Annotated in this window: 50 protein-coding genes (2 of these 50 running past the window's edge); 29 read left to right on the forward strand and 21 right to left on the reverse strand. The window is 42.0% G+C overall.

All coding sequences use genetic code 11. The features are described from left to right. From JWR61_RS05805 to JWR61_RS05815, 3 genes are all read left to right on the forward strand, one after another. Positions 1 to 404, forward strand: partial view of a glycoside hydrolase family 9 protein gene (locus tag JWR61_RS05805; protein WP_301926895.1) — the end only. The gene continues 2,005 nt to the left of window position 1, outside the view; only the last 404 of its 2,409 coding nucleotides appear in the window; its start codon lies off the left edge, out of view; the stop codon is at positions 402 to 404. Between the two features lie 51 nt (positions 405 to 455). Further along, the gene (locus JWR61_RS05810; RefSeq protein ID WP_301926896.1) at positions 456 to 1,172 is read left to right on the forward strand and encodes a hypothetical protein; all 717 of its coding nucleotides are present in this window, start codon (positions 456 to 458) and stop codon (positions 1,170 to 1,172) included. Between the two features lie 69 nt (positions 1,173 to 1,241). Then, a complete protein-coding gene (locus JWR61_RS05815) occupies positions 1,242 to 1,676 on the forward strand; it encodes a DUF4265 domain-containing protein (protein ID WP_301926897.1) in 435 nt (144 codons plus the stop codon). A gap of 826 nt (positions 1,677 to 2,502) precedes the next feature. On the opposite strand, the gene JWR61_RS05820 is transcribed toward JWR61_RS05815, so the two are convergent. Further along, complete coding sequence (locus tag JWR61_RS05820) at positions 2,503 to 5,142, reverse strand: zinc-dependent metalloprotease (RefSeq protein WP_301926898.1); 2,640 nt, start codon at positions 5,140 to 5,142, stop codon at positions 2,503 to 2,505. Positions 5,143 to 5,427: 285 nt separating this feature from the next. Here JWR61_RS05820 and JWR61_RS05825 point away from each other — a divergent pair, with 285 nt between their 5' ends. Continuing rightward, complete coding sequence (locus tag JWR61_RS05825; RefSeq protein WP_301926899.1) at positions 5,428 to 6,045, forward strand: hypothetical protein; 618 nt, start codon at positions 5,428 to 5,430, stop codon at positions 6,043 to 6,045. 37 nt (positions 6,046 to 6,082) lie between these two features. Here the strand turns inward: JWR61_RS05825 and JWR61_RS05830 are convergent, their stop codons facing one another. The 9 genes from JWR61_RS05830 to JWR61_RS05870 all read right to left on the reverse strand — a co-directional run bounded on the left by JWR61_RS05830 (position 6,083) and on the right by JWR61_RS05870 (position 15,797). Continuing rightward, positions 6,083 to 7,546, reverse strand: coding sequence for a hypothetical protein (locus JWR61_RS05830; RefSeq protein WP_301926900.1), 1,464 nt, complete (start codon positions 7,544 to 7,546; stop codon positions 6,083 to 6,085). A gap of 296 nt (positions 7,547 to 7,842) precedes the next feature. After that, positions 7,843 to 8,997: a hypothetical protein gene (locus tag JWR61_RS05835; RefSeq protein ID WP_301926901.1), complete on the reverse strand. Its 1,155-nt coding sequence runs from the start codon at positions 8,995 to 8,997 to the stop codon at positions 7,843 to 7,845. Further along, positions 8,994 to 9,719 (reverse strand): ABC transporter ATP-binding protein, encoded by a 726-nt coding sequence (locus JWR61_RS05840; protein ID WP_301926902.1) that lies wholly within the window; start codon positions 9,717 to 9,719, stop codon positions 8,994 to 8,996. Before JWR61_RS05840 ends, JWR61_RS05835 begins: the two co-directional genes overlap by 4 nt. Positions 9,720 to 9,730: 11 nt before the next feature. Next, entirely contained in the window at positions 9,731 to 10,945 is a 1,215-nt protein-coding gene (locus JWR61_RS05845) for an FtsX-like permease family protein (protein ID WP_301926903.1), read from the reverse strand. Between the two features lie 195 nt (positions 10,946 to 11,140). Continuing rightward, a complete protein-coding gene (locus JWR61_RS05850; protein WP_301926904.1) occupies positions 11,141 to 12,328 on the reverse strand; it encodes an ABC transporter permease in 1,188 nt (395 codons plus the stop codon). 32 nt (positions 12,329 to 12,360) lie between these two features. Beyond that, entirely contained in the window at positions 12,361 to 13,101 is a 741-nt protein-coding gene (locus JWR61_RS05855; protein ID WP_301926905.1) for an outer membrane lipoprotein-sorting protein, read from the reverse strand. Between the two features lie 132 nt (positions 13,102 to 13,233). Further along, positions 13,234 to 14,241, reverse strand: coding sequence for an MlaD family protein (locus JWR61_RS05860; RefSeq protein ID WP_301926906.1), 1,008 nt, complete (start codon positions 14,239 to 14,241; stop codon positions 13,234 to 13,236). Between the two features lie 4 nt (positions 14,242 to 14,245). Further along, on the reverse strand, positions 14,246 to 15,025 hold the full coding sequence (locus JWR61_RS05865) for an ABC transporter ATP-binding protein (protein WP_301926907.1): 780 nt from the start codon (positions 15,023 to 15,025) through the stop codon (positions 14,246 to 14,248). 1 nt (position 15,026) lies between these two features. Then, positions 15,027 to 15,797 (reverse strand): ABC transporter permease, encoded by a 771-nt coding sequence (locus tag JWR61_RS05870; protein ID WP_290336745.1) that lies wholly within the window; start codon positions 15,795 to 15,797, stop codon positions 15,027 to 15,029. Positions 15,798 to 16,049: 252 nt separating this feature from the next. On the opposite strand from JWR61_RS05870, the gene JWR61_RS05875 reads away from it, so the two are divergent. Then, positions 16,050 to 16,538 carry a GNAT family N-acetyltransferase gene (locus tag JWR61_RS05875; protein ID WP_301926908.1) on the forward strand — a complete coding sequence of 163 codons (489 nt, stop codon included), beginning with the start codon at positions 16,050 to 16,052 and terminating at the stop codon, positions 16,536 to 16,538. Positions 16,539 to 16,567: 29 nt separating this feature from the next. Beyond that, a complete protein-coding gene (locus tag JWR61_RS05880; RefSeq protein WP_301926909.1) occupies positions 16,568 to 17,545 on the forward strand; it encodes a Gfo/Idh/MocA family protein in 978 nt (325 codons plus the stop codon). 26 nt (positions 17,546 to 17,571) lie between these two features. On the opposite strand, the gene JWR61_RS05885 is transcribed toward JWR61_RS05880, so the two are convergent. From JWR61_RS05885 to JWR61_RS05900, 4 genes are read right to left on the reverse strand one after another with little or no spacing between them, the layout of a single operon-like run. Further along, the gene (locus JWR61_RS05885; protein ID WP_301926910.1) at positions 17,572 to 20,421 is read right to left on the reverse strand and encodes a CHAT domain-containing protein; all 2,850 of its coding nucleotides are present in this window, start codon (positions 20,419 to 20,421) and stop codon (positions 17,572 to 17,574) included. Between the two features lie 41 nt (positions 20,422 to 20,462). After that, positions 20,463 to 20,903 (reverse strand): hypothetical protein, encoded by a 441-nt coding sequence (locus tag JWR61_RS05890; protein WP_301926911.1) that lies wholly within the window; start codon positions 20,901 to 20,903, stop codon positions 20,463 to 20,465. 41 nt (positions 20,904 to 20,944) lie between these two features. Next, positions 20,945 to 21,682, reverse strand: a complete 738-nt coding sequence (locus JWR61_RS05895; RefSeq protein ID WP_301926912.1) for a hypothetical protein — start codon at positions 21,680 to 21,682, stop codon at positions 20,945 to 20,947. A gap of 11 nt (positions 21,683 to 21,693) precedes the next feature. Continuing rightward, positions 21,694 to 22,284 carry an RNA polymerase sigma factor gene (locus JWR61_RS05900; protein WP_301926913.1) on the reverse strand — a complete coding sequence of 197 codons (591 nt, stop codon included), beginning with the start codon at positions 22,282 to 22,284 and terminating at the stop codon, positions 21,694 to 21,696. A 349-nt stretch (positions 22,285 to 22,633) separates the two neighbouring features. Between JWR61_RS05900 and JWR61_RS05905 the strand changes: the two genes are divergently transcribed. The 5 genes from JWR61_RS05905 to panD all read left to right on the forward strand — a co-directional run bounded on the left by JWR61_RS05905 (position 22,634) and on the right by panD (position 27,844). Then, positions 22,634 to 23,194, forward strand: coding sequence for a hypothetical protein (locus JWR61_RS05905; RefSeq protein WP_301926914.1), 561 nt, complete (start codon positions 22,634 to 22,636; stop codon positions 23,192 to 23,194). Between the two features lie 332 nt (positions 23,195 to 23,526). Then, positions 23,527 to 24,414, forward strand: coding sequence for a sugar phosphate isomerase/epimerase (locus tag JWR61_RS05910; protein ID WP_301926915.1), 888 nt, complete (start codon positions 23,527 to 23,529; stop codon positions 24,412 to 24,414). A 93-nt stretch (positions 24,415 to 24,507) separates the two neighbouring features. Then, positions 24,508 to 26,643 carry a PQQ-binding-like beta-propeller repeat protein gene (locus JWR61_RS05915; RefSeq protein WP_301926916.1) on the forward strand — a complete coding sequence of 712 codons (2,136 nt, stop codon included), beginning with the start codon at positions 24,508 to 24,510 and terminating at the stop codon, positions 26,641 to 26,643. Positions 26,644 to 26,676: 33 nt separating this feature from the next. Next, complete coding sequence (locus JWR61_RS05920; protein WP_301926917.1) at positions 26,677 to 27,390, forward strand: DUF1080 domain-containing protein; 714 nt, start codon at positions 26,677 to 26,679, stop codon at positions 27,388 to 27,390. Between the two features lie 109 nt (positions 27,391 to 27,499). Then, positions 27,500 to 27,844 (forward strand): aspartate 1-decarboxylase, encoded by a 345-nt coding sequence (panD, locus tag JWR61_RS05925; RefSeq protein WP_301926918.1) that lies wholly within the window; start codon positions 27,500 to 27,502, stop codon positions 27,842 to 27,844. 17 nt (positions 27,845 to 27,861) lie between these two features. Here panD and JWR61_RS05930 read toward each other — a convergent pair whose 3' ends face one another. Continuing rightward, positions 27,862 to 28,242 (reverse strand): nuclear transport factor 2 family protein, encoded by a 381-nt coding sequence (locus JWR61_RS05930; protein WP_290336730.1) that lies wholly within the window; start codon positions 28,240 to 28,242, stop codon positions 27,862 to 27,864. Positions 28,243 to 28,749: 507 nt separating this feature from the next. On the opposite strand from JWR61_RS05930, the gene tkt reads away from it, so the two are divergent. From tkt to JWR61_RS05975, 9 genes are all read left to right on the forward strand, one after another. Continuing rightward, positions 28,750 to 30,786, forward strand: a complete 2,037-nt coding sequence (gene tkt, locus JWR61_RS05935) for a transketolase (RefSeq protein ID WP_290336728.1) — start codon at positions 28,750 to 28,752, stop codon at positions 30,784 to 30,786. A gap of 250 nt (positions 30,787 to 31,036) precedes the next feature. Then, the gene (locus JWR61_RS05940; RefSeq protein ID WP_301926919.1) at positions 31,037 to 31,480 is read left to right on the forward strand and encodes an RpiB/LacA/LacB family sugar-phosphate isomerase; all 444 of its coding nucleotides are present in this window, start codon (positions 31,037 to 31,039) and stop codon (positions 31,478 to 31,480) included. Positions 31,481 to 31,489: 9 nt separating this feature from the next. Further along, the gene (locus JWR61_RS05945; RefSeq protein ID WP_290336725.1) at positions 31,490 to 32,119 is read left to right on the forward strand and encodes an HAD family hydrolase; all 630 of its coding nucleotides are present in this window, start codon (positions 31,490 to 31,492) and stop codon (positions 32,117 to 32,119) included. Beyond that, positions 32,116 to 33,576 (forward strand): NADP-dependent phosphogluconate dehydrogenase, encoded by a 1,461-nt coding sequence (gndA, locus tag JWR61_RS05950; RefSeq protein ID WP_301926920.1) that lies wholly within the window; start codon positions 32,116 to 32,118, stop codon positions 33,574 to 33,576. The genes JWR61_RS05945 and gndA overlap by 4 nt, the downstream gene beginning before the upstream one ends. Positions 33,577 to 33,714: 138 nt before the next feature. Further along, positions 33,715 to 35,229, forward strand: coding sequence for a glucose-6-phosphate dehydrogenase (gene zwf, locus JWR61_RS05955; protein WP_301926921.1), 1,515 nt, complete (start codon positions 33,715 to 33,717; stop codon positions 35,227 to 35,229). Beyond that, positions 35,229 to 35,969 carry a 6-phosphogluconolactonase gene (pgl, locus tag JWR61_RS05960; RefSeq protein WP_301926922.1) on the forward strand — a complete coding sequence of 247 codons (741 nt, stop codon included), beginning with the start codon at positions 35,229 to 35,231 and terminating at the stop codon, positions 35,967 to 35,969. Before zwf ends, pgl begins: the two co-directional genes overlap by 1 nt. Before the next feature lie 298 nt (positions 35,970 to 36,267). Further along, entirely contained in the window at positions 36,268 to 37,071 is an 804-nt protein-coding gene (locus tag JWR61_RS05965) for a murein L,D-transpeptidase catalytic domain family protein (RefSeq protein WP_301926923.1), read from the forward strand. A gap of 111 nt (positions 37,072 to 37,182) precedes the next feature. Then, the gene (gene dapA / locus JWR61_RS05970) at positions 37,183 to 38,067 is read left to right on the forward strand and encodes a 4-hydroxy-tetrahydrodipicolinate synthase (protein ID WP_301926924.1); all 885 of its coding nucleotides are present in this window, start codon (positions 37,183 to 37,185) and stop codon (positions 38,065 to 38,067) included. 27 nt (positions 38,068 to 38,094) lie between these two features. Next, a complete protein-coding gene (locus JWR61_RS05975; RefSeq protein WP_301926925.1) occupies positions 38,095 to 39,270 on the forward strand; it encodes an alpha/beta hydrolase in 1,176 nt (391 codons plus the stop codon). Between the two features lie 129 nt (positions 39,271 to 39,399). On the opposite strand, the gene JWR61_RS05980 is transcribed toward JWR61_RS05975, so the two are convergent. Together JWR61_RS05980 and JWR61_RS05985 are read right to left on the reverse strand one after the other, a co-directional pair. After that, a complete protein-coding gene (locus tag JWR61_RS05980; RefSeq protein ID WP_301926926.1) occupies positions 39,400 to 40,302 on the reverse strand; it encodes a ribonuclease Z in 903 nt (300 codons plus the stop codon). A gap of 79 nt (positions 40,303 to 40,381) precedes the next feature. Further along, entirely contained in the window at positions 40,382 to 40,756 is a 375-nt protein-coding gene (locus JWR61_RS05985) for an STAS domain-containing protein (RefSeq protein WP_301926927.1), read from the reverse strand. 256 nt (positions 40,757 to 41,012) lie between these two features. Here JWR61_RS05985 and JWR61_RS05990 point away from each other — a divergent pair, with 256 nt between their 5' ends. From JWR61_RS05990 to JWR61_RS06000, 3 genes are all read left to right on the forward strand, one after another. Further along, entirely contained in the window at positions 41,013 to 43,565 is a 2,553-nt protein-coding gene (locus tag JWR61_RS05990) for an ATP-dependent Clp protease ATP-binding subunit (protein ID WP_301926928.1), read from the forward strand. A gap of 139 nt (positions 43,566 to 43,704) precedes the next feature. Beyond that, positions 43,705 to 44,385, forward strand: coding sequence for a (d)CMP kinase (cmk, locus tag JWR61_RS05995; RefSeq protein WP_290336712.1), 681 nt, complete (start codon positions 43,705 to 43,707; stop codon positions 44,383 to 44,385). A gap of 216 nt (positions 44,386 to 44,601) precedes the next feature. Beyond that, positions 44,602 to 47,685, forward strand: a complete 3,084-nt coding sequence (locus JWR61_RS06000; RefSeq protein WP_301926929.1) for a PVC-type heme-binding CxxCH protein — start codon at positions 44,602 to 44,604, stop codon at positions 47,683 to 47,685. 16 nt (positions 47,686 to 47,701) lie between these two features. Here JWR61_RS06000 and JWR61_RS06005 read toward each other — a convergent pair whose 3' ends face one another. Both JWR61_RS06005 and JWR61_RS06010 read right to left on the reverse strand, forming a co-directional pair. Then, positions 47,702 to 48,160, reverse strand: a complete 459-nt coding sequence (locus JWR61_RS06005; RefSeq protein WP_301926930.1) for a DUF1810 domain-containing protein — start codon at positions 48,158 to 48,160, stop codon at positions 47,702 to 47,704. 43 nt (positions 48,161 to 48,203) lie between these two features. Then, on the reverse strand, positions 48,204 to 48,638 hold the full coding sequence (locus tag JWR61_RS06010) for a DUF6526 family protein (protein ID WP_301926931.1): 435 nt from the start codon (positions 48,636 to 48,638) through the stop codon (positions 48,204 to 48,206). 480 nt (positions 48,639 to 49,118) lie between these two features. On the opposite strand from JWR61_RS06010, the gene JWR61_RS06015 reads away from it, so the two are divergent. After that, on the forward strand, positions 49,119 to 49,313 hold the full coding sequence (locus JWR61_RS06015; protein ID WP_301926932.1) for a hypothetical protein: 195 nt from the start codon (positions 49,119 to 49,121) through the stop codon (positions 49,311 to 49,313). 190 nt (positions 49,314 to 49,503) lie between these two features. Here the strand turns inward: JWR61_RS06015 and JWR61_RS06020 are convergent, their stop codons facing one another. Both JWR61_RS06020 and JWR61_RS06025 read right to left on the reverse strand, forming a co-directional pair. Beyond that, a complete protein-coding gene (locus tag JWR61_RS06020) occupies positions 49,504 to 50,031 on the reverse strand; it encodes a sensor histidine kinase KdpD (protein ID WP_301926933.1) in 528 nt (175 codons plus the stop codon). A gap of 17 nt (positions 50,032 to 50,048) precedes the next feature. After that, complete coding sequence (locus tag JWR61_RS06025; RefSeq protein WP_301926934.1) at positions 50,049 to 50,750, reverse strand: GAF domain-containing protein; 702 nt, start codon at positions 50,748 to 50,750, stop codon at positions 50,049 to 50,051. A 284-nt stretch (positions 50,751 to 51,034) separates the two neighbouring features. On the opposite strand from JWR61_RS06025, the gene JWR61_RS06030 reads away from it, so the two are divergent. The 5 genes from JWR61_RS06030 to JWR61_RS06050 all read left to right on the forward strand — a co-directional run. Further along, positions 51,035 to 53,662 (forward strand): GH116 family glycosyl hydrolase, encoded by a 2,628-nt coding sequence (locus JWR61_RS06030; RefSeq protein WP_301926935.1) that lies wholly within the window; start codon positions 51,035 to 51,037, stop codon positions 53,660 to 53,662. Next, entirely contained in the window at positions 53,662 to 54,024 is a 363-nt protein-coding gene (locus JWR61_RS06035) for a peptidylprolyl isomerase (protein ID WP_301926936.1), read from the forward strand. The genes JWR61_RS06030 and JWR61_RS06035 overlap by 1 nt, the downstream gene beginning before the upstream one ends. Next, positions 54,021 to 55,079 carry a GTP-binding protein gene (locus JWR61_RS06040; RefSeq protein WP_301926937.1) on the forward strand — a complete coding sequence of 353 codons (1,059 nt, stop codon included), beginning with the start codon at positions 54,021 to 54,023 and terminating at the stop codon, positions 55,077 to 55,079. The genes JWR61_RS06035 and JWR61_RS06040 overlap by 4 nt, the downstream gene beginning before the upstream one ends. Before the next feature lie 48 nt (positions 55,080 to 55,127). Then, complete coding sequence (locus JWR61_RS06045) at positions 55,128 to 57,296, forward strand: PQQ-binding-like beta-propeller repeat protein (protein ID WP_301926938.1); 2,169 nt, start codon at positions 55,128 to 55,130, stop codon at positions 57,294 to 57,296. Positions 57,297 to 57,395: 99 nt separating this feature from the next. Continuing rightward, a protein-coding gene (locus JWR61_RS06050) for an ADP-ribosylglycohydrolase family protein (protein ID WP_301926939.1) crosses the window boundary here: on the forward strand, positions 57,396 to 57,671 show its start. The gene runs 1,260 nt beyond the window's last position; the window shows 276 of its 1,536 coding nt (coding positions 1-276); it begins with the start codon at positions 57,396 to 57,398; the stop codon falls past the right edge of the window.

Raw genomic sequence — 57,671 nt, forward strand, 5'->3', positions numbered from 1 at the left:
ATGGGATTCCATTCGGTGGTAATTTTTACCTGCGCCGTTTCCCGGTAGCGTACCAGTTTCGTGGCTTTCATGCGGTGCTGATGGGAAAAGCCAAAGCAGCTTTTCTTTTGTCCGGTGTATTAGGCGATCCCGAATTAAAAAAGATAGCCACCCGCCAACTGGAATATATTGTTGGTTATAATCCATTTGCCATGAGTACTATTTATGGTGATGGCTATGATTACCCGCCCTTATACGGAGCCTATGCCGGTGATGTAGCGGGAGCTGTTCCCGTAGGAATTGAAACCTTTGAAAATGAAGACCAGCCTTACATGTCCATGCAGGTGAATGCCACCTACAAAGAGATATGGACGCATACTACAGCCGGTGTGATGTGGCTGGTGGCGGCGCTTTTGAAGGATTAAAAACAATGCCCTACTTTGGTACCCATAATCAACTATCCAAAATATACCGCTATGCCACAATTTACTATCCGAGAAAATGGATTTGATGCCATCAAGAAAAAAGTGCTTCTAAGAACATTCGTTTTAATGACTGCTTCTATGGCAGTTGGACTAATAATCAGCAAGCTGAATACCTCTCATGAAAAAAACGAGGTGAATATTTTCCCTTATTTTATTCCGGTGATTGCGGTAATTATAGGGTACCAAATGTATACTGGCATCAAAAAAATGAAGATCAACTTTGAAAGCTTTCAACTTACCATCACGGATAACGTTATCACAAGAGAACAGAACAACCTGAATTCACTATCAATAAGCGCTATTGAAATAAAGGAGATCGTAAAAAATAATGATGGAACTATTGTTGTTAAAGGGCTTACTGCAACAGACAAAATCTTCATACCCGCGCAAATTGAAGACCCAACAGAACTGGAAATATTGCTGAATTTATTGCATCCTGTTACGGTCAAAACAAAAGACAGCTTTCTTCGGAAATACGGTTTTTTATTATCGTTTGTAATGCTCGCGTTAATGTTGGGTGTTTACGCCGGTACGAACAAAATACTTATTGTTGTTTGTGGCGTAGTGCTCACAGGTTTCCTTGGCTGGAGTATTTACAACGTACAGCAAAATAAAAATCTCGATGCCAAAACCAAGCGCAGTACCTGGTGGATGGTTGTTGTTCTACTGTCAGTTATTGGGGTAATGATTTTTAAATTATCAGCATAAAAATTGTTAGGAAGGTTAGTTAGTAATGGAGTAAGTTAAATTTATTCATTCATCATCATCAAATGAATTATGGAAAACAATCAAAAAGTCCTTTTTGTCCAAAATATAGGCAATGATGAATATGAAATAGAAAGCCTTTGGTGTATAAAAGATGGAGATAACTACATTGTTGACAACATTCCATTTATAGCAAAACGGGTATCATTAGGGGATACAATAAAAGCAGAATTTGATACAGCCGAGAATGCTTATTATTTTGATGATTTTGTTGCAGTGTCTGGAAATACAACACTAAGAATATATTTTAAGAACGAACAAATTATAGAAGATGTCAGACATCAATTAAATAATTTCGGGTGTTCGGCAGAGATTTTTTTGGCACGAAAAATATTATCGGTAAATGTGCCAGGTACCGTAGACTATGCCCCTGTTAAACAATATTTGGACGAAGGGGAGCAAAAAGAAAAATGGCAATATGAAGAATCGTGTTTAGCTCATGAATAATAAGCCATTCGTTTCAAAATATCAGGCGTGTAGAATAAGCAACGACTTTGTGCCCTTACTGGTGCGCCCATCAAATCAAATAATCTCGGTGTTCCATGAACGTCGTTGTTGTGTCTCCTAACTAATAACCTAAGCTGCGCAGGATGAAATGTTCAACCATGCACAGGCATTCCAATATTGCCTACTGAAGATGCTAATGTAAAAGATTGCGAACACTTGTGTGCAGGGTCTTTTACCAGCATGAGTAATTATTTAGTTCGGAGGGGCTTTGTTTAACAGCTGCTCCTTACTTTACTTTTTTTGTCTTGACACAAAAAAAGTAACAAAAAAAAGTCAAGCCAGCAACGAATACAGCCCGTTGCTGGCATGCAGCTTTGTGAAGCTTTTGTGCATGGTGGTTTCAGCTTTGGTAATTCTATTGTTAGACTTGTTACGCCTTAAGTACCAATTGCTGTCGGGTGAAACGTAGAGGCTTACATATTATTCACTCGAGTTGAAAACAGTAACCGGATAAGACGCCTCTTTTGCTACGGTTCCGGCTTGCCGGAATTCAAAAAAATGCGTAGCATTCCCGATAGCTATCGGGATTTTTGAAAGAAGCAAAAGCAGCGGCGTTCCAGTTACGCAGTCCGCCGGCTGTGGAGGCGACAGCAACGAATTGGATAAATAACAAATAAGGAAAGGTGCCCAACAGTCAAAGTAGCGAATAAAAGAATCTGCAAATAAATGGAGACAGATCAAATCCGAAAGCCAAAGCTGAATTGAAATAACATAGTACAAGAGTGCGACGCCAATGCAGCACCACAAAGCTTTTTGGCCAGGACAATTATTTTTCCTGATCCATTCTGCCCCAGCAATTGGTTTGTTTTGCCTGCATTTTTTGTTCAAGTGTGGGAATCTCATCCCGCATGGCCCCCTGTAAAGATTGTTGATTAAATGCGTTGTTGCTGCCTGGGCGGGTGGAGTTTTGCGAACCGGTTGCTGAACTGCTTTTGATTCTTCCTGCTATATCTGCCAAGTGCCACTTCGTTTCTTCGTCTTTGCAGGTTGCTAAGGCACTGTCAATCTTTTTTACCAATTGTGCTTTATGCGCTTTTAAAACAGATAGTAAATCGATCATGCCCAAATCAGCAGCATAACTATTGCCCTGGGCTGATTCTATGCCATCCTGCAGGCTTAATAACTGCGCCACATAAGCTTTTTGCAAATTCCTGCGGTATAGATCAACTGGTTTATTGGCGGTTAATTCTGACCAAATACCAGTTTCAAGATCGGTAAAAAACTGGTTGGGCGTGTAGGCTTTGGATGGTTGTAACGCTTGCAAATAAATCATGCGGTTGATGATACGGGGCGACATGATTTCATTCAACACATCTTTCTGAATGTTCAGCACATCCATATAACCTGCACCACCGGTAGCGGCATACAATTGTTTATTGAATAACCAACCGGGTGTTTTAAACAATTCTTCCTGCAGAAAATTAACAGCCGCTTTTTGTTTGCTGCGGTCTGCGTAGTCTACCACATTGCCTTTTTGCTCCACGGTTTTTGGGGTTAAATAACGGCCACCAATACTTTGGCTCACATGCGATAAATAGCGTTTATACTGGTACATCAGCTGATCTTCCATTTTGCTGGCGGCATCATAATTTTCGTCTGGCAACTTTGCCCAATTTAATAATTCGGGTAGTATTTGTTTTAAATTTTTAATGCCGTATTTACCTGCTTTCACTGCGTCATCACCCAAATCTTCTGCCTGGCAACTGGAGCCGCTATAAGCGTATAATAAGGCCGAGTCTTCCAGCTTTTTTATTACCCATTGATTTAAATATTCTTTTTCTGCGGCTGCATTTTTCATAGGTGGTAACCAGCGGTAGCCCCAGTCAATGGCCCATTCATCGTAAGCGCCGATGCGGGGAATCAGTTCCTGTTCCGTCATACAGTCTTCAGGTTGCGCTACATAATTAAAACGGGCGTAATCCATAATAGAAGGACAAATGCCATTGGAATCCACCCAGTTTTTGCTACGCAGACTATCAACCGGCACGGTAGCGGAAGAAGCAAAATTATGTGCCAGTCCAAGCGTATGGCCTACTTCGTGACTGCACACAAACGTGATTAGTTTACCCATCAGGCTATCGCTCAAAATCATTTTACGGGCGGCCGTATCACTTGGTGAAGCCTGTATAAAATACCAGTCGTGCAGAATTTCGGTTATGTTATGATACCAGTTGATATGCGTTTCCAGAATCTCGCCCGTGCGGGGATCATTTACGTTTGGTCCGCTGGCGTTTTGTACCCAGGAAGCTTTGTAAACAATAGCGCTGTGTCTTGAATCTTCGAGACTCCACTCAGGATCATTCAGCGGTGCTTCCAGTGCATAAATGGCATTTTTAAAACCCGCTTTTTCAAAGGCTTTTTGCCAGGCATTTACACCCTGTATTAAATAGGGCACCCATTTTTTTGGTGTGGCTGGGTCAATGTAATAAACGATGGGCTTTTTGGGTTCAACGAGTTCTCCTCTATAATATTTTTCCAGGTCTTCTTCTTTCGGTTCCAGCCTCCAGCGGGTTACCAGCCAGGTGCCATTGAAACCCTGCGGATGAGGGATATCAAAATCAACATAACCCCTTCCAAAATAACCAACTCTTTCATCCACCGGCCTTGCCTTCATGGGTATTTTTGGCAGCAGTACCATGGAGGTGTTGAGCTCGTAGGTTAAATAGGGCATCGACTGGGCCATACCTGAGTTGCCGTTTGAAAAAGTTTTTACGGTTTTTATTTCTATGTTCTGCGGAAAGGAAGAAACACCCTGCACATACGATTTATCGTTTTGCAGGCCGCCTAAACTATACAGCCTTTTTTGCTGACCGCTGAAGAAAAAAAGTTCGTTGTCGTTGTTGATATAATCTGTCATATCAACCAGTACACTGGAAGAGTCAGGCCCGTAACCTTTGATATCAAAGGCCGCCATAATAGGAGACAGGTTGGAATTGGATACGGCCCTGAACATACCATTATCACTGGAGTCCGCAGCACGGCTGCCGGAATAATCAATCTTTTTGATAAATATTTTATTGTTGGTGCCTTTATAAAACTGGATAACGTTTTCACCAATCTGGTCGGCTCCGTAACCTGCGTATTCATGATCGGGCCTTACCTGTGCGGCTGCCCTGGCAATGCGGTTCACAACCAGGATGTCTTTTTCAAAAAGCGAGTCGGGTATTTCAAAATAGAAGCGGTCGTCTTTTTTATAGATGTTACAAAGGCCTTTATTGGCAGTGCCCTGTTTGAGCAGGTTTTCAAAAAAAGATTTCTTTTTGGGTTGATAGTAGGGGTCCGTTTTTATTTCGAAAGAAGCCGTGGTTTGCGGCCTGCCGGTATTTTTTTGTAGCAATGAACAGGACGTAAAAAGAACGCAACAAATGACGCCTGCAATTATCTTATTACTGTACGACTTTCCCATGCCTGGTTATAGGTTTTAATCGTTCATCTGCAATTTCCACTTCTCCAATGATGCACGATATATTGTGTAGAATAAAGAACAGTTACTAATATAGATGCTAACGCAGAAAAGCGATGTTTTTATTGTGTTAATGTGGATAAAAAGACATTAATAACATATCATTGCAAGTCTGTTAACAAAGCCCGGTTATCTTTAATATGTTACGTTATATAAAAGCTGAAAAATAAGCCGTTGATTAGCACCTTTCATCATTACGTAATAATTCAAAACTGCAAAAAATAAAATATGAAAACATTGTTATTCCTCGCCCTGCTGTTTATTTCAAATACGTTGGTTGCACAAATAAAACTTCCTGAACACACCATTGAAATTGCTGCCGGACGCAGTGCCCATAGTACCGGTGATAATAAGGGAGTGAGCTTTGCTGTCGCATACGAAAAATACTTCCGTAAGAAACTTTCCTGGACAATTGCATTGGGAGGCACGATTCATGACGGAGCAGAGCCGCTTTATTATACTGATCCCACGGGGCACATAAACGACGGATCATTCAGGTATACGACTGCCGGTTTTCAAATAGAATGCCTGGCAGGCTATAGTTTTATTCGCACCAGCCAGCACGAATTTCAACTGAAGGCTGGCGGGTTGGTAAGGCTTCAATCGTCCTCCTATTTTGATCAGTTGGGGATACTTTATCCTGCCGGCACAGGGCTCCCTATGCCGGTACTATATATTGTAAATACCACACCACAAAGAACATATGCTGCCGGCGCATGCCTTCAGCTGCAATACAATTATACATTTAGAAGCCAGCTGCAACTGGGAACAATGGCGGGTTTTCAAATGGATACCAACGGAGATAATATTTCTCACTTATCGCTTGTGTTGGGCAGGCGTTTTTAATACCAGTCGATTACACTTTTTAAGTGGTGAAGCTCTTTTATTTTTTGTACAATGGCAGTTCGTTAATGCTTGTAAAAATATTCTCATCTTCCATCAATATGCCTTTGCTTTCCGCTTCCTGTTTAATTTTTTTATGTTCACTCTCCAGTTCAGCAATAGGGATTGATTTTACTCTTTTCTCCTGCGGCGGATTTAGCTTCTCCGCCTTTTCAAATTCAATTACACTGTCCAGTATATCTTTTGGTAAATCGGTTTCGCATTTGTAGGCCAGCTCTATAAATTGTTTTGCAAAAAAACTGTCCACCTGTATTCGTCTTTTCGAGAGATGGGCAAAACGACCCAGCACGCGGCAAATATTTTCCCTGTCTTCAGGACTTAATTGCTCTGCAAATTCGTATTCTTCAATCTTCTTTAATGCCAATACCACCGGCTCTAACGCATCGACCGAAATAACGTATACATTATGATCTCCATGCCGGTAAACGAATGTATTTAGAAAGTCGAGCGTATTGGCGGGCACGACAAAAAAGATATCCGATTTTACGAATTCCTGTTTCGCATATTTCTTTGCTTTTTCTGCCTGGTCTTTTAAGTAATTGGGAAAGTTGGAAAGATCATCACTGCCCGGGCTTTTGGCATCAAACACAATGTATTCATCACATATCAGTAAGGTATTATCAGGCTCGCCTTTGAACGGCACTTTTTCTATGTACTGCACCGTATGTTTCTGGCAGATAGATTTGATGCTGTTCTTTGCACTATCCTGGTGCCGGTTCCAGGTTTCTTTTAATTGCCTGATGTGTTCAATTGCTTTACTATTTCTTTCTTCAATTTCCCTGCTGCGTTCTGTTTGTATCTGGTCCTGAATTTTTGTCAGCGATGCCAGTGAACTGGAATGGTGTTGTTGCCGGAAGGCTTCATCACTGCTGAGTTGTATGTTCTGTTTTTTTACTTCACTTAATTCAAGCTGTACATTTTGTATATCTTTTTTTATTTCAGCCAGTTCAATCTCTATCTCATTCTTTCGTTGGGCGAGGGCTGAAATTGTTTGTGTGTTGGTTCCCGCATTTTCGGTCAGCCTTTTATTTTCGGCATGTAACTGACTGTTCTTTTCTGTTAACAGTGCATTGTCTGTATACAGCTGATTGATCTGTGCTTCCTGGCCTTTTATATTTTCTTTGGCGGCAGAAAGGTCGGCGGTAAAACCGGATATGGTACTATTTAAAGTTTGGGCTGTTGAATGCAGTCTTTCCACCTCTGCATTGTTTTTTATAAGCAACTCAATTTTAATTGCCAGGTCTTTGTTAAGCCCGTTGTTAACTGCTTCGAGGTTGTAAAGACCGGCTTTTAAATTATCATTATTTGAAACCAGTTTTTGCAGGTCGGCAGCTGCATCCATCAATTGATTATTGATTTTTCTCCAGCCAAAAAGCCGGTCCCAAAAGCCAATTGTTTTAATGCTTTCGAGCAGTCGTTTAAGATTATCAAGATTACCGTCCATCGTGCATATTTTTTTGCATTGCTGCGGATGTAAATGTAGGCTATCAACAGTTCCGAATTCAAAAATAGTACTGACAAATTCTGTAATTGTACCCGTGGGTGTAATGCTCCTCAATGAAATATCCGCAACTGATTATCCGGAGCCTCCGCGGAATAAATACTATCCGGCGGCAACGGGGAAATTGGATGTGGCGAGTAACATAGCGCAGCAGTAACACAAATACCTGCACGAAACTTAACAATATCCGCTGCTATTTGGGGGGTATTACGGGCATGCGTTTATTTTTTATCTTCCAGTCAAAAACTCCATTTAAACCGTAAAAAGCACTGGTGATTTTCGGCTTCAAAATGTTGTGCTTGCTGCACAAAAAAAGATTGCCACACCAGGTTTACATCCAGGTTGGCAGCCAGGTTATATTGCACCGCCGGAAATAAAATGAGCAGGTTGGTGCCGGGCGCAAACAGCAAACTGATATCGGCAGAAAGCAACGGTGTAAATGTTTTGTTGGTGGTAGCCAGGACATTCCATTTGGTTGGCATCAGGTTTTCCGGGGATAGCTTAAGATTAATAATTTGCCAGTTGGAGACGGGCTGATACAAACCCTGGCTGTTGTAAAGCACACCAATATTTGCATACCAGCCTTTCTTAAACATGTAATCGGCCTCCAGCGAAATGTTGAAGTGACCGGCAGAATCCCCGCCGGCAAAAAAATATTGAGCCTCACCTTTAAAACCGGCATCTTTAACAGGGCCAGCCCAGCCTGCCCCAATAGTAGGATGATTTTTATACCAGCCGGTAATCAGCTGCATATCATAATTCCATTTATTAAGCGCATATTTTATGGCGGCTACAGTGCCCTCTTTTTTACCGGTATCGGTGTATGCCAATGCTGTTTTAAGGCCGCTGCTGAAAGTATGTTCTATTGTTGCGCCATCAATGCCGGGGCGTTCTTCGTAATCAAAATCCAGGAAGTTATAAGTATTAAAAATATCATTCGGATTCCAGTTGGTGGTAATGCCCCAGTTAATCCGCTGCCGTCCTAACCGTATATTCCATTTTTCATTGCTCCAGTCTGCATACAGCCGTTCTACGTTTGTATGCAAAACCAGGGAAGGTTTTTCAATCCACAACTGCTGAAGATTTAGTTTTTCATTGTCGTTCCGCAGTTGTGCTGCAAATCCCGGCGTAACCTTTACCTGTTCTCCCCAAAAAAGGCGGCTACGTATTTCTGTTACAGCCGTTAATTTGCCGGATGGTTTCCACTTTACATTCAGGCGGTTGTGCAGCAGGTTACCGGAAATAAGTTGATCGAAATTTTGGTCAAAACTAAGGGTTTGCAAATTTTTGATATAACCATTGATGGTTAATTTTTTGGGCAGGGTAGCCGTGTCCTGGCCGGATGCCTGCAATACAGCAAAGCAGCAGAAAAATATGGTTAAGTGTTTGATCATGTTTTTACAGCAGCTGCTTCTTCATGTTGGGTAGATACCTCGGCGGTGTCCTGTACGATCCTTCCATCAACCAGGGTAATCACCCGCCTGGCCCTGTCGATCACCCGCTGGTCATGCGTAGAAAAAAGAAAAGTAATATTTTCTTCCATGTTTAATTTGGCCATAATATCCAGCAGGTTAAAAGCAGATTTTGTATCCAGGTTTGCGGTAGGTTCATCTGCTAAAACAAACTGCGGCCGGGAGGCCAGCGCCCTTGCCACAGCCACCCGCTGTTGCTGTCCGCCAGACAGCCTGGAAGGCCGTTCGTTGAGTTTATCCTGCAAACCTATCTGGGCAAACAATGTTTTTACTCTTTCTTCCCGCTGCTGTTTACTGGCTTTTTGCAATTGCATAATAAACTCCACATTCTCTTTTGCGGTTAATACCGGTATCAGGTTGAAAGACTGAAAGACGAAGCCTATATTTTGCAACCGGAAACTGATCAGCTCGTTTGCCGATAGTTTTGTAATATCAATACCATTGATGAAAATGTTTCCTTCATCAGGCCGGTCCAGCCCGCCAATCATATTCAACAGGGTTGTTTTACCTGAACCCGAAGGCCCTACAAGTGCGGTGAATTCTCCTTTTTGCAAATGCAGGTGAACGTTATTTACCGCGTACACCGGTATGGTGGTGGGATTATATACTTTACTGATATTATGTGCATCTATTACCGTGTTCATATCGGTTGCTTTTAATTTCTTAATGCGTCAACAGGTTTTAATTGCAATGCCTTGATGGCCGGAAACAAACAGGACAGGATGGCGGTGCAGAAAACAATCAGCAGGATACCGGTTAATTTATCCCAGGGAAATTCAGGGTAAATCATGGTGTTAAAACCGAAGCTGCTCATCATGTCGCGGCCCATGCCCGACAGGTCGAGCCCATGTTTGGTGTAGTAACCCGTAAGCAGCCAGCCCACCAGCAACCCTGCAGGTGTGCCGGCGAGTGTTAAAAAGAAAGTCTCCAGCAATACAAGGTTGAATATTTTTATTTTGCTGGTGCCCAGCGCCATCATCATGCCGATTTCCCTTGTGCGTTCCAGTATGGCCATCAGCATGGTGTTGATGATGCCAAACGCCAGCGCAAACATGATAATGACCATGATGATGTAAGAATACTGATCGGTGGTCTTCACCAGCAGATCCGTTTCGGGAGAAATTTCCTGCCACGATTCTACCTGGCAAACAGGAAATTTATTTTGTAATTGTTGATACATGTTTTTTACTTCGTTGTCGTTGTTCAGCAGCACCGCTATTTCATGAAAAGCATTGCCAATGGAGAGTAATGCATTCAGGTCGGTCATGGTGACGTATACATTTCTTTCATCCAGCGGGGCGTTATCGCTTTGATAAATTGCTGCAACTTTAAAAGCGGCGGATACAATATTGCCCGAAGTATCAGTAAAGGTCAGCACCAGTTTCGACCTGGTTTTGACTTTCATTTTGGTGGCCAGTTTTTTACCAATCATCACTTCATTTTGCTTCGCAGTATCAAATGGCTTGCCCTCAATTATTTTATTTTTCAGTTGCGAAGTGGCGTATTCAAGGTGTGGCACAATACCATTGATTTGTACGCCGGCGCTGCCGGTGGTGGTAGCGAGCATACCATTGGTAATGCTTCTTGGCGCAGCTGATTTAACGCCGGCCATTGCCGTAATGGATTTTAAAACAGCAACACCACCGGTTATAACAAAAGCCGGCTCAAAGTCTTTTTTAAAATGCCTGTCATGCAATTGCAGGTGCCCCACTTCCGCGTCAATCACCGCACGTACACGGCTTTTCATCATGCCTTTGTACAAGGCCAGCACTGCGATGCCTGCAAATAATCCGATGGCTATTGAAAGAATGATTACAAGGCTCCGCATTTTATTGCGCCAGATATTGCGCCAGGCCATTATAAAAATCATGTTGTTATTTTTTATTTTTTTAACCTGCATTTATAATGCTGATGATCATCGTTGTGTCAAACGATAGCTATCGGCTCACTTGTACTTTTTGCGCTTTGTGCCCGCGGGGGGAAAAGCTCAATAAAAAACCTGCTGTACAAGAGTGCGACGCCACAAGTGTTTAATAGCAATACAACAGCCGGTTACATCATTTTTTTATTTTTTCATTGCAGCAACTGGGTTGAGCCGGATTACTTTATACACCGGGTAAAGCGAAATAAGCAATCCCATAGCAACCACCGCCAATCCCTGGTTGATGAAAATGGCGGCATCGGTTGAAGTGGGGAAAATGGCCTCAAACCCAAAGCGTTCATATGCTTTGGCCGTTTCGCCACCAATCCCGAACGGATGCCTGTTTAAATAGTATATAACCGGAATGCTGACCAGCAGGCCGATGATACAGCCGGCAAATACGGTTAGTATAGATTCAACAGTCAGCAGCACCATGAGTTTTATTTTCTTCATACCAATGGCTACCAGCATGCCCATTTCAAATTTTCTTTCTACCATCATCATCAGCAGCGTGCCGAAAATGCCAAAGCAAATAAGCATGTATAAAATGCCCTGTACATACTTCATGTTATTGCTGTCTGCAGTAATATGCTGTTTAATATCCGGTATCATATCGCCCCAGCTCATCACTTCATAGCTGCTGTCCATCGATGATCGCATGGCTATTACTGAAGCCTCTGCCGCAGCTGTATTGTTAAACGAAAGCACATAGGAGGTTACCATACCATAGGCACTGTAAAAGTCCTGTGCGGCAGCCAGCGGCATAAACAGCGCTTTATCATTCAGCTCCGGCGAACCAAATTTTACAATGCCCTTTACAACATATTTACCAGCGGCAGTGGCCCCGTGATACCCCTGGCCAATCAGTACGGCTGTATCTGCAACTTTTAATTTCAGCCGTTCTGCAAGTCCCTGGGCCAGCAGTATAGCGGTATCAGTGCTTTTCAAATAAATACCTTGTACCAGCTTGTCTTTTAACCCGGTGATGGCATTTTCCTTTTCAACATCAATGCCTGCTACAAGGCTTCCTTTGGTAACATCGCCGGACGAAACCAGTGCGAATGATTCCAGGCGGGGCGTGATGCCGGCAACATTTTTCTGCTGCAAAATTTTTTGTTCTGCTGCAGGAGCAGTTTCAAAACTGTTGTCGAGTATTTGTTCGTTCCAATAGCCCCGTTTGTGTACCTGCGCATAGCCGGTATAAAAACTCACCACATTTTTTACCAGGTTATTAAAAATGCCTTCTTTTAAACTGCTGGCAATGACAGATAAAATAACAGCAAAAAAAATAGCGGCCATCGTGATGAGGGTGCGGTAGCGGTTTCGCCACATGTTTTTCCAAGCCAATTGAAGCAGCCACATAATTAATTGATGGTTTTCATTTTATCTGTACTGAAAAAATTATCGTCAATGGGATTATTGTACTGAATATTTTTATAGATCATTTCTGTTTTTTGACCCTTCTTGTCAGCCGGTATCATTTCAAACCTGGTGGGGATCAGCCGGTCGTGCATCATTTTTATATCGTAGCTGTTCATGGTGTTAATCAGTTTTCCTTCGTCGTCGTAAAAGCGGCTGTGCAACTCCAGGAAATCTTTTTTATCAATGCAGATAATTACTTTACTCCACACAACTGCCGCCTGCGGTTTGGGTATCATCTGGATGATATAGCAGGAACGGTTGTCAATACTGCTATCACCAATAACGGTATGTGTATAGTCTTCCACTACAGACGATTCCTTTACCAGGTCATCATTGGTAAAGTCAGTACCCATCCAGCTTTGGCTCATCATTGAGGGTGGCAGCTTAATGGTTCTTTCCAGTGAGGGCATCCAGTTCCATACTTCTTTTTTTCTTTTTAAGAAGGCAATGCCTTTATCTTTTGCCGGTGATAGCAGCAAGATCATAGCCAGGTTATTTCCCTTCATCCAGGTTTTGCAGTGCATCTCCCGGCTCCAGGTGGGACGGATGGTTCTGATGATCATTTCGGCCTGCATGGTATTACCCCGCATTTTTTCATCTGCCTTTCTTACAATTTCTCTGGCATCCTGCGATAGTAACAACTGCGGAAATAAAAAGGCCATTGTGATTAGTACAAATTTCATTGCATGCTTTTATGGAGACTAATGTAAGGCATCATGCATACAGTTATGCTGACTGAAATCATCGGCGTCATTGACTTTAGTTATAAAAATCGGCTGATAAAAATGAAGTGATAAAAAATCAGGTCGCTGCAATCATTGACTTGCGGTGTTCTTTAACTTGTTTTCTTTTTCCTGCTGTTTGGCTTTCTTTTTAAAAAAGCCGCGGAAAAGAAAATTGTGTTTCAGCGCTTCCATATTCTGGTTAAAACCATCCGTGCCTCTTTGTATATTGTCCAGGCTGGCATTTAATTTTATCACAATGCCGGAATCTTTAAAAAGTGCATGCAGTGTACCATTGCCATTGTCCTTATCCTCTTTTATTCCAGCTACCATGGTATTTATTTCGTACAGCAATGAGTCGGCCTGGCCGCCAACAGATTTTATTTTTAAGATCGCCTCGTTCAGGTTGGCGGCAAAAACGGTATCTTTTAAAAGCGTTCCTACCGATCCTTTTCCTTGCTGTATATCCGATGCTACAGCTTGAAAGCTGGCGACTGTGTTGTTAGCTTTGTCGGTGGCCGAACGAATATTGGCAACAGCAAGCCTGATATTCTGCGGAATGGATTTATCATTGAGCAAACTCCATAAAGCATCGCTTTGGTTGATGCGTTGCACAGTTGTTTTTAATTCGGCAGCAATTACAGAAATATCCGTGTTTGTTTTTGAAAGCAGCTGCAGCATATCATCGGTCGCGACTGATTTTTTAGATAATAGAATATCCCCTTCCTGCGCAATATCCGACCGTTGCCGGGCAGGGCTGATGTTGACAACTTTGTTGCCCACAAACCCATCCGTGCCGATGGATACTACCGCATTTTTCCGGATGATTTTCAGCATCCGCTTTTCAATGAGCATGACTATTTCTATGGTGGTATCATCAACAATATTGATAACTTTTACCGTGCCTGTTTGTATGCCCGCATAACGCACATTATTGCCGGCAACCAGTCCCTGGATATTTTCGAACCTGGCTTTTAAAACATAGGTAGACCCAAACAAATTCTGATTCTTGCCAATCATGTACAACAGCAGTACCAGGGCCAGCAAACCTGTCAGCACAAATGCGCCCAGTTTGATTGTATTTATTTTTTTTCGTGGCATATCGTTATTCAAAAAATTGTTTCACTTTAGGATCCTTGTTTTGTTGCAGCCGATCCCAGGTATCATTCGCATAACATTTACCTTCTACTAAAATTACCACCCGGTCACTGGTCATCCGAACACAATTCATATCGTGCGAAATGATGAGGGAAGTAGTGTTGTATTTCTCCTGGATATCATTCATCAAATCAATAATTTCTTTGCCTGTTATCGGATCCAGGCCTGTGGTTGGTTCGTCGTACAAAATAATTTCCGGCTTTAATATAAGGGTTCTTGCCAGTGCAATTCTTTTCCGCATACCGCCGGATAATTCAACCGGCATCATATCTACAGTATGTGCGAGACCAACATCATCCAGTGCCTCCAAAACCATTTTATTTACTTCCACCTGCGATACCTTTATCCAGTGGCGGCGCAATGGAAATTCCAAATTTTCCCTCACAGTCATTGAATCGTAGAGGGCGTTGCTTTGAAAAAGAAAGCCAACTTTTGCACGTAGTTTGTCCAGTTCTTCTTCTTTTATTTCCGACACATTTTTTCCAAATACTGCAATGGTGCCTTTATCCGGCTTCAGCAGGCCGATGATACATTTTATCAGTACTGATTTGCCTGAACCGGATTTGCCCAGCACCACCACACTTTCGCCCTTTTTAATTGCCAGGTTAAAATCAATCAGCACATGGTTGTTGCCAAAAGATTTATACAGGTGCAGAATGCTTACAGCATTTGCAGTATCTGCTGAAATTAATTGATCTGATTGCACTATCGTTGCTTCTTCAGGCATTTTAATTAAGACCCAGCAGGTCTGTTATTTGTACGGCCAGTAAATCAATCACAAAAACCATTACCGATGCTACCACTACTGCAGAGTTGGCTGATCTTCCTACCCCTTCTGTTCCCTTGCTGCTGTTATAGCCTTTATAACAGCCGATGATGCCAACGGCAAAACCAAAAAAGTAAGTTTTTATAAATGCGGGTAGTACATCACTAAAGGCAAGGCTGTCTATCACTTGTGTCCAGAACAAGTGCGAACTGGTAGTACCACGGATGTTTACGCCGAGAAAGGAGCCGTATAATGAAATGGTATCGCCCAGGATAATCAATACGGGCAGCATTAGGGTTGCCGCGAAAACCCTCGTTACCACCAGGTATTTAAAAGGGTTGGTACCACTCACTTCCATGGCATCAATTTGTTCTGTTACTTTCATAGAACCCAGCTCTGCCCCAATACTGCTGCCGATTTTTCCTGCAAATATTAAGGCGCTGATAACCGGGCCTATCTCCCGGACGATGGCAATGCCTACGATGGAAGGTAGTTCTGATTCCACACCATAGTCTACCATTGACGGACGGAGTTGCATGGTAAGCACCAGCCCCATAATAAAAGAGGTTAAGCCAATCAGGGGAAGCGAACTATAGCCGATTAAATAACACTGCCTGGTAAACTCGTACAACTCGTAGCGGGGTCTGAATGCCTGGCTGAAGAAGCGGCCGGTGAACCTGGAAAGCTCACCTGCTTCGGATAAAAAAGAGCGGATCTCTGCTGGCAATACCATGACTTAATTTGAACTGTCAAAATATTCACTTTTAAAATATTTTCTGCATAGTTTAATCAGGTAAAAGATTGATCTTAATCAGCTTTTCTTCAATTTCCTGCCTGCAGGGTTTTAACCGTAAAACCAATTGTATCATTGTATAAATTAGCAGCAATGATTTTTTTCAGTTGTTCTATATTTACCAATATTTTAAAAGGGAACTTTATTTGAAACACAATATCAACATTTTTAATTTTTACACCAGGGGTGTTTATGCAACAGGATATACAGATTAGAAAAATTGAAAGAAATGACAATGCAGCCATCGCTGTAATCATCAGAAGCACGCTGAAGGAATTTGGTGCCAATCATCCGGGAACTGTTTATTACGATGAGGAAACCGATCATTTATTTGAATTGTTTCAGCAGCCTTTATCCGTGTATTATATTGCAACCATCGACGGAGTAATCGCCGGCGGTGGCGGTGTGTATCCAACAAAGGGTTTGCCGGCGGACACCTGCGAACTGGTAAAAATGTACCTGCTGCCTGTTGCCCGTGGAAAAGGTATTGGTAAAATGATCATTGATAAGAGTATTCATGCAGCCCGGGACTTTGGGTATAGAAAGATGTACCTTGAAACAATGCCCGAGTTGCAACAGGCCATTAAAGTGTACGAAAAATTCGGCTTCCATTATTTGGACGGACCGTTGGGAAACAGCGTTCACTTTGGGTGCAGCAAATGGATGCTGAGAAATTTATAAATTTTAATAGCAACTTTGATACAAAATTTATGATAAAAAGAAATTACCGATGGGGTATTTTAGGTGCAGGCAGAATTGCTGAAAAATTTTGCACCGCTTTGAGTGAAACAGCAGGTTCGGAAGTGTATGCTGTGGCGTCCCGGGATGCCGGAAAGGCCAATGCATATGCGGCGAAATTCAATGCTTCAGTTGTGTTTACTGATTACAATGCACTGGTAAAAGATGCAAATGTGGACATCATTTATATCGCAACACCGCACGCGTTTCATTACAATCAAACTATGCTGTGTTTGCAACATAATAAACCGGTGCTTTGCGAAAAACCGATGTCGCTTTCACCAAAACAAACTGCCGAAATGATTGCTGCTGCGACCAAAAGCAATTTGTTTTTAATGGAAGGTGTGTGGACCCGTTGTATGCCTTTTATAGAAAAAACTTTGTCATTGATCAAAGAAGGCGTCATCGGCGAACCGCAATACCTCCAGGCAGACTTTGGTTTTTTCGCGGCGTTTGATCCCGCAAGCAGGTTATTCGACAAGGCCCTGGGTGGTGGTTCAGTAATGGACATTGGTATTTATCCCATCTTTCTTGCAGCACTTATTTTCGGTGAGCCTTCTGTTATTAAATCGGTTTCCAAACTGGCGGAAACCGGTGTGGATACCTATGCCAGTATTCTGTTGCAATATCCCGCTGGTGAGTCAGCGCATTTGCTTTCCACAATTGACTTTAATACGCCCATAGAAGCAACGATCATCGGAACAAAGGGCCGCATTCAAATTCACAATCCCTGGTTTAAGGCCACTGCTATTACGGTGCATTTAAATGACGGAACGCAGCAGGATTTTGATATGCCGCATCAAAGCAATGGCTTTGAACATGAAATAAAAGAAGTGATGTATTGCCTGGATAACGGGCTGCTTCAAAGCCATAAAGTACCACACCAGTTAACATTGCTCATCAGTAAAATAATGGATGAAGTATTGCAGCAGGCTGGTGTTAATTATTAGTGATCATGCTGGCTGCTTTGATTGGGCTATCCCCGGTTCTTCTTATTTAACAAGTATTTTTTTGTTGTAATTGCGCCCGCCAGCAGTGCAATACCTGCGATTAAAATTGTTTTCCATGGTGTGGGTTTTTTAATGATAATCGTATCCACTTTGCCTGTTAGTATTGGTCCGGCCCAGTAATATGGCAGTGTTTTTTCTTTTGATGTACTGGTGCTGATAAATTCCAGTTTTGCTTTTTGTAACGCTATATCTGTTGGCAGTTCCTGTGCTAAATATTTATAAAACAATTCGGTTATTTTATATGTCGATTCGTTTTCAACTGACCATAAAGTGCTGACTGCAGCAGGTATGCCAAGCGCCGCAAAACCCCTGTTAAAACTAAATATACCTTCCCCTTCATACAATATTCCATCGGCCGTTTCGCAGGCGGATAGCACAACTAACTGCGTAATGGGTTTTCGGTCTGTAATCAGTTCCGATAATAACATAGAGGAGTCAGCAAAATAAATAACTGGGTCGTTGCCTGAACTATTGCCGGAAGCATGGGTATACAGTTGGATAATGGTATAGCCGGTAAAATTTGCCAGAAAATTCTTTTTGGTTGCATCACTGGTAATGTAATTTGTTGCGTTGCTAAAATAAGTATTGATATTTTTTAAAGAGATATCGCTGCGTGATAATGATGTAAGACCTGCATAGTTGTGATAGGAAACAGGAGCTATGCCCAAAAGTTTATTTGTGCTGCCGTTGGTTTTCGAAAACGTATTGTTTAAATATTTTACAGAATAGGCATAGCTTATCGCAAATTGATTAAGCAGGTAACTTTCCGGCAGACCGGTCTCACTGGTTACTAGCGCTTCAAATGGAAAACTTTTACCGTCAGGCGAAATGATGAGACTACCTTTTGGTAGCGCTGTATTTTCAGGAAACAGCAGCCCGTACAATTGATGTGCAATTTTTATAAACGTAGCAAAATTATTATTCAGCAGTTCGGGGTTTGTGATGAACCTGTTGAAAGAATCGACCAGCTTATTATATTGAGGCTGGTTTATTTTTATCAGTGATTTACTGGAAGAAGAGATGGTCAATAAATACACTGAACTATCACCTGAAAAAATTTCCAACAGGCTTGTTGTATTGCCAAGATTACTTTTTCTTAACTCAGCTATGTTCATAAAAGAAGTGTCCAGGTAATGCTGATAGAATATCGGGTTATTCATTTTTAGTTTTCGTGATAAAAAGGTTAGTTCTTCAGAGCTGTTGTATAAATCTGATTGAACCGGTGAGTAATTTTCTGATGAAGCCGATAAGCCGTTTAATTTTTTTCTCAGCGCTATAATATTCCTTTTTATGAAAGTCAATTTTGCAATATCACTGTCGTTTGTCCATTGTTGTTCTTTTACCTGGTCGTTTAATAACGTCGCACGGCTTTTTTCAAAAAAATAAAAGGCATCTTCTATATTATTATTGGCATAACAGGCATCAATGGCATGTTCATATAAATTGCGGGCCGTTGCCCTCCATACAAGGCTGCTGCTGATTTGTAACTGTTGTTCAGTTTTTATCTTTGTTAAAAAAAGGTCGTTCTTTTTATAAACGGCGATTGCCTTTTTAAGACATGCTTCGTCCTTAGTAGTATAGTATTCCTGCACAAAAGCATCGCCTTTACTGGTTGTAAGATCTGACAAGTACTGCAACTGGTTAAAGCCCGGGAACCGAAAAGTATTCTTGAGCATGGATGTTTCGTCCATGCCGGGCTGAACGATATTATATGCCTGCTGAAAAGCATACTGTGCTTTATCAAACATCTTCTTTTGAACATAGATGTTGCCTGTTTCGGCAAATATTAACATGGAATCGGTTGCACCTGCGTATTCCAAAGCTTTGGAACAATAACTTAGACCGGTATTGATCTGACCAAAAGCTTTTGCATAAAGCTTGCCAATTTGTATAAGATTTTGGGCGCAGCCGTTATTAAACTTAATCAGTGAGTCTATTTGAAAAGATAGCTTAAACAGATCGAGCGCTTTTGAGTAATTCTTTTGATCCCTGTTAATGGACGCAAGCAAACTGTAAAAGGCATACAATTGATTTTTGTTTCCTGATCTGACGAACGGTTTCATTTTTGTTTCCAAAAAAGTTGCCGCTTCAACAATATTTTTGGAATAATACAGGGAATTTGCTTTGTTAATAATAAACGAAACCAGGTAGGCAATACTGTCTTTACCATGAAAATATTTTTTGGTAAGAGCTTCTCCCATTTCTGCATTTGTTATGCACGGTCCATATTCTCCGGTATTGAATAAGTAGTCTGTTTTATCAGACAATCCTGCAACCGCTTTTTCAAAACCTGTATTAGCTTTCAGGCAATAATAAATGCAACTATCGGTAGCAGCGTATTTTTTATCAGGTTCGCCGGCTGACTGATAATAAAAAGTAAGGTTGTAATAATTGTCTATTACAGCTAAATCTGAACCGGCTTTATTTTTTATGTACTGCTTTGCTAAACCGAGCGACTGATTAGCAAAATTGATTGCATTTGAAAACTGCTGTTGTTTAAAAAAAAGTATGCTTATTTTTTGTAACAGAAACATATAAACCGAATCTTTTTCCAGTTTGCATGCCTGCATCTGCTGAATCAATTGCTGAAGCCTGGTTAGCTTATCCGTTGTATTTGTATCCTTCGATATATAAATCGTGTTGATCTTACTATAAAATACAACCCTTGACGGGCACTGGCCGGATGTAAATTGTATAAAAAACAAAAAGCTAAAAAGTGCGCAGCAATGCCGGCACTTTTTAGCAACAAAAGACATACTGATCAACCAACTTTTTTTGCTGCTATAGTAAGTTTGTTTTACAGTATTACCTTTCATCTGTTTTGCAATTAATGCACGATTTTTTCAAAGCGGGCCTGTTACTTACTAAATGGAATCGGCCTTATATCAGTAACCCCGGGAAACTGGTTTAATAACGGTTCTTTTGGTGGCGGCGGTACGGGTTTTACAGTAGAAAACCCTGTCTGGCTGGCGTCGCCAGGGCCGATAGACACAATGAAATCATACGAATTTTTTGTGCCGGAATGAGCCGGCACAATAGTATAAGCAATACGAACCAACAGCTTGCCCGGAGGGTCTTCAAAATATTTTTCAGCAACATATTTTTCTATTAAAACGAAGGTTTTTTCCCTGGTAATTTTGTCGATGCCATCTTTAAAAGTGACTTCCCAATTGACCCATTTTATTTCCGGGCCCTTAACCACATATTGGGTGTTTTTGCAGCCATTAAAAAAGATCATGCACAGGGTCATTAAGGTGTAAATGAGCCGCGGCCTGGGTGATTTAAATTTATTTTTCATGATGATGCAGGTTTTATTTTATGTTAAAGAATGATCCGGGTTTATAATTTTTTTAACCACGTAACCGCTGTCTCCTTACCCTCCAAATCTTTTGCCACTACCTCTTTTAACAACAAAATGGCTGCTGCTTTATCCCCGGCGCTATTGCGTTTTAATAAAGTAAGCGCATGATAAAATTTGCCAGGATTACTGAATGATGCAGTATTTTGTTCCAGAGATTGAAAATGGCTTAGCGCTTTGTCGTAATTTTTTAAGCGAAGGGAAACAATGCCAGCGTATTTTTTTGCGGCATCATCGGCCGCATTATTTTTTAACATCGTTTCAAAGTACTGTAGTGCTTCCGGAAGTTTATCCGATTTATATAGATTAAGCCCTGTTTGCAAACTATCCTGTTGCGTTCCCATAGTTACCGGGAGGGTTAGCAAATGTTGTTGAATGTACGTATCCGCCAGTTGATCCGGGGAAGTCTTTCTGTTATTTACAAACCAGGTTAAAAGGAATATAAAAAGCAACACGCTGGCCGCCGAAAAATATTGCCATACCCGTTTAGCCGGCTTTAATTGTACCACGGGTACGGCTTGCTGTTGACGGTATAAATTCCTGAAGTGTTCTTTTTTTTCCTGCTGCGCATGTTGCTGAAAACCTGCCTTTGCGGCTACGTAAAATGCCACTTCTTCTGCAAAAGCAGCATCATTTTTAATTAGTTTCTCAAACTCTTGTTTCTGCTCGTCGCCGGGGAAGCCGTTAAAATAATCATCTATGTATTTCAGGTTGCTCATCTGAATATTTTTTATTTACCGAGGTATAACTGGCGCAATTTTTCCAGGCAGCGCAGGCGGCTTGTTTTAACCACATCTGCACTTTTATAATCCAGTGCAACTGCAATTTCCTTGTCAGAATAATTGTCTGCAAAAAATGCCAGTATCTGCCTGCAGTTTTCGCCAAGTTCTTTCATTTTATTTTTCAATATATCCATGTCCGTTTTCTCAATCAATTGCTGCACCACCGTTTTGGCTGAATCCGCAATCATAAAAAGCATGTCCGTCACGGAAGACGTTTGATGTACACTGTTTTTATTGGTCGTTTTTTTCCGGATAAGGTCAACACATTTATTGGCAAAAATTCTGTAGAGGTATGTTTTAAGGGAAGACTTTTTTTCAAAAACACCGCTGACAATATTGTTGATGACTTGCAATACAGTATCTGAATAGGCGTCAAATGCATCCTCTTCCGGCAAAGCATATTTATACATTCCTTCTTTTATAAAATAAGTATAGCGGGTAAAAATGGTGTCTTCGGCTTTACGTTTTAGCAAAGCGTTCTGATGAAAGCTTTCTATTAAATCTTCGTCGGTTGAAACGGGATGTTGCTCAAAAGACATAGCTGATAAGTGTTTTAGAAAGATAATACAATAATTACGAGAATAAAAGCCTTTTGATTATTATTAAAAACAAGACATCAGCAAGTGGTTGAAAACATTGAATTTTTTCGTTGCGGCTATCCGGTTGCCAAATAATAGCCAATATGTATTTTGAGGTGATTTTTTAAACCGACTGTAAACAAGGGCGGTATTGAAAAGCGGGGCTGTGCCTGATGGCTTTTAGAATTAAAGAGAAAAAAAATAATCTTTTTTGTTTCCATCCATTCCTGTTCTGCGACCAATAGGTCAACAAACACCGGTACCAGGTAGTCAAAAACAAATCATCCAAACAATTTAAATTTTAAACAAAATGAAAAAGTATTTATTTGCTTTAGTGGCTGGTTTTATTCCTGCCCTTGCAACAACCAACACCGCAGTGGCACAAAATTCAAACGCTGTTGCTGTTCTGCACAATGATGCACAAATGGAAAAAATGTATAAGGCAGACCTGGCAACAGAAACTGTAAAATCAAATACGGTTTCGCTTGCAACCGTCAACAGTAAAGCGTTAAAGAATTTTAATAAATTCTATAAAAACGCAGGGGATGCCCGGTGGTATTTTATTGATGAAGGCTTCAATGTTCAGTTTAATAATGACGGTGTCAAAAATTCAATCTATTATAACAAGAAAGGTTACTGGACCGGGAGCTTAAAAACATACAACGAAAGCAAGTTGGCGAAAGACCTTCGGGCTATGATTAAAAGAGAGTATTTTGATTTTAGTATTTACCAGGTGCAGGAAATATTGACAATGCAATCGCAGGAAATGTTGCCAACCTATGTAATTTATATGGAAGATAACAAGAGCTACAAAACACTGCTGGTGTATGATAATGAAATTAAAGAGTGGCAGAATTTTATTAAATATTGATCGGCGACAGTTATTCATTGCATCGCAATGGGCCCTTCAAACTTGTTGGCTTTCTTTTTTAGAAAGCCCAACTTTTGAGGGGCCTTTGTTTATTCTCTTTTTATCCGGGAATTTTTTCCAATTTAAGTTTCATTATTAAGTTGAGTTTGGGGGCCGCACCGGTTTACACTTTTTGTAATCTCACTGTTACGAACAGCGGAAAATGAAAAATAAAATTAGCCACGAGGGATATTTACATGGGGAAAGAAAAAAGGAATAAAATTTTAAAACATTATCTGTTAATGTTACATTACAGGCTGATTGTTAAAAATTAAATCTAAAACTTGCCTAGAATGACAAACAAAATTTCCTTTTTTTGCGCCGTTGCAGCGCTGTTTATTTTTGTCTCCTGCAACAATAATTCTACTTCAACTGAAGGTGCCGCAACAAAAGATAGTGCGACAGCAGCCGTAAACAATACCGCCGACTGGAAAATTGGTGTGCAGTTATGGACGTTCCGTTTGTTTACACAAAGCGAAGCCATCGCCAAGGCAGACAGTGCAGGAGTAAGGTACATCGAGGCTTTCCTGGGTCAGCCTTTCGACAAAACAAGTAAAGATACTTTTGGTATCAGTATGTCCGCAGCCGGCAGACAAAAATTGAAAGATGTGCTGAAACAACATAACATTCAAATGGTGGCTATGGGCGTAACAACACCAAATGGCAAAGACGAATGGATTAAAACTTTTGAACTGGCAAAAGAATTCGGATTGAGCTATATTACTTCAGAGCCAATCAAAACCCAATGGGACCTGGCCGATAGTCTTGCCGGCGTATATGGCATAAAAATCGCCATCCACGATCATCCTAAACCAAATGCTTACTGGCACCCAGACTCAGTATTGGCGGCGGTTAAGGGCCATAACAACATTGGTTCATGTGCTGATTTGGGTCACTGGGCACGCAATGGTTTAAACCTGGTGGATTGTTTGAAAAAGCTGGAAGGACATATTTATGGTGTTCACCTGAAAGACATTGTTAAATTTGATAAAACAGATGCCGCCGATACCGTTGTTGGAAAAGGCGTAATTGATTTTGCACCAGCTTTTGCAGAATTAAACAGGCAAAATTTTAAAGGCATGTTTTCTATCGAACATGAATCTAACTGGGAAAATAATGTGCCTGATGTAATTGAAACGGTCAAATTTTACAACGACCAGGTAGCCAAATTGAAAAAATAAAAGCAACCGGATTACGATTTGTAAGCACAAAAAATATACGGCTTATCATGCTGAATGATAAGCCGTAGTTATTTAAAAAACTCAAACGGCTGTATGAAATACGTTAGATTACTGGGCGCCATTTTATTATTGGCAGGTTGCAAATCATCCGTAAAAAGCAAATACGATTCCTGGAGCGAGTACATGGGCGGGCCGGACAGAAATCATTATTCAACACTGGCCCAGGTAGATACCAGCAACGTACAACAATTAAAAATTGCCTGGACTTACGATGCACCCGACAGCGGGCAAATGCAGATGAACCCGGTGATGGTAAAGGATGTGGTGTATGGCGTTAGCGCAGCCTTAAAAGTATTTGCGCTTGATGCAGCTACCGGCAGGGAACTGTGGCTGTACAAAGATTCGCTGGCATCGAACGGAACATGCAGGGGCGTTGCCTATTGGGAAGATGGCAATGATAAGCGGATTTTTGTTTCCGTTGCATCTAACCTGATTGCTTTAAATGCGGCAGACGGAAAACCCATTTTAACCTTTGGTGAGTCTGGTAAAGTTGATTTGCATACCGGCTTGCCGGATGCTGCAAAGGACAAATACATCAACAGCACTACACCCGGAACGATCTATAAAAATTTAATCATCATGCCGGTAAGGGTAGCAGAAGATGCAGGTGCTGCTCCGGGTTATGTAAGGGCATTCGATGTTCGCACCGGCAAACTGGTTTGGACATTTCATACTATTCCGCAACCCGGGGAAAGAGGCTATGATACATGGCCCAAAGAAACATACAGGAATCTAAACGTTGGCGCAGTAAATAACTGGGCTGGTACAGCAGTGGATGTAAAGACAGGCACCATCTTTATACCTTTGGGGTCTGCCGCCCCGGATTTTTATGGAGCCAACCGGAAAGGAACCAACCTGTATGCAAATTGTCTGTTGGCATTGAATGCAGATAACGGCACTTATAAATGGCATTTCCAAATGATGCATCACGATTTGTGGGACAGGGATCCGCCTGCACCGCCAAATTTAATTACCGTTACAAAAAGCGGTAAACAAATAGACGCAGTTGCACAGGTAACCAAGCAGGGCTATACTTTTGTGTTGGACAGAAATACAGGAGCGTCATTATTCCCGGTAAATGAAGTAGCAGCACTTCCATCCAAATTAACGGGCGAAGAAGCCTGGCCCACGCAACCGGTACCTGAGCTGCCGAAGCCTTTTGCAAGGCAGATTACAGGTCTTACAGAAAACGATATCAGTCCGTTCGCCAACAACCAGGCAGAACTTAAAAAATTATTCCTGGCTTCAGATAAAAGACCATTGGCACCACCGGATACAAGCAATGTATTGTTACTGCCGGGCTATGATGGCGGGGCAGAATATGGCGGCGCTGCGGCCGATCCTTACAAAGGCATTTTGTATGTAAATGCCAATGAAATGGCTTGGTTTTTAAGAATGGAAACGGCGGAACAAGCTGCAAAAAAGGAACAGGAAAAAAGGAATGGCTTGACAAGAAACGCAGCAGGCGGACTCAAATCACCGGGTGAACAAATATACGCCGCCCATTGCGCTACATGCCATGGTGCAGACAGGGAAGGCAAGGCTGCCAGCGGTTATCCAAACCTTACTGCGGTTGCACAAAAATTAAACCTGCAAACCGCGTTGCAAATTGTGAGCAATGGAAAGGGCAAAATGCCCGGCGTATCCGGCATCTCGAAGGAAGAAAAACAAATACTGGTCGATTTTTTATTTGGGGTTGAAAAGAAGGAAGCGGTTTCGAAAGACCTTGCAAAAGTACCGCCGGATAAATATCTGCACACAGGCTATCCCAAGTTTTTAGATGACAAAGGATTACCGGCCATCACCCCTCCGTGGGGCACACTTACCGCCATCAATCTAAACACGGGGCAGCAGCTTTGGCAATCTGTTTTAGGAATAACCCCGGGCCTTCCGAACCAGGATACCAACCCGACAGGCTGCGAAAATTATGGAGGTCCCATTGTTACGGAAAACGGATTGCTTTTTATAGCTGCTACCAAAGACGGCATGTTCAGGGCTTTTAATAAATACACCGGTAAATTATTATGGCAAACAAAATTGCCTGCGGCCTCTTTTGCCACGCCCGCCATGTACAGTGTGAATGGTAAACAGTTTATAGTAATGGCATGCGGCGGGGAAAAATTAGGCACGCCCAAAGGAAATAAGGTCATCGCTTTTGCTTTGCCATGATCTGCCCGTAAGGATAATTTAAAAATTCATCTAATGATCATCAATATGAAACAATACTTCGTCCTCTGCGTGCTGTTTTGTCAGGCTTCTGTATCTATTGTCATTGCGCAGACTCATTCACTTTTTAATGGCAAAGATTTAACCGGCTGGCATGTGGATGTGCCCGAAATGGATACCAATGCCCTGGCAAAAAATCCTTTCATTGTGCGCAATGGCATGCTGGTGAGTATGGGTAATCCGCAGGGACACCTGATCACTGATTCTGTCTATAAAAATTACCGGCTGGTGCTGGAGTATCGTTTCGCCGGCGAGCCGGGAAACTGCGGTATATTGTTACATGCATCTACACCAAGAGCTTTGTATAAAATGTTTCCAAAATCCATAGAGGCACAAATGATGCATGACAATGCTGGTGACTTTTGGTGCATTGTACAGGACATTAAAGTTAGAAATATGGAACAACGCCGTGGCCCTAAAAAAGATTGGGGCATCACCGAAGGGAAAGGGCGCCGCATCATCAATTTAACCGACAGTTCTGAAAAGCCATTGGGCCAGTGGAACAGGATGGTGGTGGAATGTTACAAACGAAACATCCGGGTTTGGGTAAATGGAGATTTGGTGAATGATGGCTTCGGATGTACTGCAGATCACGGCCAGATTGCTTTCCAGGCTGAAGGCGCAGAGGTGGAATGCAGGAAAATGGAGTTGACACCGATTAAGAAATTGAGCACTGTGATGGAAAAATAGTTGTAGCATTAAGCAGCTTCGATGCGCAACATTTCATTTATCAATCAGTTATAAATGTTGATTACGGCTAAATAAAATTTGTCTAATTTGCACCTTCTAAAAAATAAAAATGCAGATAGAAATCTTAAAATCTAAAATACACAGGGCTGTAATTACAGAAGCGAATTTGAACTATGTCGGAAGTATTACCATCGACCAGGACCTGATGGACGCGGCCAACTTAATTGAGAATGAAAAAGTGCAGGTAGTGAATGTAAACAATGGCAGCCGCATTGAAACTTATGTAATTAAAGGTGGTCGCGGAACAGGAGTTTGTTGCCTCAACGGGCCGGCTGCAAGACGCGGTGCCGAAGGCGATATCATTATCATTATCTCTTACGCCACAATGGATTTTGAGGCAGCTAAAAGGTTTAAACCATACATCATTTTTCCGAAAGAAGGCAACAAACTATAAAAATTTAAGACCGCAGACTACATAAAAAATTGCTCTGAAACTATCTTACCATCTTTTACTGTATATACACAAAGTTCACCCATTGTTTCCCTTGGCCTGCCCTTCATGGTAACATCCATAAAAGCAGTCATGGCAATGGAGTTACCAGCTATCAGCGGATCAGAGAGCGTATTGGAATGCATTTTTTCAACCATCGACTCAAATTTTTGTCCCTTTTCGATAATGGCTTCCAAACCATGTGTTTCTTTATCAAACATGGGCGAAGCCTGTGGTTCTATGCTTATTGCATCCTCCGCATATAACTCACGCTGCGCCTGCTCAAACTTACTTTTGCTGCAAAGCAATTTAAGCCGGTTGGCAATTTGTTTGGTCGTCATATTTGCTGTTGCTGTTGTCATAATTAATAAATTTAAGTGTGTTTGAATGAATATAATGAAGTGAAAAATTGAACATAAATCAAGCCATTATGCCAAAAAAATCAAGAAAAAATAGTACTGCTTTTTCTTTTTAAGAGGGGTTGTATTCAGTGGCTGGCAAGCAAGCCGTAATAGGTTTATCCCTTCACCGGTTTTTTAATTAGCAATTTTAACAGACGCAATAAATAATTATCAACACTAATCCTCTGGCGGCTTTGAGCAATATATTGCACAGTTTGCTGTAAAAATCCTGCTTGTTCTTTTTTCTATCCAATAGCGGCCGCGCTGTCGCTGCTGGCACAGCATTTGGCGGCAATTTGAAAATGCTTTGTTTAATGGGTAGCTTTGTGTAGATCTGATCGTTACCAATTGTATAACATATGGCAAACCCAGATAATCTTAATTTCGGTTATAGGAAAATTGCACCGGAGATGACAAAGCATTACAGCAACTTTTATTTTATATTAGTCATCTTATAAACAGCTTTAAATGGCAGACGATTCAAAACAGTTAGAACAACTAGGCATCAACACAGTAAGGATATTATCAGTTGATGCTGTACAAAAAGCCAACTCAGGCCACCCCGGTATGCCTATGGGAGCCGCACCAATGGGGCATGTGTTATGGGCCAATTACATGCGGTACAGTCCCAAAAATCCCAACTGGCCAAACCGCGACCGTTTTATTTTATCCGCAGGCCACGGCTGCATGCTGCAATACAGTTTTTTATATTTAACCGGCTACGATTGTACGCTGGATGATCTTAAACAATTCAGGCAGTTAAACAGCAAAGCAGCCGGCCATCCCGAGCACGGATTAATGCCGGGCATTGATGTAACTACAGGTCCGCTCGGCCAGGGTTTTGCAAACGGCGTTGGTTTCGCCATTGCGCAAAAGCATTTGGCGGCAAGGTTCAATAAGCCAGACTTCGATCTTTTCAATTATAACATATACGCCATTTGCAGTGACGGCGATATGATGGAAGGTGTTACCTCTGAAGCGGCTTCGCTGGCTGGTCACCTTAAACTTGGTAACCTTATTTATTTGTACGATGACAATCATATTTCAATAGAAGGCAGTACAGGCATAGCTTTCACCGAAGATGTGGCCAAACGTTTTGAAGCCTACGACTGGCATGTACAAGTGATAGAAGATGGCAATGATATTGAAGCAATTGCAGCGGCGGTAAAAAATGCAAAGGAAGAAACCTCCCGTCCATCACTGATAAAAGTGCGTACGCATATTGCTTACGGAAGTCCTAACAAGGTAGATACTGCTGGAGCCCATGGCTCGCCGTTGGGAGAAGAGGAAGTGAAACTTGTAAAAAAGTTTTTTGGTTTTGATCCCGAAAAATTCTTCGATGTGCCGCAGGAAGTGCTGAATTATTACCGGGCAATCGGAGAAAAGGGAACTGCACTGGAAAAAGAATGGAACGAATTATTCAGCCGCTATAAAACATCTTTTCCTGAACTGGCTGCAGAATACGAACAGGCGCTCAGCGGTAAATTACCCGAAGGCTGGCAGGAAAAATTACCCTTATTTGAACCATCCGATAAAAAAATGGCCACCCGCCAGGCATCTGGCAAAGTGTTGAATGCCATCGCAGCAAGTCTTCCAGGGTTGATCGGTGGTGCAGCCGATTTGTCTCCGTCAACAGAAACAAATCTTAAAGACTATAAATCATTTGAACCCGGCAGTTTTGAAGGGCGAAACTTTCACTTTGGTATCCGCGAGCACGCCATGGGCTCGGCTTTAAACGGAATGGCCTTAACACCAGGTATCATTCCTTATGGCGCCACTTTCCTGATATTTTCAGAATACATGCGGCCTCCGATCAGGCTTGCGGCTATCATGAAAATACGCCCCATTTTTATTTATACGCACGACAGTATCGGCCTGGGCGAAGATGGCACCACCCACCAGCCGGTCGAGCAATTGATCTCTTTGCGTTCTATCCCGAATATCACCCTGATACGGCCGGCTGATGCCAACGAAACCGCACAGGCATGGCGGGTAGCGCTCGAACATTCCGGCGGACCAGTTGTATTGGTTTTAACAAGGCAAGGTCTTCCTGTCATTGATCAGACTAAATTTGGTAAAGCAGTGGAGCTGGAAAAAGGAGCTTATATTTTATCAGATTCTTTTATGGATCCACAGATAATTTTGATAGCGACCGGTTCTGAAGTAGATTTGATTTTGCAGGCGCAGGCAAAGCTGGCGGAAGCAGGTTTTTCCAGTCGTGTGGTAAGCATGCCTTCATGGGAGTTGTTTGAAAAGCAGGATGAAGAATACAAGGAAAAGATTTTCCCCGAAAGCATCAAAAAGCGCCTGGCGGTAGAAGCCGGCTCTGCATTGGGATGGCATAAGTATGTAACCGACGAAGGAGCGGTGATCGGCATGACAGGCTTTGGAGAGTCAGCGCCGGCAGAAGATCTCTATAAGCTTTTCGGATTTACGGTTGACAACGTGGTTGAAAAAGCAATGCAATTACTGGATAAACAACCAACAACAAACACGGTTATTTAAATAGGTGTACATCATTTTGTCCCGGCAAATACAGCGGTCATGTGCAGCTTCAATGGCGTCACAGCCGATAGCCTATCGGCTCTTGTACTTTTAAAGTCATGGGCAACTTTACTGAAGCATAGTGAGGTAGCAGGTTTTTAAATTAAGATGCTGAAAAGTAAATCGTGATGGAATAGACATTGGCAAGAGGTTGATTACGTCCCCATGTATTTTCCTTATAATCTATAACTTATAACTTATAACATCTCGCATGAAAATAGGCATCGCAGCCGATCACGGCGGATACGAACTGAAAGAAATCATTCACCCCTTCCTTGAATCACTGGGTTATGAAGTAACAGATTACGGCGCTTTCGAACTGGATAATACAGACGATTATCCGGATTTTGTTGTGCCCATGGGCAGGGCGCTCGCCAATAAAGAACTTGACCGGGCGATTGCCATTTGTGGCAGTGGGGTGGGCGCATCTGTTGCAGCCAATAAAATCGCGGGTGTGCGGGCAGCACTCATCAACGATCATTTTTCTGCACACCAGGGCGTAGAAGATGATGACCTGAACATGTTGTGTTTGGGCGGAAGGGTAACAGGTTATATGGCAGCGCAGGAACTGATCACCGCTTTTTTAACTGCCCGTTTTACCGGGGCCGAGCGCCACATGCGTCGTTTGCACAAAGTACATTTACTCGAAAAATAAACACCAGCAATGCAAAAAATCAACGACCTTAAAATTCTCTTTTTTGATGTAGGCGGCATTCTTCTGACAAACGGCTGGGGCCATGAGTCAAGAAAAAAAGCAGCAGAAATATTTAAACTGGATTATGAAGAAATTGATGCCCTGCACAATTTTATTTTCAACGTATACGAAATCGGCAGCATCACGCTGGATGAATACCTGGACACCGTAATATTCAATTATCCAAGAGATTTTGTGCGCCAGGATTTTAAAGATTTCATGTATTCGCAATCGGTGGAATTGCCTGATATGCTTGCCTGGTTAAAAGAGTGGAAAAAAGATTGCGGCTTTCGCATTATATCAATCAACAACGAGGGCAAAGAACTAAATGATTACCGGGTACAGAAATTTAAACTACACCAGGCATTTGATGCATTCATATCTTCCTGCGAAGTAAATATGCGCAAGCCTGATCCGCGAATATTCAAGCTGGCATTGGGTATTGCCCAGGCATCCCCAAGTCAGTGTGTATATTTTGACGACAGAACCATGTTTGCCAATGCCGCACAAAAATTAGGCATCCGGTCTTTTCATCACACCAATTTTGAAGAGACCAAATCAATATTAGAAAACTTAAAAAAAGAAAATTTTAACCAATGAGTAATACAACAGGAAAGTACGATTTTGGTATGATCGGATTGGGTACAATGGGGCGCAATCTCCTGTTAAACATGGGCGATCATGGTGTGGCAGGTGCAGGATATGATAAGGACGCAAGCAAAGGCCAGTTGCTGGAAGAGGAAGATAAGAATGGCAACCTCAAAGGCTTTAGTGATGTAAACGAATTTGTGGGCAGTTTAAAAAGTCCGAGGGCGATTATGATGCTGGTTCCCGCAGGAAAAATTGTAGACAGTGTAATTGAAGACCTGTTGCCATTACTTGATAAAGGCGATATTTTAATTGATGGGGGCAACTCTCATTTTACTGATACAGACCGCAGGGTGGCTTACCTGGAGACAAAGGGATTTCACTTTTTTGGAATGGGTGTTTCGGGTGGCGAAGAAGGCGCCCGTCGTGGTCCGAGCATGATGCCAGGAGGCGACAAAGAAGCCTACAATGTAATGAAGCCAATTTTAGAAGCCATTGCCGCAAAGGTAGATGGCGTGCCTTGCGTAACTTATATCGGTCCTGGTGCCTCCGGGCATTTTGTAAAGATGGTGCACAATGGAATTGAGTATGGCCTGATGCAGCTGATTTCGGAAACCTACGAAGTAATGAAAAAAGGATTGCAGATGGATGATGAAGCGATTGGCAAAATATTTACCCAATGGAATGAAGGCAGGTTGCAATCTTTTCTGATGGAAATCACCAGCGATATTTTTCAATATAAAGAACAAGGCTCCGATCAATTACTGCTGGATAATATAAAGGATGAGGCAAGAGCAAAAGGAACGGGTAAATGGACTTCACAAGTGGCAATGGATTTAGAAACCCCGATACCCACCATAGATTCCGCGGTAGAAATGCGTGACCTTTCCAAATACAAAGCTTTAAGGGTTCAGCTGTCTCAAATCTACAGCGTTAAAGATACCCCTTTGTCAGTCGATAGAGACAGTTTTTTGGTTGAACTGGAACAGGCATTTTATTTTACCATGATCATGTCTTATTCGCAGGGCATGCATCTGTTAAGCAAGGCATCCTCCGAATATAAATATGGTTTGCACCTCGCTGAAATAGCGAAAATCTGGCGCGGTGGTTGTATCATCCGTTCCGGTTTTTTAAATGAAATTTTTACCGCCTACGAAAAAGACAACAACCTGCAGCATTTACTGCTGGATGAAGGCGTTCAAAAATTAACAATTGAAAATGTGCCAGGCATCCGGTCGGTATTGTCAAAAGCCATCACTGCAGGTATTGCTATGCCAGCGTATGCTGCGTCGTTGGGTTATTTTGACAACCTGCGCAACAAACAAATGCCCAGTAATTTAATACAGGCTCAACGTGATTATTTCGGAGCACATACATATGAACTGATAGGCAAGGAAGGTGTTTTTCATACCAAATGGGGCGAAAAAAGCATCAGCATTAAAGGCTCAGGCGTTAAAGAAAAACAGTAAGTGATTGTAAATTCGCTGGTTCCCGTTGTAGCTATTTTTTATTTTAATTTTTTACTTTTTATTTCAATGGTAAAACGCTTCGCCCTGAAAACCCTTATAACTCATAATTCATAACTCATAACTCATAACTAAAAGAAGGTGTACGCAAATCTAAAATCTCAACCTGTAATATTTATAATTTTCGGTGGCACGGGCGATTTGAATGCCCGCAAACTGGCACCGGCACTGTATAATCTTTTCATTGATGGATGGATGCCGGATCAGTTTGCCATCATCGGCACAGGAAGAACACCACTGAGCGATCAGCAATTTGCTGAAAAAATACAGGATGGCATCAACAAATATTCCCGCAGCGGCAAAGTAAAAAAAGACAAGTGGGATGAGTTTTACAAACACCTGTTTTACCAGTCTGCTGATGCCAAGGATAGTAAGACCTATAAAGAATTTGGTACCAGAATAGACAAGCTTAATACGGAATGGAAAGCTGACGCCAATGTAATTTTTTACCTGGCTGTTTCGCCGGAATACTTTCCCATCATCGCCGAGAATCTATCAAAAAGTAAACTGGCTGATGATACTAAAAAATCAAGAATCGTTATCGAAAAACCATTTGGTCATGACCTTGAAACTTCCCGTTCTTTAAACAAATTGCTCAGCGGAATTTTCAATGAATGCCAGATCTACCGCATCGATCACTACCTGGGTAAAGAAACCGTGCAGAATATTATGGCCTTCCGTTTTGCCAATGCATTGCTGGAACCCATCTGGAACCGCAACTACATTGAACATGTCCAGATATCGGTTACGGAGCAATTGGGTGTTGAAGAACGCGGTGATTATTATGATAAATCAGGCGCATTACGGGACATGATTCAGAATCATTTATTGCAGCTGCTCTGCCTCGTGGCCATGGAGTCGCCTAATAATTTTAATGCGGATGAAGTAAGAAACCGAAAAGTAGATGTATTAAACGCCATGCGAAAATTCGGGCCTGAAGATGTACGCCTGTCTACAGTAAGAGGGCAATATTCAGATGGCTGGATGGAAGGAAAGGAAGTGCCCGGTTATCGCAAGGAACCAAAAGTAGATCCGCAATCAAACACAGAAACTTTTGCTGCCATTAAATTTTTTATAGACAACTGGCGCTGGAAAGGGGTACCGTTTTATGTACGTACCGGTAAACGAATGCACCAGTCCGCCTCCGTTATCAGTATACAATTCAGGGATGTGCCGCACCAGATTTTTCCTGCAGAAGTAAGTGAAAGCTGGCAGCAGAACAGGCTTGTCATCAGCATACAACCGGAGATGAGCATTCGTTTGCAGGTACAGGCAAAACGGCCCGGACTTGAAATGGCTCTAAATACTGTGGACATGGTTTTTGACTATAAAGGCACCTATACCAGCCAGGCGCCGGAAGCTTACGAAACATTGTTGCTGGATACCATGGCGGGCGACCAAACCTTATTTATGCGGGGCGACCAGGTAGAAGTTGCCTGGGATCTGCTGATGCCTATTTTAACTTCCTGGGAAGGCAGAAAAAGTTTAAACTTTCCCAATTATTCTGCAGACAGCTGGGGGCCTGAACTGGCCGAAGCTTTAATTGCAAGAGACGGATTTCATTGGTTTACCTTACCCTTAAATGGTAAAAAATAATGGGCGTTAAAATAAATATTTATAAAACAGAAGACGAAGTATTAAACAGCCTCGCAAACTATTTTGTTATAGTTGCCAACCAGGCCATCACTGCAAACGGAAAATTTACGGTCGCTTTATCAGGTGGCAATTCTCCTAAAAAATTATATCAATTATTGAGCTCGCAGGCTTATAAAGAGCAAGTACAGTGGGCCAAAGTATTTTTCTTTTTTGGAGATGAACGTAATGTGCCGCAGACTGATCCCGATAGTAATTATTTAATGGCAAAGAAAACTTTGTTTGATCCGCTGCAAATAAATGAAGCAAACATTTTTCCTGTGAATACCGACCTTGAACCTGAACTGGCAGCAGGGCGTTATACCGATGCGATCAGTAGGTATTTTGCCGGGAAAGAAATGAAATTTGATCTGGTATTATTGGGGCTCGGCGATAATGCGCACACTGCATCCTTGTTTCCACATACACCCATACTGCAGGACAGAACCGTCTCAGTAAAAGCAGTTTTCCTGGAGGAACAACAAGTTTACCGCATCAGTTTTACCGCACCATTGATTAACCTGGCGCATCATATTGCGTTTTTGGTTTATGGACAAACCAAAGCTGCCGCTGTTAAAAATATTCTTGAGACAAATAAAAATATTGACAAATTCCCAGCTCAACTGATCGCCCCGGTAACAGGAACGCTGGATTGGTTTCTTGATGAATCTGCCGCGTCCGTGCTTGAAAACGTCACTTTTTAAGACCGGCCTGCCAATCTGGCCCTGTTGCCCGGATCCACTTATCCACATAAAATAATAAACCCGTTATCCATTCGTTATTTCTCCGTACCTCTACCTGCAAAAAGATTTTAGTTAAACCAAGTTTTCTAAAATATTCTAATAGTTTGGTTATCAACTTTCTATGTCGGGATACAATTAAGCTTTACTTTTTTGAATATGTTAAATCCAATATATAAAACCTAGTTTTTTAACAAAAATGAAAGGTTGTAAGCACGATATTTGCAAACCCCTTTACGAATTTTTAAATCCAGTTACGATTATGAAAAGATTTGCTTTTAAAAAAGTATACTTATTCTTCTCCTCACTGTTCATCTTCATTTTGCATATGCCTTTTGTATTTGCAAAAACAAAAACAGCCGTTGGTTTTTTTGACAACAATGCCTCAGTACATCCTATTGTGGCCAAAGATTCTCCCCTGGTAAACAACATTAATGTACCAGCGGAAGAAATGAATTTGTATGATAGTTTACGTCTTGGATCGCTGGGACTGGCACGCCAGGCATTTGATTATGCCATGAAAGGTTTTAGCGTGATGAAAGCAGTGGGAGAGATTAGTAATGACCATATTATTTCTATAATTGACTTTAGTAAACCTTCTTCTGAAAAGAGATTGTTCGTAATAGATCTTGCAAACTATAAATTGCTGTTCAATACTTATGTAGCGCATGGCATGCAGTCAGGCAAAGAGTTCGCAAAACAGTTTTCCAACAGACCGGAAAGCAATAAAAGCAGTCTTGGATTTTATGAAACCCAAGGCACTTATATTGGCGGAAACGGCTATTCATTAAAATTAAATGGCATGGAAAAAGGCATCAACGATAATGCCAACAGAAGAGCCATTGTAATTCACGGCGCCGAATATGTAGATGAAAGTTTTATCCATTCGCAGGGGTATCTTGGCCGCAGCTGGGGTTGCCCGGCTTTGCCACAACGGCTGCACAAAGCCATAATAGATGTGATAAAAAACGGTACTTGTTTATTCATCTTTAGTCCCGATCAGAATTACCTGAGTCACTCCCGTATTTTAAACCGTCCGCAAGGCCCGATGATGGCGTATAAATAAAGCAAATTCAAAATTATATTTACCATAGAAAATCCCCTGCTGATAGCGGGGGATTTTTGTTTTTTACAATTTCACTGCATAATAATACCTTCACCAAAAATTATTGTAGTAATGAACATCAGGGAGCAGTTAAAAGGAACGGGCGCAGCGATTGTAACGCCGTTTAATCAGGATGAAACAGTGGATTTTGCAGCACTGGAAAAGTTGATCAATTTTATCATCGGAAATGGAGTGGAGTATATTGTTACTTTAGGCACCACCGGTGAAACACCCACACTGGATAAACAGGAGAAGCTGGATATTATCAATTTTACATTTGAAAAGATAAATGGCCGGGTACCGGTTGTGGTGGGTATTGGGGGCAATAATACCAGGGAAGTGGTTGAGCAGGTCCAGAGCTACCCGCTTGATAAAGCAGTTGCGGTTTTGAGCGCCTGTCCTTATTATAACAAACCCTCGCAGGAAGGTATTTTTCAGCATTATAAAGCAATTGCAGAAGCGTCGCCCAAACCCATCATATTGTACAATGTGCCGGGCAGAACGGGCCGTAACATGGAAGCCTCCACCACACTGCGTTTGGCGCATGAAGTGGCCAATGTAGCTGGTATTAAGGAGGCCGGTAACAATATAAGTCAGTGCATCCAGATTTTGAAAGACAGACCCGCCGATTTTCTGGTAGTAAGTGGTGATGATGACCTGGTATTGCCTGAACTGGCGTGTGGAATAGATGGTGTGATCAGTGTTGCCGCCAATTGTTATCCAAAACAATTTTCTGATATGGTAAGGGCCGGACTGGCTTCAGATTTTGCCGCTGCCAAAAAACTAAATGATCCTTTGCTGGAAGTGTACAATCTATTGTTTACAGAAAACAATCCTGCCGGCGTAAAAGGGTTTCTGTTCGAAATGGGCTATATAAAAAATGTGGTAAGGTTACCGGTAACTCCATTGAGTGAAGGCATTCAGCAAAAGGTGAAAGCTTATTGTGCCCGCGGATAACTTATCTGACAAATCAATTCTTGATTTATGCCCAATAACCACAAGCGGTTGTACCTTTTTTTGTGTGCCTGGTTATGTGCAGTTACAGTTGCATTTGCGCAGTATACAGTCACCCTTCGTATAGTGCAGCAGCCTGCGTTACATGCGGAGGATACCATTTTTGCAGCTGGCAATTTTAATAACTGGCAACCTGCTGATGGCAGGTTTTATTTTGTAAAACAACATGGTTATTTATCCCTTCAAATAAAAAATGTTCCGGCCACGGTTGTTGAATTTAAATGTACCCGTGGCGATTGGGGAAAAACAGAAAGCGCTTTAGCCGGAGCTGACATTGGCAATCACGTAATCAGCATAACCGGCGATACAACCATTGATATTTCCATCGCTGCATGGAAAGATGATTTTGCACCTGTTGTTAAACAACGTACTGTATCTCCAAATGTGCACATTTTGGATACTGCTTTTGCAGTCCCGCAGCTAAATAGCAAACGAAGGATATGGATTTATTTGCCTCCGGGGTACCATGCCGGTAACGAAAAATATCCGGTGATGTACCTCCAGGATGGGCAGAACCTGTTTGATGCATCCACTGCGGCTTTTGGTGAATGGGGTGTAGACGAAATACTGGACAGCATGGTAAAAAAAGGCGCACCGTCCTGTATTGTGGTAGGTATAGATAATGGCGCGGAAAGGATGCAGGAATACAATCCATTTGACAATGAAAAATTCGGGAAGGGGAAAGGTAAAGCGTATGTTGATTTTTTGGTACAAACGTTAAAGCCCTTTATTGACGGACATTACAGAACCTTGCGATCAAAAAATAGAACGATTATTGGCGGCAGTTCCATGGGGGGATTAATTTCCTTTTACGCACTGTTAAAGTACCCGGATATTTTTGGCAGGGGTGGCATTTTTTCGCCGGCATTCTGGACGGCGGATGGTATAAAAAAGTTGACTGATTCAGCAGGCAACAAATTAACCGGAAAGCTATTTTTTTACATGGGTGAACTTGAAGGTGGTACTTATGTCAATGACATGGAAGAAGTGGTTGAAACCGTGGCTAAAAAATCAGATGCCATGATTTATAAAGTAATTGACCCCGAAGGGCAACACAACGAACAAGCCTGGCATAAATGGTTTGCCGATTTTTACAGGTGGATTATGGAAGATGGATTTAATAATGCAATCAGGCTGGATAAATAATCCGATTTCATCCTTGAAAAATGTAAGCTTTTTTTAAAAAAACTGATTGTACATTAAAGTTGCAAAAGTATAAGAGGGCGATGCAACGATGCTCCACAAAGATTACTGGCCCGGACCAATTGTTTGCTTTTAAATACGGTAACTAACGCCCTGCAAAGCCAGTTCAGTATTTTCAAATACGGCAGTCGCTTCGGTTAAAAATTCATCCAGCACTTCATACTTCGAGGAAAAATGGCCAATGAGTAATTTCTTTACCTGCCCTTTGTACGCAATGCCGGCTGCCTGTATGGTGGTACTGTGAAAGCGCTCGGCAGCCCTGCTGTGCAAAGCTTTCAGGTAGGTGGCTTCATGATATAGCATATCAACCAACTTCACTTTGTCAACCAGGGATTCATCATAAATGGTATCCGCACAGTAAGCGTACTTTTTTGGTTTGGGGCCGGGTACAGTAACTTCCTCATTCGGAATAATAGTGCCTTTTTTTGTTACGTAGTCTTCTCCTTTCTGCAATTTGTCGTAAAAAGAAACGGGTATTTCATAGGCCTTAATTCTTACGCGATCGATTTTTCGCGGGTTTTTCTTTTCAGTAAACAAAAATCCCCAACATTCGATACGATGTTTTACAGCAAAACTTTCCACGGTAATCTTACTGTCGTCAACAATGATTTCATTGGCAGTAATGGGGTGAAAATACAAGCGATAAGAAAGTTGAACGGAGGCAACAGACAATTGCAACTGAATGATTTGTTCCAGGGCCGCAGGTGCATGTAAATGAAGATCCTGCGTACGGCTGAGTAAACTCATGCTGGTCAACAATCCGATCAGGCCAAAATAATGATCGCCATGTAAATGAGAAATGAAAATGTGGTTGATCCTGCTTCTGCGGATTTTATATTTGGACATTTGGGTTTGCGTGCCCTCGCCGCAATCAATCAGGTAGCACTCTTCCAGCGACTGCAGAATCTGCGCAGTGGGGTTTCTGTCCCATGCAGGAATAGCGGAATTGTTACCTAAAATTGTGATTGCCAACATTTAAAAAGGGTTAAAATTTATTGTAAAAAAATAAATTTAATATATCGCTGGCACATTAAAAAATTATCCGTCGAAAGGCCTATTCATCTCCCATTAATTCCCGCTCTATTTCTTCCATTTGCACAATGTCCCACGCTTCGCTTTCTGTTGGTGTTACATTCATTACCTCCAGCAGTTCTGCCTTATCAAGTAAAGCTTCAACGGATGGCTGAAGAGCGCAGATAACAAAGGAGCAGTTATGCTCGTAAAACTGTTGCTGGCAGTTTGCAAGTAATTCTCCGCTTGCTTCGTCTATCTCTGTTATCCGTTGCATGTTAAGCACCAGGTGTGGGATATCCTTTTGTTGATAGTGAAGCAACATTTCCACTAATTCTCCTGTCAATATAGCAGTCAATCTCACCTCTTCAGGCGTAATAACAGTAAATTTCTCTTTGGTATCTATTTTGACATTCATTAAATAAGATTCAGTTTTTGACGTTAGGTATTTGTAAAGTAAAGGAAAATTTTGAAGTAAAATTTCAGGAAACGAGTTTGATTCTTGTGACGCTATTTCGATAGCTGGTAAAATTCTGCAAAACGGATGATATCCGTACCGCCGCAGGTCCTGCACAAAGCATTTTTTAATTTTTTAACATATTAACATTTCACCTTTTCAGCAAACTTTATCTAACAAATAATCGTTATTATTGTACAAGCTAAATTCAATACGGATGGACAACAATTTTTCAGCACAAGTAAAGGAAATTATTTCTTATAGCAGGGAAGAAGCACTGCGCCTGGGAAATGATTTTATAGGCACCGAACATTTAGTGTTAGGATTGATAAGGGATGGTGAAAATACCGCCATCAAAATCCTCAAATCACTGAATGTAGATCTGTACGAATTGCGTAAAGAGATAGAGGTTGCTGTGAAGGATAAGACAGGAAAAAACATTGCTAACATTAATTCACTTCCGCTTACAAAACAGGCGGAGAAAGTCATTCGTATCACTGTACTGGAAGCCAAAGCACATAAAAGTGTGATGGTGGAGAGTGAGCACCTGATGCTGTCTATTTTGAAAAATAAAGAAAACATTGCTACGCAGATTTTAAATCAGTTTGATGTGGATTATGACATTTTTAAAAACGAGTTGGGCTTTGTAACCAGCAACCCCCCATCAGCAGAATTCAGTGATGAAAATGAGGATGACTTTGATGAGGAAAAGAAACAATACAGCCAGCAGCAAAAAGCACAACGTGGCGGTGCTGCTAACCAGCCCAAAACAAAGACACCCGTACTGGATAATTTCGGCCGTGACATTACCCGTTTAGCGGAAAGCGGTTCATTAGATCCCATCGTTGGCAGGGAAACAGAAATTGAAAGAGTGTCACAAATTCTTAGCCGCCGTAAAAAGAATAATCCCATTTTAATCGGAGAACCTGGTGTGGGTAAAACAGCTATTGTGGAAGGCCTTGCCTTGCGCATTGTGCAAAGAAAAGTAAGCCGGGTATTGTTTGATAAAAGAGTAGTATCACTTGACCTGGCAGCACTGGTTGCAGGTACAAAATATCGTGGCCAGTTCGAAGAAAGGATGAAGGCCATCATGAATGAGCTGGAAAAAAACAGGGATGTGATTTTGTTTATTGATGAAATTCATACCATTGTTGGTGCCGGGGGTGCCAGCGGTTCACTGGATGCTTCCAACATATTTAAACCAGCCCTCGCAAGAGGTGAGTTACAATGTATAGGTGCTTCTACGTTGGATGAATACCGCATGCACATTGAAAAAGATGGTGCACTGGATCGTCGTTTTCAAAAGGTAATTGTTGAACAACCTTCAGTTGAAGAAACAATTGAAATTTTAACCAACATCAAAAGCAAATACGAAGATTATCACAACGTTTTATATAGTGCAGAAGCGGTAGATGCCTGCGTTAAGCTGAGCGAACGGTACATGACCGACCGGTTATTACCCGACAAAGCAATAGACGTAATGGATGAAGTAGGTGCAAGAAAGCACATTAAAAACATCAACGTTCCGCAGGAAGTAATTGAACTGGAAAAGAAAATTGAAGACATTAAGCTGGAAAAAAACAAGGTGGTAAAAAGCCAGCGTTTTGAAGAAGCTGCTTCTTTAAGAGATACGGAAAAAAGATTACAGGAAGAATTGGAAAAAGCAAAGAATGATTGGGAAGAAGAAAGTAAACACAAGCGTTTCCCGATTGAAGAAGAAGACATAGCGGAAGTGATAAGCATGATGACCGGCATACCTGTAAAGAGGATGGTGCAGGCAGAAACTGAAAAATTACGTCGCATGGCCGAAGACCTGAAAGGCGCTGTTGTTGGACAGGAAGATGGAATTCAAAAAGTGGTAAAAGCCATCCAGCGCAACAGGGTGGGATTGAAAGATCCGAAGAAACCAATCGGTACATTTATTTTCCTTGGCCCTACGGGGGTGGGTAAAACTGAGTTGGCAAGGTCACTGGCGAGATACATGTTTGACAATGACGATTCTTTAATCAGGATCGACATGAGTGAATACATGGAAAAATTCAGTGTAAGCCGTTTGATTGGTGCACCTCCCGGATATGTTGGTTATGAAGAAGGTGGTCAGTTAACGGAAAGAGTCAGACGTAAACCATACAGCGTTATCTTGCTGGATGAAATTGAAAAAGCGCATCCGGATATTTACAATATTTTATTGCAGGTATTGGATGATGGGCAGTTGACAGATGGTTTGGGAAGAAAGATTGACTTTAAGAATACGCTGATCATTATGACTTCGAATATTGGTGCACGCCAGTTAAAAGATTTTGGGGAAGGTGTAGGTTTTGCTACTGCAGCAAGGGTTTTAAATGCGGATGAAAATAACAAATCAGTTATAGAAAAAGCATTGAAACGTACATTTAGCCCTGAGTTTTTAAACAGGATTGATGATGTGGTAATATTCAATTCTCTCACCAAGGAAAACATCTTCGAGATCATTGATATCCTGATGAAGGGTGTAATGAAAAGGCTGGTAAATCTTGGTTTTTCTATGGAATTAACATCGAGAGCAAAAGATTTTATTGCAGAGAAGGGATACGACTCTCAGTTTGGCGCAAGGCCTCTGCACAGGGCCATCCAGAAATACCTGGAAGATCCTTTAGCAGAAGAAATTTTAAATATGGCAGTGAAGGAAGGCGATACATTGATTGCTGACCTGGACGAAGCCAAAGAAAAAATTCTCTTTACTTTAAAGCCTGCAGAGAGCAGCAGCATCGAGGCTAAATCAGAAGCTTAATTTTTTGAAAACATAAACGTAAAGCCATCCGGAAGGATGGCTTTTTTGTTAGCCTGATCTTTTTTATTACACCAGTCGCTATCTTTCAAAATGCAATTTTTCTTTTGAAGGATCGGTTTTTTGACTGACTTTTGCAGCAATGAAAAAGATTGTGATAACCATAGACGGCTGGTCATCCTGCGGAAAAAGTACGCTGGCAAAACAAATGGCAAAAGAGTTGGGCTATGTGTATATTGACAGTGGTGCAATGTACCGTGCCATCACCTTGTATTTTTTGCGTCATCACATTGACTGGACAGATACAGCTGAAGTAAAAGATGCGTTGAAAAATATTTCACTGGAGTTTCAGCCTAATGAAAAATCAGGTCAGTCAGAAATATTTTTGAATGGAGAGAATGTGGAATACCTGATTCGGGATTTGGTGATTGCAGAAAAGGTAAGTGAAGTGGCAGCGATAAAAGAAGTACGTTCATTTGCCGTGGCAGAGCAACAAAAAATGGGTAAAAAGAAAGGCATTGTAATGGATGGAAGAGACATCGGTACAACTGTATTTCCGGACGCCGCATTAAAGATTTTTATGACTGCGGATATTGCCGTACGTGTTGAACGAAGGTTTAAAGAGATGTATGAAAAAAATCCCAACATCACCATTGAAGAAGTAAAGAACAATCTTGAAATGCGTGACTACATTGATTCCAACAGGGAAGTAAGTCCTTTGAGAAAAGCAGATGATGCCGTGATTATAGATAATACCAACATTAGTATGGAGCAGCAATTAAAACATGCGCTTGATTTATTGAAAAAGATAAAACACCAGTAAAATAAATTTTAATAAAATAAAAAAACTGCTGAGTCCGTTTGGGTTCGGCAGTTTTTTTTGAAAGTCAGGATAAACAAAACCTATTATGGTTTCTAAAATGCTTTTATGAAATTGCCAGGTTGAATTTCACAAAATGTTTTGTCTTTTTAACATTTAATGCCGTGCATTTCTTAGATTACACAACAATTGCATCACTCCATTAAAGCCATTTGAACAATGAAACAAAGCGACCTGCGCCATAGTACTTATTTTCTTTTTTTATCCATACTTATAATTGCCTTTAGCTCCTGCAATAACAACAGCCCTGAAACTGCAGTAAAGCCAGCTGCTAAAGCAGACACGGCCGGACTTACAGAAGAACAAAAACATTTGCCTGAAAATGCGCTGAAAGGACTCACCATTGCAGATGGTTTGGAAGTGCATGCTTTTGCAACCGAGCCCATGTTAAAAAACCCAACCAATATTGACGTCGATGAAAAGGGCAGGGTATGGGTTTGCGAAGCGTATAATTACCGTCCGGCAATCAATGGCAATCCGACAAATCCATTAGGCGACCGCATCATGATTTTGCAGGACAACGATGGTGATGGCAAAGCAGACACAGCGAAGATATTTTACCAGGATCCATCCCTGAATGCGCCGCTGGGTATTTGCGTATTGGGCAATAAAGTAATAGTTTCTCAAAGTCCCTATGTGTGGGTATTGTATGATGACAACGGCGATGATAAAGCCGACAGAAAAGAAGTGTTGTTCAAAGGTATTGGCGGCGAACAGCACGATCATGGCGTGCATGCTTTTACATTTGGACCGGATGGAAAATTATATTTTAATATGGGCAATGAGGGGCATACTTTAAAAGATAAAAATGGTAAGGATGTTATGGACCAGGATGGCGATGTAATCGGCCCGAAAAAATACAAACAGGGCATGGTGTTCCGATGCGATATGGATGGTTCTCATGTAGAATGTTTAGGTAACAATTTTCGCAATCCCTATGAGGTTGCTGTTGACAGCTATGGCACTTTATGGCAGAGCGACAATGATGATGATGGCAACCGCGGCACACGCATTAATTATGTGATGCAGCATGGTAACTATGGCTATACTGATGAGATGACGGGTGCCGGCTGGCAGTCAAGTCGTACTAACATGGAAGACTCCATTCCGCTAAAACACTGGCATCTCAACGATCCGGGTGAAGTGCCCAACCTGTTGCAAACTTTTGCCGGTTCCCCAACCGGAATGGTTATTTATGAAGGTGCACTATTGCCTGCGCAGTTTCAAAACCAAATGATACATACCGATGCAGGTCCGAATGTAGTAAGATCTTATCCCGTTAAAATAAGTGGTGCAGGCTATACAGCAGAAATTGTAAATGTACTGAAGGGCGATAAAGATCAGTGGTTTCGACCGGCAGATTTAACTGTGGCACCCGATGGCTCACTGATTGTTGCTGACTGGTATGACCCTGGCGTGGGCGGCCATGCCGCAGGTGATCAGACAAGAGGAAGAATATACAGAGTCGCTCCGCCTGCATCAAAATACATCATCCCACAACAAGATTACAGTACAGTTGCCGGTGCAGTGAAAGCGTTACAAAATCCTAATTTATCAGTAAGGTATCATGCCTTTACAACGCTGCAGCAAATGGGCAAATCCGCCATTCCGGAATTAGAAAAACTATGGACGTCTGAAGAAAATCAGCGGATGCGGGCAAGAGCTTTCTGGCTATTGGTAAAGATGCCAGGCGAGGGAGAGAAGTATATTCAGCAGGCTGTAACATCCGCCAATCCTGACCTGCGTATTGCTGCCATCCGGGCAACCATTGAAATTAAAGCGGATATTATCGGCGTTGTGCGTTCTTTGGTAAATGATACCAGCGCTGCGGTGAGAAGAGAATGTGCATTGGCTTTGCGCCATGTTAAACTTCCGGAGGCCGACCAGTTTTGGGCTGCACTTGCTGAAAAGTATGATGGCAAAGACAGATGGTATCTTGAAGCATTGGGCATTGGTGCAGACAGGCAATGGGATGGCTTCTTTACCGCCTGGCTTGCTAAAGTAAAAGATCCGTTGCAGAGCGAGGCAAGCCGGGATATTGTTTGGCGTGCACGCACGGAAAAAGCAGTGCCTTATATTGCTACGCTTGCTGCTGATAAAACCAAGCCACTGAACAGCAGGTTAAGATATTTTCGTGCTTTTGATTTTAACCCCGGTACCGCAAAATCAGCTTTGCTGCTTGCCATGATTAAAGATAACAATGAGCACGACATGGCGCTGGATAAATTGGTATTGCATGCGCTTGACATCAAAACTGTCATGCAATCAACCATTGCCAAACAAGCACTTGACAGCGTATTACAATCTATCAATGGAACACCTGAATATATTGAACTGGTGAGCCGGTATGCCGTTAAATCTCAAAACAATAATTTACTTAAGTTGGCCATTGATAAATCAGGTGAGGGTGTTGGGAGAAACGCTGCAGGACTCCTGATTAAACTGGGAGGCAGCCCCCTGATATGGAAAGTGATCAACGGCAGCGATACAGTTCAGCAAAATAGTTTATTGTTTTCACTGGCAGACGTGGGTAGCAAAGAATCAATCGATATGCTTCAAACAATTGCCTTATCTAAAACATATCCTTTAGCTTTAAGACAGCAGGCTGCCCATAAAATTGGCAACAGTGGCAGTGGTGAAGACCGGGTACTGGCTATCTTAAAAGCAAAGAAAGTACCGGCTGAATTAATACCGGATGTGGTAGCCAGTGTGAGCGGCGCATGGCGTGGAGCCGTGCGTACGGAAGCAGCTACTTACCTGCCTGATAATGGTAAAAGCGTTACCAGTAAACCTGCACCAACCCTGCAGCAGCTGACTGCATTAAAAGCAAATGCAGACGATGGCAAAAAAATATTTACTGCCACCTGCAATGTATGTCACCAGGTAAACAATGTGGGTTACGATTTTGGTCCTAAGCTAAGTGAGATTGGCTCAAAGCTTCCGAAAGAGGGCTTGCTGGAAGCCATTGTGCATCCATCTGCAGGCATTGGATTTGGATATGAAGGCTGGGAGCTGAAAATGAAAGATGGCTCTACCTTATCCGGGATCATTGCCAGCAAAACTGAAACAGATATCGACATCAAATTCCCGGGGGGCGGTCACCAGCAGTTAAAAACAAGCGATGTAAAAACCAGGACTCAAATGAAGCAGTCGATGATGACAGAAGGTTTATATAATAACATGTCGGCGCAGGATATGGCCAACCTGCTTCAATATTTATCACAATTAAAAAAGAAAGCATAAAAACGATTAGAAGCCGTCAATCCTTCATACGCTGTACAATGTCAACAGTAAGTTGATCTTTTTGGCCGTTAAAATAAATGCCTAATACCTGGTCAAATACATCTGGTGCATTTGGTAACAAAGAGAATAAGGTCATACAGGATCGCAGTTTGTCATCATCCGGGGTGCTGAAAATAGAGTACGCAGTTTTATTTTTTATCGCAGAAAGAATTGTGCTGCATTCTATCAGTCTTTTACCAAGTACAGGATGGGTGAGGTAAGCAGCGGCTTCATCCAAACTTTTTATTGAGTAAAATACGGAGGTTTCACTGCTTCCCAAGCCTGCAACCTGCGGAAAGATAAACCACATCCAATGGGAGACTTTTTTAGCCTCCTTCAATTCCTTCAACACAGTGGTATAGACAGGAGCCTGTGCTTTTATAAAACGACTCAACACAAATTTATCTGCGTGCTTAAAATGGTTTTTATCTTCCATAGTTATAAATAGTCAGGTACGGAACAGAGTATAGGTGCCAGGATTATACCCGCATAGTATCAGCCTGCCAGTTTTTAACCGCTTTTTTTATTTCATCTCCGCTGAGCTTTTCTTTAAGGGCACGATCCAGTAAAACAGTAAATTCATCGTCAGCTGCAAAACGTAATGCAGCCATCTGGCTGAAGCTAAGTTGGCCTTCTACCTTCTTCGAACTTTCACCAAATAATTCCAGGTAACGCAGCCGGAACTCCAGCCGAACAATCCTGTTTTGATTGCCCAATGCATAATGCTGGCGCAGCATAATCGCTAAATAAAAAATGCAAAAAGAAAGGATACTGAAGAGTGTCCATTCCAGTTGATGTACCGCATCCTTAAAAGACTGGCGAATGCCGAGAATGATAAATGCCAGCATCATCGGTAAAAAAATAAAATGATGCGGTATATAATATTTCTTGTGATTGCTGTATTGCTGTTTCATAAATAAATAGCGTCTTTGTTATTAACTGCTTCAACCGAAATTAACATTTTTTGTACCGTTAGCAACCGGGCATTTTGCGGTTAACTACAATTATCTCTTGTATGTTGAAAGATTCTATGCAAAATCACTGTCATTATCCTTTCTCTTTCCTCTCAACAAATTTTCTGCTACCTGGTAAGTAATGCTGCTGAAATTGTTGCATGTTTTAAAGCGGGTGCTGTAATCACTCATCCATCAATCAGCCGTTATTACGCAGGATTAAAATCGTTTTAAATATTGAGAATGAATGCGAATGAATTTTCACAAATGAGGAAAATGTGACCAACCACGGCGCATGGACATTGGATGTAAAATATTTTGTTGCAAAGGCGATTATACACAATGGACAACGTTTTCAGGAAATCGCGGGTACTGCCAGGGATGGTTGTGGTATCGTTATTGGGAGCTTCAACAAATAACTTTAAAACTAAAAATTATTTTATGGAGAAAATTTTGAAAACAGGTTTACTGGGTTGCATTCTTGCAATCGGCATGGCAGCGTGCACAAACGGTACAAGTTCCAACACAGGTAACGGTGATACAACAACCGGAACCAATAGTAACAAAATGGATACTTCCATGCACGACACATCAATGAATAAGATGAGTACGGACACCGGTTCAATGCGGCGATAACAAAGTAGTATTAAAATGACAATTTCATCCAACAGGCAAGCGGTTTACTATAATTGTTTGCCTGTTTTTAGTTTGAAGAAGATGGAGTAAAAGCATATGAATTTCTACCCGACAAACTTTCTGCTGGAACTTCCTGATAATTTTTTTTGGAGGATTTAAAAGCGACCAGTAAAAAATCCTGTCTGCTCCATCATTTACTAACAGGCTTTTCTACGGGTATTTGCAGGGTGAAGAAGGTAGTTTCATTTGAAGAAGTTACGGATAAATTACCTCCATGAGCCTTTGCAATTTCGGCGGAAATGTATAAACCGAGTCCCAAACCTTTTTTGCCGGAATGGTCGTTACCGCGGTAGAAAGGTTGAAAAATCTGCCGGACAGTTGCAGCCGGAATTTCATTGCCATAGTTCTCAACGGACAGGATAAAACTTTGTTCATCACTGGTTGCATGTACAATGATGGGGGTATGTTCCCTGCCGTAAGCGATGGCGTTGCTTAAAAGATTAGACACCAACTGGGCAATCCGGTTGCCATCACATTCAACAAAATGATTGAGCTCAAAGTTAGTCTCAATGATGCTGTCCGGATAAACCGTGTGCAGTTCGGAAACAACCTGGCTAAGTATGTCTGCCAGGCGTGCATCTTTTTTGTATTCCAGCGTAATACCAGGCCCAAGGCGGCCCCTTGCGAAATCAAGGATATTGGATACCAGGCCCGACATACGATAAGCACTGTTTTTTACAATGCTGATGGACTTGTTATTTGCTCTTCTGATTTAGATGCTGCCAGTAATTCGGCACTCATCATGATCGCTGAAATAGGGTTGCGCAAATCGTGCCCGAGGATAGCGATAAACTGGTCCCGCACTTCCGCCAGGCGTTGTTCTTCTTTGAGTTTAGCCTCACTGAATGCAAGTTCTTCTATCGCATTTAAATGAAAAGAAATCAGTTCAGCAAACAGGTTAAACATGCCGATGGTTCCCGTGTTGTTCACCTTTGCCGGTGTTTGATCAATGGCGCAAAGGGTGCCGAAAAAAGAGCCATTTCTGCGGATAATAGGTACTGTAATATAACTTTGGAAGCCATACATCAATGGTGTAGCATGGCTGGCGAATTTCTCGTCTTTAGCAACATGATCTATGAGTACTGGCTCACGATGTTGCCTTATTTCATTACAGATGGTTGTCTCCAGAACCAGTTCACCGCCAGGCTCCAGCCCGAACAGTATTTCATCCCGTACGCTGCAGGCTATCCATTTCTCATCTGTCACCCGTGCTATGGCCGCAAAGCCCATTCGTGTTGTGCGACAAATAACTTCCAGTAAAGAGGGTACTATAGCGATGCGCCCCACTGCATCAATATCTTTTTGAATCTCATCGCCGGGATTCGTCGTAACCATTGGATTTTCTTTGGCTGCAAAATACATCAAATAAACTTTCAATATCACTGTTTTTAAAATAGACTGAATAGGATGAAAACTATATCCGCAGAGGATTCTGATGCAGGTATTCTGTAATTTTTTTTTAAACTGAAACTCAATAGAAGTTGTAACACGCTCAATATATGTGTGCGTCTGTATATTATAAGACAGCGTAGTACAGCATAGGTTTGTTCGCCCGTTAAAAGCCATTAAATTACCTGCTCATTCAAATTATATTCGATTAGCGGCATGCTGCAATCAATTTTATTCTTAACTTTTATTTTCAAAAAACGATACTGCTAAATATGAAAGAAAAATCAGGGCGCCGCTCCTTTATAAAAAATGTAAGCATGGGCAGCATCAGTGCTGCTATTTTACCTGCAGGTCTTGTTACTGCCACCAATCCAAAGCCAGAAAATGAACCCGGCGAAAATCAATCACCGCAAAAAAATACCAGGCCGTACAATACAGCCTATCAGGGCGCTAATCTTAACAGGGTGGCGTTTCCTTTGGGCGGCCTCGGCGCAGGTATGTTTTGTATGGAAGGTACAGGTGCTATCTCTCATATGTCCGTTCGCAACAGGCCCGAAATATTTCATACACCAAGCATGTTTGCCGCCATATCAGTTAAGGGATTAAAAAATGGCGCTAAACTCTTAGAAGGCCCGGTGCCTGACTGGAAAAAATTTGGGCAGCGTAGCGCAGGTAACGGATCAGAAGGCGCTACCATCGGGTTGCCCCATTTTCGTCATGCCAGCTTCACAACTCAGTTTCCATTTGGTCATATTGATCTTAGTGACAGCGATATCCCGCTAAAAATAAAATTGACTGGCTGGAGTCCTTTCGTTCCAACTGAAGATGATCAGTCAGGGTTGCCAGTTGCCGCAATGGAATACCAGTTTACAAACACAGGAAAAACCACGGCAGAGGCCGTTTTTTCTTTTAACTCAAAAAATTTTTTAAAGATAGATGAAGGCAGGAATGCGATCCATTCTTTGGAACATGGATTTGTTTTAACAGAAGCTGGCACAACAGAAAAGCCACAACCGTCCAGTTTTGCAATTTTTACAGATGATGCTGCTACAATAGTTGACCATTGCTGGTTCAGGGGCGGCTGGTGGGATCCGTTAACCATGGCCTGGAACACGGTGAAAACAGGCGAGGTGAAATCCGTAGCACCGGTTGAAAAAGATGCGCCGGGAGCTTCTTTGTATGTGCCCTTTTCCATCGCACCGGGCAAAGAAAAAACAATCCGGGTAATGATGGCCTGGTTTACCCCTGACTCTGATTTAACCTTTGGCGATGTGGGTAAACGCAAAGAAAACTGTGATCCGGCTTCGGGTTGCTGTAACTCACCCGCTGATATAGGTTTGGATAAATATGATCATGATTTTGATGGTAAGTTTTATAAGCCCTGGTACAGCAGCCGGTTTAAAAATGTAGAGGAAGTTGCTGCGCACTGGTTAAAGCAGTACGAAACGTTGAAGAAAAATTCATTGCTGTTTACAAAAGCTTTTTATGCAAGCACATTGCCACCGGAAGTGGTAGAAGCGGTGGCAGCTAACCTCACTATTTTAAAATCACCTACCATGATGCGCCAGTATGATGGCCGCTTATGGAACTGGGAGGGCTGTGGCGATGATGGTGGCTGCTGCCATGGAAGCTGCACGCATGTATGGAATTATACGCAGGCTGTAGCCCATCTGTTTCCTGCCCTCGAAAGAAGTTTACGCAACACAGAATTCTGCGAAAGCCAGGACGAAAAAGGCCATCAGAATTTCAGGGCAGTCTTGCCCATCAAGCCTGCTACGCATGAGTTTCATTCGGCTGCCGATGGACAGTTGGGTGGCATTATGAAAGTGTACAGGGAGTGGCGGGTAAGTGGTGATACCGGCTGGCTTAAAAAAATATTTCCCATGGTGCAAAAAAGTATGGATTACTGTATTGCTACGTGGGATCCGAGACACGTGGGTGTTATTGAAGAACCGCACCACAATACCTATGACATAGAATTTTGGGGCCCCGATGGCATGCACACCAGCTTTTATGTGGGCGCCCTGCAGGCCACCATTGAGATGGGTAAATTTTTAGGGAAAGATACCGCAGCTTACCAGCAGTTACACAGCAGCGCCAAAAAAATGATGGAAACCGCTTTGTATGATGGTGAATATTTTATCCAGCAGATAAAAGTAGAGGGATTGAATGCAAAAAATCCAGCCACGGAAAAATCATTTGGCGGCGAATACTCGGCGGAAGCAAGAGAGTTGCTGGATAAGGAAGGTCCTAAATACCAGTATGGCAAAGGTTGTTTGTCTGATGGTATACTGGGTGCCTGGATTGGCCGTATGTGCGGCCTGGAAGACACGATTGACCAGGCAAAAATTGCAAGCCATTTAAAAGCCATTCATAAATACAATTTAAAAGATAATTTAAGTGAACATGCCAATCCGCAACGTCCCGCCTATGCGGCTGGAGAAGAAGGAGGTTTGTTATTGTGTACCTGGCCCAAGGGTGGAAAATTATCTTTGCCCTTCGTATACAGCGATGAAGTATGGACGGGTATCGAACACCAGGTGGCATCGCATTTAATGCTGATGGGCTATGTAAAAGAAGGATTGGAGGTTTTGCGTGCCTCACGTGACCGCTACGACGGCCGTGTAAGAAACCCATTCAATGAATATGAATGCGGGCACTGGTATGCACGGGCCTTATCAAGTTATGGATACCTGCAGGCGCTCACTGGTGTACGGTATGATGGTGTTGATAAGACCCTGTTTGTAGATTCAAAAATTGGCGACTTCACTTCTTTCTTGTCAACCGAAACGGGCTTTGGAACGGTAACATTAAAAGCCGGCAAAGTTTCTGTGAATGTCGTATACGGAAAAATAGACGTCAGCAAAATAATGGTAAGCGGTAAACAAATGCATGCATAATGGAAGCGTCAACAAATTGCGTGGTAACTATCCGCTACATTATGAAAAATGAGCAAGGCGAAGTATTGGAAAATACCATGACGGGTGAACCGGTCGCTTATCTGCACGGCGGTACCGGTATTTTGGAAATACTGCAGCAGCAATTGGAAGGGTTAAAGACGGGCGATAAAAAAACAGTGCATTTACCTGCTAAAGCTGGTTTAACAGAGCGCAGTTTTATTTTTGAAGTAATAGTGGATGATGTGCGTACAGCATCCAGCGAAGAATTGTTATTGGGCTACCCCGTACGGCTGCCAGTTGAAGCCTGTGATGCCGATTGTGACTGTTACAAAGAAGTGCACCAACATAAAAATGTACAATGAAAATTCACTTATTAAGCGGATTTTTAGGAAGTGGAAAAACTACGGCGATCCATGCAGCTGCCAGGACACTGTTGCAGCAAGGCATTCATACAAGTGTTATTACAAACGACCAGGGAATTAAACTCGTGGATGGAGATTTTTTTAAAAGCACCGGCATCCCGGGCCGCCAGGTTACAGGAGGATGCTTCTGCTGTAATTTCGCTGCACTGGACAGCAGCATTCAATCGCTTGTAACCGCAAATAATACAGCCGTAATTTTTGCAGAGTCGGTCGGTTCATGTACCGATATTGTTGCCACGGTTTTAAAGCCTTTACTGCAATTTTATCCTGCAGCGCAGGTAACCATTTCTGCCTTTGCAGATGTACGGCTGTTGCAGCTCATGCTGAATGGAGGAACGAATTTGTTTGATGAAACGGTAAACTATATTTATTTAAAACAGCTGGAAGAAGCGGGCATTATTGTGGTTAATAAAATGGATCTTATTGATCAAACAACACTTGCTGAGATAAAGGTTTTGATGCAACAAAAATATCCGGGTAAAATTATATTGTTTCAGAATTCAATGGTTGAAAATGATATTGTAAAATGGATCGATACAATCAATCACGAAGATTCATCCGGCAGCCTGGCATCGCTGGATATCAACTACGATACCTATGCAGCTGGTGAAGCAAAACTTGGCTGGCTCGACCAGGAACTTGAAATTCACAGCAGTGATAATAGTGCATTGCAGCTGGCTGAAGATCTTGTCAATTTGATTTATAAAAAAATTGTTGAGCAACGATATGTCATTGGTCATTTAAAAATGCTGATCAATGCAACAAATAAAATTAGTTTTACCAATGACCATGATGTTATGGTTGAAATAAAAAAAACACCATCAACATTGGCCACATTACTCATAAACGCAAGGGTACAAACAGATGCTGAAGATATAGTTCAGCTTGTTTCAGCAGCAGTAGACCAAATTGAAAAAAGATCCGGATGTAAAATAGTTGTCTTTAACCAGTCTGCCTTTCAGCCGGGTTATCCAAAACCATTATACAGATTGTAAAATGCTTAATTACTTTTCTTAAAAAATCTTTTCATCTAAATTTTGTCAATGAAAAAAATCAATGCGCAGCTGTTTTATTGCCTCGTAATTATTTCAACCATCAGTTGCAACAAAAAAACAGGCGATGGCGGCTGGCCGCAATACAAAGGCTCTGATGCCAACATTCATTATTCCTCGCTTACACAAGTAGACACCAGCAATGTGACACAACTAAAACTGGTTTGGGAGTATCATGCAGGCGGCGTAGACACGGCCAACCATTCGCAAATGCAATGCAACCCTATTATGATTGACGGATTGTTATATGGCGTTTCGCCCAACATGAAATTGTTTGCCATCGATGCGGCTACGGGTAAAGAAAAATGGCAGTTCAGTCCATTTGATTCATTGAATGGCGACAAGCGCATGTTTTTTATTTTGAACAACTGTCGCGGCGTTACTTACTGGACGGATGGAAAAGAAGACAAGCGCATTTTGTATACAGCAGGCAGTAACCTGTATTGCGTCAATGCGCTGGATGGCAATCTGGTAAAGAGTTTCGGACAGGATGGAAAGATAGACCTGCACGATGGGCTGGACAGGGATGTGAAAGATCTTTTTATCACAACAACAACGCCGGGCATTATCTTTAATGACCTCATCATCATGGGATCAAGGGTGGATGAAGGAGCCGCTGCTGCACCGGGACATATACGTGCCTTCAATGTTAAGACGGGTAAAAGAGCCTGGATATTTCACACCATACCTCATCCAGGCGAAGCAGGTTACGAAAGCTGGGACGACAGTACCGCATATCGTTTTATTGGTGGCGCCAATGTGTGGAGCGGTTTTAGCATGGATAAAGAAAGAGGCATAGTGTTCGCCTGCACCGGTTCAGCCAGCTATGATTTTTATGGTGGCAGAAGAACGGGCAATAATTTGTATGCCAATTCTATACTAGCCCTGGATGCAGCAACTGGCAAAATGCGCTGGCATTTTCAAACGGTTCACCACGATGTGTGGGACAGGGATTTAAGTTCGCCACCAATCCTGGTAACCATTACAAGAGAAGGTAAGAAAATTGATGCGCTTGCAGTTACCACCAAATCTGGTTTTATATTTTTGTTTGACAGGGCCAATGGAAAACCCCTTAACCAAATTGTTGAAACACCGGTGCCCAATCAAAGCGATTTAACGGGCGAAAAATTATCGCCCACCCAACCCGTGCCGTCGTCTCCTGCGCCGTTCATGCGCCAGCTGATTACAGAGAAAGAACTCAATACCCTGCTGCCCGATTCATCCTACCAGGAGGTTAAAAAAAGATGGACATCCTATAAAAATGATAATATGTTTAACCCGCCTTCTTTGCAGGGAACAATCGTGTTTCCAGGCCTGGATGGTGGAGGGGAATGGGGCGGCCCAACCTTTGATCCAACCACGGGTTTATTGTACGTAAATGCAAACGAAATGGCCTGGGTAATTCAGGCGGTAGACATCAAAAACATTCCTGTGAAAGCAGAGCATTACCTGGAAGCCGGCACAAGATTGTATCGCTCCAATTGTATGACCTGTCATGGCCCGGAAAGAAAAGGTTCCGGTAATTTCCCTTCTTTGATCAATGTTGAAAAAAAATACACCGCAGCGTCTTTCGATACACTTATACAAAGTGGCCGCAGAATGATGCCCGCATTCAAACAATTGAATACGGTTGAAAGAAATGCCATCGCCTCTTTTGTATTGAACCTGCAGCCACAGCAAAATAAAAAGTTTGTGGATACCGCAGCGGCTAAAAAGAATGATCCTTTTAAACTGCCTTATACCATTACCGGGTACAATAAATTTTTAAGTAAAGAAGGGCTTCCCGCCATTGCACCACCGTGGGGAACTTTAAATGCAGTTGATCTTTCCACGGGTAAATATGTATGGAAAAAAAACTTTGGGAATGATCCCGCTTTTCCAAACGCCAAAGAACCAACAGGGGTTGAAAGCTACGGTGCATCGGTGGTTACGGCCGGCGGACTGTTATTTATAGCCGCAGCAAAGGATGGCAAATTGCGTGCTTATAATAAGCGGAATGGTAATTTACTATGGCAGGTCGACTTGCCTGTTCCGGCCTACGCCACACCAGCCATTTATTCAATCAATGGCAAACAATATATTGTGATTGCCTGTGGTGGTGGTAAAATGAATACAGCCTCCGGCGATAGTTATGTGGCTTATGCGTTGCCAGACAAATAACTGAACGTGAAATGAATATAGCAAACAGCATTCTTTTATAAGTGATGGCAATAAGGTATATTACAACTCATAACAAACACCCGTTAAATATCACATCATATGAAAAAGGCAAGTCTTACTATAACCTGTTTTCTATTGCTGCTGCAGTTGCTGGCACAAACAAAAACAATCACTCTTTCAAAAGAGAAACTGAATGATAAAATCCGTGGCGGCTGGGCCGGCCAAACCATTGGCGTAACATTTGGCGGGCCTTACGAGTTTCGTTTTGACGGTACTTTTATTGGCGATTACCAGTCGCTGTTATGGTATGATGGCTATTTAAAAAACACCATGCTCAACAACCCCGGTTTGTATGATGACCTGTATATGGACCTG

This window comes from Ferruginibacter sp., from assembly GCF_028288465.1.
Taxonomy (GTDB): Bacteria; Bacteroidota; Bacteroidia; order Chitinophagales; family Chitinophagaceae; genus Ferruginibacter.

What these genes read in the sequence shown, in the direction of transcription:
- JWR61_RS05810 (WP_301926896.1), top strand. Translation starts at nt 456, where the DNA reads ATGCCACAATTTACTATCCGAGAAAATGGATTTGATGCCATCAAGAAA.
- JWR61_RS05815 (WP_301926897.1), top strand. Translation starts at nt 1,242, where the DNA reads ATGGAAAACAATCAAAAAGTCCTTTTTGTCCAAAATATAGGCAATGAT.
- JWR61_RS05820 (WP_301926898.1), bottom strand. Translation starts at nt 5,142, where the DNA reads ATGGGAAAGTCGTACAGTAATAAGATAATTGCAGGCGTCATTTGTTGC.
- JWR61_RS05825 (WP_301926899.1), top strand. Translation starts at nt 5,428, where the DNA reads ATGAAAACATTGTTATTCCTCGCCCTGCTGTTTATTTCAAATACGTTG.
- JWR61_RS05830 (WP_301926900.1), bottom strand. Translation starts at nt 7,546, where the DNA reads ATGGACGGTAATCTTGATAATCTTAAACGACTGCTCGAAAGCATTAAA.
- JWR61_RS05835 (WP_301926901.1), bottom strand. Translation starts at nt 8,997, where the DNA reads ATGATCAAACACTTAACCATATTTTTCTGCTGCTTTGCTGTATTGCAG.
- JWR61_RS05840 (WP_301926902.1), bottom strand. Translation starts at nt 9,719, where the DNA reads ATGAACACGGTAATAGATGCACATAATATCAGTAAAGTATATAATCCC.
- JWR61_RS05845 (WP_301926903.1), bottom strand. Translation starts at nt 10,945, where the DNA reads ATGATTTTTATAATGGCCTGGCGCAATATCTGGCGCAATAAAATGCGG.
- JWR61_RS05850 (WP_301926904.1), bottom strand. Translation starts at nt 12,328, where the DNA reads ATGTGGCGAAACCGCTACCGCACCCTCATCACGATGGCCGCTATTTTT.
- JWR61_RS05855 (WP_301926905.1), bottom strand. Translation starts at nt 13,101, where the DNA reads ATGAAATTTGTACTAATCACAATGGCCTTTTTATTTCCGCAGTTGTTA.
- JWR61_RS05860 (WP_301926906.1), bottom strand. Translation starts at nt 14,241, where the DNA reads ATGCCACGAAAAAAAATAAATACAATCAAACTGGGCGCATTTGTGCTG.
- JWR61_RS05865 (WP_301926907.1), bottom strand. Translation starts at nt 15,025, where the DNA reads ATGCCTGAAGAAGCAACGATAGTGCAATCAGATCAATTAATTTCAGCA.
- JWR61_RS05870 (WP_290336745.1), bottom strand. Translation starts at nt 15,797, where the DNA reads ATGGTATTGCCAGCAGAGATCCGCTCTTTTTTATCCGAAGCAGGTGAG.
- JWR61_RS05875 (WP_301926908.1), top strand. Translation starts at nt 16,050, where the DNA reads ATGCAACAGGATATACAGATTAGAAAAATTGAAAGAAATGACAATGCA.
- JWR61_RS05880 (WP_301926909.1), top strand. Translation starts at nt 16,568, where the DNA reads ATGATAAAAAGAAATTACCGATGGGGTATTTTAGGTGCAGGCAGAATT.
- JWR61_RS05885 (WP_301926910.1), bottom strand. Translation starts at nt 20,421, where the DNA reads ATGAAAGGTAATACTGTAAAACAAACTTACTATAGCAGCAAAAAAAGT.
- JWR61_RS05890 (WP_301926911.1), bottom strand. Translation starts at nt 20,903, where the DNA reads ATGAAAAATAAATTTAAATCACCCAGGCCGCGGCTCATTTACACCTTA.
- JWR61_RS05895 (WP_301926912.1), bottom strand. Translation starts at nt 21,682, where the DNA reads ATGAGCAACCTGAAATACATAGATGATTATTTTAACGGCTTCCCCGGC.
- JWR61_RS05900 (WP_301926913.1), bottom strand. Translation starts at nt 22,284, where the DNA reads ATGTCTTTTGAGCAACATCCCGTTTCAACCGACGAAGATTTAATAGAA.
- JWR61_RS05905 (WP_301926914.1), top strand. Translation starts at nt 22,634, where the DNA reads ATGAAAAAGTATTTATTTGCTTTAGTGGCTGGTTTTATTCCTGCCCTT.
- JWR61_RS05910 (WP_301926915.1), top strand. Translation starts at nt 23,527, where the DNA reads ATGACAAACAAAATTTCCTTTTTTTGCGCCGTTGCAGCGCTGTTTATT.
- JWR61_RS05915 (WP_301926916.1), top strand. Translation starts at nt 24,508, where the DNA reads ATGAAATACGTTAGATTACTGGGCGCCATTTTATTATTGGCAGGTTGC.
- JWR61_RS05920 (WP_301926917.1), top strand. Translation starts at nt 26,677, where the DNA reads ATGATCATCAATATGAAACAATACTTCGTCCTCTGCGTGCTGTTTTGT.
- panD (WP_301926918.1), top strand. Translation starts at nt 27,500, where the DNA reads ATGCAGATAGAAATCTTAAAATCTAAAATACACAGGGCTGTAATTACA.
- JWR61_RS05930 (WP_290336730.1), bottom strand. Translation starts at nt 28,242, where the DNA reads ATGACAACAGCAACAGCAAATATGACGACCAAACAAATTGCCAACCGG.
- tkt (WP_290336728.1), top strand. Translation starts at nt 28,750, where the DNA reads ATGGCAGACGATTCAAAACAGTTAGAACAACTAGGCATCAACACAGTA.
- JWR61_RS05940 (WP_301926919.1), top strand. Translation starts at nt 31,037, where the DNA reads ATGAAAATAGGCATCGCAGCCGATCACGGCGGATACGAACTGAAAGAA.
- JWR61_RS05945 (WP_290336725.1), top strand. Translation starts at nt 31,490, where the DNA reads ATGCAAAAAATCAACGACCTTAAAATTCTCTTTTTTGATGTAGGCGGC.
- gndA (WP_301926920.1), top strand. Translation starts at nt 32,116, where the DNA reads ATGAGTAATACAACAGGAAAGTACGATTTTGGTATGATCGGATTGGGT.
- pgl (WP_301926922.1), top strand. Translation starts at nt 35,229, where the DNA reads ATGGGCGTTAAAATAAATATTTATAAAACAGAAGACGAAGTATTAAAC.
- JWR61_RS05965 (WP_301926923.1), top strand. Translation starts at nt 36,268, where the DNA reads ATGAAAAGATTTGCTTTTAAAAAAGTATACTTATTCTTCTCCTCACTG.
- dapA (WP_301926924.1), top strand. Translation starts at nt 37,183, where the DNA reads ATGAACATCAGGGAGCAGTTAAAAGGAACGGGCGCAGCGATTGTAACG.
- JWR61_RS05975 (WP_301926925.1), top strand. Translation starts at nt 38,095, where the DNA reads ATGCCCAATAACCACAAGCGGTTGTACCTTTTTTTGTGTGCCTGGTTA.
- JWR61_RS05980 (WP_301926926.1), bottom strand. Translation starts at nt 40,302, where the DNA reads ATGTTGGCAATCACAATTTTAGGTAACAATTCCGCTATTCCTGCATGG.
- JWR61_RS05985 (WP_301926927.1), bottom strand. Translation starts at nt 40,756, where the DNA reads ATGAATGTCAAAATAGATACCAAAGAGAAATTTACTGTTATTACGCCT.
- JWR61_RS05990 (WP_301926928.1), top strand. Translation starts at nt 41,013, where the DNA reads ATGGACAACAATTTTTCAGCACAAGTAAAGGAAATTATTTCTTATAGC.
- cmk (WP_290336712.1), top strand. Translation starts at nt 43,705, where the DNA reads ATGAAAAAGATTGTGATAACCATAGACGGCTGGTCATCCTGCGGAAAA.
- JWR61_RS06000 (WP_301926929.1), top strand. Translation starts at nt 44,602, where the DNA reads ATGAAACAAAGCGACCTGCGCCATAGTACTTATTTTCTTTTTTTATCC.
- JWR61_RS06005 (WP_301926930.1), bottom strand. Translation starts at nt 48,160, where the DNA reads ATGGAAGATAAAAACCATTTTAAGCACGCAGATAAATTTGTGTTGAGT.
- JWR61_RS06010 (WP_301926931.1), bottom strand. Translation starts at nt 48,638, where the DNA reads ATGAAACAGCAATACAGCAATCACAAGAAATATTATATACCGCATCAT.
- JWR61_RS06015 (WP_301926932.1), top strand. Translation starts at nt 49,119, where the DNA reads ATGGAGAAAATTTTGAAAACAGGTTTACTGGGTTGCATTCTTGCAATC.
- JWR61_RS06020 (WP_301926933.1), bottom strand. Translation starts at nt 50,031, where the DNA reads ATGTCGGGCCTGGTATCCAATATCCTTGATTTCGCAAGGGGCCGCCTT.
- JWR61_RS06030 (WP_301926935.1), top strand. Translation starts at nt 51,035, where the DNA reads ATGAAAGAAAAATCAGGGCGCCGCTCCTTTATAAAAAATGTAAGCATG.
- JWR61_RS06035 (WP_301926936.1), top strand. Translation starts at nt 53,662, where the DNA reads ATGGAAGCGTCAACAAATTGCGTGGTAACTATCCGCTACATTATGAAA.
- JWR61_RS06040 (WP_301926937.1), top strand. Translation starts at nt 54,021, where the DNA reads ATGAAAATTCACTTATTAAGCGGATTTTTAGGAAGTGGAAAAACTACG.
- JWR61_RS06045 (WP_301926938.1), top strand. Translation starts at nt 55,128, where the DNA reads ATGAAAAAAATCAATGCGCAGCTGTTTTATTGCCTCGTAATTATTTCA.